Below are 55,631 nucleotides of genomic sequence, written 5' to 3'. Positions count from 1 at the left end.
AACTACGGCGTGAAGGTCACGATCATCGAGTTCCTCGACCGTGCACTTCCCAACGAGGACGCCGAGGTTTCGAAAGAGATCGCGCGCCAGTACAAGAAGTACGGCATCGAGATCCTTACCTCGACCAAGGTTGAGAGCGTCACCGACCACGGCGACCGCGTCACGGTTGCCTACACCGGCAACAACGACGGCGCCCAGGGCTCGATCGACGCCGACAAGGTGCTCATGTCGATCGGGTTCGCGCCGCGCGTCGAGGGCTTCGGGCTCGACAAGACCGGTGTGAAGCTCACCGACCGCGGCGCCATCGACATCGATGACCACATGCGCACGAACGTGCCGCACATCTACGCGATCGGTGACGTGACCGCCAAGCTGCAGCTTGCCCACGTCGCCGAGGCGCAGGGCGTTGTCGCCGCCGAGACGATCGGCAAGGCCGAGACCATGACGCTCGGCGACTACCGCATGATGCCGCGTGCGACGTTCTGCTCGCCGCAGGTCGCCAGCTTCGGCCTGACCGAGGCGCAGGCCCGGGATGCCGGCTACGACGTCAAGGTCGCGAAGTTCCCCTTCAGCGCCAACGGCAAGGCGAACGGCCTGGGCGAAGCCGTCGGTTTCGTGAAGGTCATCGCCGACGGCGAGCACCTCGAACTGCTCGGTGCCCACATGATCGGCCCGGACGTCTCGGAGCTACTGCCCGAGCTCACCCTGGCTCAGAAGTGGGACCTCACCGCCCTCGAGGCGGCGCGCAACGTCCACACCCACCCGACGCTGTCGGAAGCCGTGCAGGAGGCCTTCCACGGCCTTGCCGGCCACATGATCAACATCTGACCAGCGGGTCAGGCCTCACACGCCCAGGGCGCGTGCGAGCTTCGAGTCACTCGAGGCCTCGCGCGCGCCCTTGGCGTATGCGGCGACGGTCACCGCGTCGAAGAACGCGGCACAGGCATCCGCATCCTCTGGAGCTGCCGGCCCGAGTTCGATCTCCCACTCGCGCCACGCCTGCTCCATCCCCCGCTGCTCGTCGCGCGTGCGCACGCGGTCATCGACCATCTCGGCGAGGATGCCGCCCTCGGCATCCCGGAGCGCGTACGCGGTGCGCGTGTTGCGGATGCGGGCGATCACGACCAGCGGGTCCGTCGTCAGATCCCCGATATGCGCGGCGATCTCGGGCGGGACGCCGGTCACGGATGCCGTGTCGCCACCGATGTCGAGCGGCCAGCCGGTCTCCATCCGGCCGGAGCCCTGGCGGGGCCCTTTCAGATGCCAGCCCGCATCGGGCCCACCTTCTCGGCGCCGAAGCGCGTAGCCGGCTCTGCCGAGGACGTACTCTGCGGTGTCGTAGTAGACGGCGTCGAGTTCACGCACTTCCGGCTCGGCGACAGTGACGACCAGTGGAACCTGGGTCCAATCGGGGACCTCGGTTTCTGGGTCCACGTCGAAGGTGATTTCAACCTCGAGGGACTGCGAGGGCTCCATCGATGGCGTGGTCGGCTCAGTCGTCGGACGGGGCGATCTCGTCGGTGGACTCGACGAAGTAGAACTCACCCTCGGTCGGTCCGTCGTGATCGCCCGTGTGCTCGAGGGCACCACGTCGTTCGTAGATGACCTGGCCTTCGCCGTAGGGAACGATCATCGTGTCTGCATCCGGGGCTTCCAGGGGCAGGACTTGCCCGTCGAGCGGGCCTCCGTGGAGTCGTGCAATGGCCATCCCCCGAGCATAAGCCCCGATCTCGTCCCCTTCGGCGATCGCGGCGGCGCGTGCTTCAAGGAGCTCGGCTGTCGCATCGCGCGCGGATGCCTGTGCCCGGCGCAGTCGGCGCTGGGCGAAGGTCATCGGAGGGGCCGAGGAGACCACACCGTGCGCCTCCTCGGAGGCGACCACGATGTAGGTGCAGGAGATGAGGATGACCTGCGCCGAGAAGTTGATCCACAGCAGCAACGCGATGAGGGTGGCGAAAGTACCGAGGAGCGGGTTGGCCTCGGCGCCCCGCACGAACAGTCCCGACAACTGCTGCAGCACCGTCAAGCCCACTGCGCCCAGGAGCGCGCCGCCCCACAGCGCCCGCGCGGGAGGACGGATCCCGCCGAGCACCAGGAAGATCGCCGCGATGAGCGCGGCATCCAGCACGAATACCGTGACGATACCGACCGTGCGGGTCAGCACCTCCGCGATCACCGTGTCGCCGTCGATGCCTATCCAGTCCAGGGCGAGAGAGACACCGGCGGTTCCGAAGTAGGTGATGGCGGCGGTCGCGACGATCGCTATCGCGACTCCGACGGCCATCGCGAAGTTTCGGAGGATCACCCACAGGAAGAACCCGTCGTCCATGACGGTGCCACCGATCAGGTGGAGCGCTGAGCGAAGCGTTCCGACGGCACCGATGGCAGCGAACAGAAGTCCGATGACCGCAGCGATCGCCGCGATCGACAGACCCGACTGGAACTGATCAAGGCCCGATCGCAGGTCTTCTTCCCGGATGACCGCGTTCTCGCCCCCGATCAGCCCGGGAATCACGGAGTTCACGGCACTGACGAGCGCGTTCCACGCTTCGGGGTTGCCCGCGAGCCAGAGTGCTGCGGCCGAGAACCCGAGCAGGACCGCCGCAAAGACCGAGAACAGCGCACGGTAGGTGACGCTGTCGGCAAGGACCGGTCCGCGCTTCTCGGTGTAGAGCAGCAACGCGCGAACGATGCGCAGCGAGAGCGCCCATCTGATCACGACGGCAACGAAGGTCTTCAGGGCGGCCGGCATGGTTCCAGGCTAACCGGGAAGCTCTGCGGGGGGCCGAGACGCTCAGGGCCTTGACACGGTCAGCACGATCGCGACCCATGCGCCGGCCAGCATCCATGGACCGAACGGGATCGCGCTGCGGCGGTCGGCGCGGCGAACGAGCAGCATCCCGGCGGCGAAGACACCGCCGAGCACGAATCCGGCCAGTGTCCCCACGAGCACGCTCCCCCATCCCAGCCACCCGAGGTGCAGTCCGATGACCGCTGCGAGCTTGACGTCGCCGCCGCCGACACCGCCGGCCGACAGCATCCGCAGCACGAGGTACGCGACGAAAAGAACCAGCGCCGCCAGCAGAGCCCGGATCAGCGCATCCATTCGACTGCCGGTCAGTGCTGCCGCAACCAGGAGCACGACACCCGTGACGCCGACCGTCGCGACGAGGCGGTTGGGAAGGCGGTGAGTGCGGATGTCGATGATTGCGAGGATCGCTCCGATGACCGCGAACGTGACGAAGGCTACGACCGTGAGGGCGGTCGAGATCGTCGGCATGGCGACTGAGCCTAGGTGACGGCAACCCCTCGGTCCTCGCCATCCTGGCCTTCCTGTGGATAGCTGTCGTGCCGGCGCCGCCAGGGAGCACCCGCGGGCCAGCTGGCGGCGAAGGTCGGAACGACCCGCCCGACCCTGCGCGCGAGACCTCGGACCGAGGTCAGGGGGCGTGCCGAGACCGGCATTGTGAGCGACCGATCCCAGCGCACCCCGTCGCTCTCGCGCAGGTGGATGGTGAGGTCGAGGTCGTCGTGGATGCGGGGGTTCTCGCGGTGCACCACCGTGCGGGCCCGCTCCCAGATGGCAGCACGCATCGCGAAGTTCGACCCGAACACCAGCGGGATGCCGAGCCACAGGTTCACCCAGACCCTCCCCCCACCGATGTACCAGTGCTCGCCGAGATAGCTGATGACTCTGCCGGCGCCGTAGAACTCGGCGCCGCCGGTGAGCACCCCGAGCGCGGCGTCGCTGTTGAAGGCTGACTCAATGCGCGCCAGCCAATCCGGATGGGGCCGGGAATCGGCATCCAGTCTTGCAATGATGTCGCTGGTGGGTAGCGCAGCGTCGTATCCGCGTGCGGCGGCGGGCCAGATCCCCACGAGCGGCTCGTCGATCAGCTCGACACCGGCCTCGCGCGCGACTGCCGCCGACTCGTCGGTGCTGCCGTTGTCGACCACGATGATGCGGTCAGCGGGACGCTCTTGCTTCTGCAGGGCGAGCAGGCATTTGCGCAGGAACTCGGCGTCGTTGCGACACGGGATGACGACCGAGATGCGCAGCGCCGATGTCACCCCCTCACCCTATCGGCGCGGTTCGCGGATGCCGGGAGCGCCGCATCCGGGAACCGCCCGTGGCACGTGCGGGCTTACCGTGGAGCCACGGACGAGGGAGTCGGATGAAAACACACGAGGTCGCGAACCAGGCGCCCGCACGCACGGGGCTGGATGAGTACGAGGCGAACATCGCCCTGCGCGAGGGCGTCGAGACCTACAGCGGGCCAGGTGCCGCGGCGCGGCTGCACCACATCGGGCATCGCGTCGGCTCTTCCGCCTTCCAACGCGATGCGGTGCGCGCCAACCGGGTCGAGCCGGTGCTGCATACGCACGACCGCTGTGGCCGCCAGCTCGATGAGGTCGAGTACGACCCGGCCTACCACCGCATCATCGGCGCGGCATTGGCCGACGGCGCCCACACCGGGGCGTTCCGAGAGCCCGGGCCCGGGGCATCCGTCGTGCGCGCCACCGCGTTCATGCTCTATGCGCAGGTAGAACCCGGCCACGCGTGTCCCGTCTCGATGACCCACGCGGCGGTTCCGGTGATCGCCCAGCACGACGAGCTCGCCCGGGAGTGGATGCCGCGGCTGCTGAGCAACGACTACGAACCGGATCTCGCGCCGGGAAAGCGCAGCGCCCTTTTCGGGATGGCGATGACCGAGAAGCAGGGCGGCTCCGACGTGCGCGCGGGAACGACGGTCGCCAGGCCGATCGGCGGTGACGAGTACGAACTCACCGGGCACAAGTGGTTCTGTTCCGCCCCGATGTCTGACGCCTTCCTCGTGCTCGCGCAGGCGCCCGGAGGCCTGTCGTGCTTCCTTCTCCCCCGGCTGCTGCCCGACGGCTCGCACAACGAGATCCGCATCCGTCGCCTGAAAGACAAGGTGGGCAACCGCGCCAACGCCTCGAGCGAGGTCGAGTACGAGGGCGCCCGCGCACACCTGGTCGGCGAGGAAGGCCGCGGCGTGCGCACGATCATCGAGATGGTGACGCGCACGCGACTGGACTCGGTGCTGGGGTCGACTGCCGGGATGCGGCAGGCAACCGCCGAAGCCGCCTGGCACGTTCGACACCGCGCCGCGTTCGGAGCACGCCTGATCGACCAGCCGCTCATGACGCAGGTGATCGCGGATCTGCAGCTCGAAACCGAGGCTGCCACCGCGACCTCCCTACGGCTGGCCCGTGCCTACGACGAGGACGCGACGGCCGAGGAGGTGGCCTTCCGCCGCCTGGCCACCGCGGTGGCGAAGTACTGGATCTGCAAGCGGGGTCCCGGGCACGCCTATGAGGCGATGGAGTGCCTGGGCGGCAACGGGTACACCGAGGCGTTCCCCCTCGGGATGCGGTATCGCGAACAGCCCGTCATGGCGATCTGGGAGGGGTCGGGCAACGTCATCGCGCTGGATGTGCTGCGAGCGCTCTCGCGCGACCCGCAGAGCTTCGAGGCCTTTGACGCCGAGCTCGCGCGGTCAGCGGGGGCGGACAGGCGCCTGGACGCGCATGTGCGAAGAACCCGCGAACTCATCGGCGAGCTCAGTCGCGACGACGCCCGCGACGCCCGCGCCCGAGAGCTGGTCACGGCGCTCGCACTCGCTGTGCAGGGATCGCTGCTGGTGCGCGCAGCGCCCCCGTCGGTAGCCGACGCCTTCATCGGATCACGGTTGGGCGGCGATGGTCACCTCTCCGGCGTCCTGCCGCTGGGCACGGATGCGGCATCCATCGCGGCTCGCGCCTGAGGTGGGCTGACCCCGTTTGGTAGGTCCGGTGGTTGTGTGAGTCGTCCTGTTGCCCGGGGGTCCGGGCAGTGAGACTGGTCAGATCATGACGAACAGCAGGAAGCGTCACACCTCGGAGCAGGTCGTCCGTAAGCTCGGGCAGGCCGACAGGATGCTCGCGGGCGGTAGCGACATCGCCGGGGTGTGTCGAGAGCTCGGAGTGTCCGAGCAGACGTACTACCGGTGGCGGAACCAGTTCGGCGGCCTCAAGGCCGACGACGCAAAGCGCCTGAAGGAGCTGGAGAAGCAGAACGCGACCCTGAAGCGTCTGCTCGCGGAAGCGGAGCTGGAGAAGGCCGCGCTCAAGCAGCTGGCTGAGGGAAACTTCTAGGCCCGGGCAGGCGCCGCGCCGCCGTCGACCACCTCAAGCGCAAGCTGCGGGTGAGCGAACGAATGGCGTGCCGTCTGGCCGGACTGAGCAGGTCCGCATACCGTCGCCCGCTCCAGGGTGAGACGACAGCCGACCCGGACCTGGCGTTGCGGGACTGGCTGCGGGCGTATGCGAAGAAGCATCCGCGGTGGGGATACCGCAGGGCCTACCACGACGCTCGCGGCGAGGGGTGGGTCGTGAACCACAAGAAGATCCAGCGGCTCTGGCGCGAGGAAGGGCTGCGCGTCCCGCAGCGGCGTCGCCGCAAACGCGTTGGGTCTTCGACCGTCGACGCCCCGGCAGCGGTCGCACCGAACCTCGTGTGGGCGGTGGACTTCCAGTTCGACGCGGACGAGCAGGGCCGTCCGATCAAGATCTGCTCCATCGTCGACGAGCACACCCGTGAGTGCATCGGAGGGCTTGTCGAGCGGTCGATCACCGCGGACCGGCTCACCGCCCACCTCGAGGACCTCGTCGCCGTCCGCGGCGCGCCCGCGGTGCTCAGATCAGACAACGGCCCGGAGTTCATCAGCGACGCGATGGCCGACTGGGCCGGCACCCGCACCGGCCTGTTCTACATCCCGCCCGGCTCGCCCTGGCACAACGGGTACGTCGAGTCGTTCAACAGCAGGCTCCGCGACGAGTGCCTGAACATCAACAGCTTCTACTCGCTGCTCCACGCCCAGGTCGTGATCGGCGGCTGGAAGACCGAATACAACCACGACCGCCGGCATTCATCGCTCGGCTACCTCGCACCCGTCGACTACGCTCGGCAATGCACCCATCAATCGGAAACCGACGACTCGCACAGCGACCGGACCGAATGAAGGGGGCGGCCCAGCCTCCCCCGGCATCTCGGGGGAACGTTCACAGTGTTCTCACGCGAAGGGACGCTGCTGCACGACGCGGAGAAGAGGTGCCAGGCCGCCCCGCAACACCGCGCGGGTCCCAGGATCACCGAGAGGCTGCCGCCGAATTCGATGGCCGGGCCGAGTGATTCGACCCATGAGGGCGCCGGTCCCGGACTCCCCCGTTACTTTCTTCATGACCGTCTGGCGGAGGATGCTGGGCGGTGACGGCCTGCTGGGCCCGGCATGATTGCTGCCCCCTGTCCTTGATGATCCGGGGGGTGTTGTCACCGGGCCTGGTTGGCGGTGTGTGATCGCTGATAGGGGCCAGGCCCGAGCACGCTCGAGGCCGTTCGTAACGTGGATGCCGAGACGCACCGCCTGCGGACGCCGTCGGGAGCGAACGGAGGCAACGTGGTCACCAGTATCGACAGATACGACGAGGTCGGCGTGTTCGTCGGGCTCGATGTCGGCAAGGGCGAACACCACGCCGTCGCCCTCGATCGGGCCGGCGAGCGGCTGTTCGACAAGCCGTTGCCGAACGACGAGCGTCGACTGCGGGCAGTGCTCGACCAGCTCGCGACGCACGGGACCGTGCTGCTGGTCGTGGATCAGCCGGCGACGATCGGCGCGCTGCCGGTCGCCGTCGCGCAGGCTTTCGGGGCTCTGGTCGGCTACCTTCCCGGGCTGGCGATGCGGCGCATCGCCGATCTGCACCCGGGCGAGGCGAAGACCGACGCGCGGGACGCCGCGATCATCGCCGAGACCGCACGGACGATGCCGCACACGCTCCGCTCGATCCAGGTCGCGGACGAGCAGGTCGCGGAACTGTCGATGCTCTGCGGGTTCGACGACGACCTCGCCGGACAGATCACCCAAGTCAGCAACCGCATCCGCGGGCTTCTCACCCAGATCCACCCCGCGCTGGAACGCGTGATCGGGCCACGGCTGGACCATCCCGCGATGCTCGACCTGCTGCAGCACTACCCGTCCCCTGCGGCGATGCGATCAGCGGGTGAGAAAAGGCTCGGGAACCGGCTGCTCAAGAACGCGCCGAGGAAGGGTCGCGTCTGGGCGGGCGAGATTGTGACCGCCCTCGGTGAGCAGACTGTCGTGGTCACCGGCACCGACGCGGCAGCGCTCGTCCTCCCGCGGCTGGCGGAGCAGCTCGCCGCGCTGCGCAGGCAACGGGACGAGATCGCTGGTGAGGTCGAGAAGATCGTCGAGCAGCACCCTCTTCAGCCGGTCCTGACGAGCATGCCCGGAGTCGGCGTCAGGACCGCAGCCCGGCTCCTCACCGAAGTCACCACCAGAACCTTCCCGACCGCCGGGCACCTCGCCGCCTACGCCGGCCTCGCACCCGTCACCCGCAGATCCGGGGCCTCCATCCGGGGTGAGCATCCGTCCCGCCGCGGGAACAAAATCCTGAAACGGGCCATGTTCCTCTCCGCGTTCGCCGCGCTCCGCGACCCCGAGTCGCGCGCCTACTACGACCGGAAGATCGCGCAAGGCAAACGCCACAACCAAGCACTCATCGCCCTCGCCAGACGCCGATCGGACGTCCTCTACGCCATGCTCCGCGACGGCACCCTCTACCAGCCACACACCACCGCGATCGCCGCGTGAGCTTCGTCCGGACGGAGCCAGAGTTCAGCGCGGGTCGGCAGCCGCCCGCCGCGACGACCTCATCGACCCGATCGGCATCATCGGCACGGCCAGACCGGCGAACGCGATCAGAGGCCAGAAACTGCTCGACACCACCGCCAACACAATCCCCACGATCGCCAGCGCGATCGCGATTGACCACACGAGGACCCTCAGCCAAGTCGGGACCGTGGATTGCTTCGCGCTCCTCATGTCCGAAGCCTAGCCGCCAGCGTTACAAGCCCGACGAGACGCACACGACGTTCCCAGCAGCCACCCCGTCGTGCTTGACAAAGAACATAGGGGCACCCCCCCCCGAGGGGCGGAGCCGACATGCGGCGACGGCGCCACCCTCGCAAGCGTGACGCGTCGCTCGGCCGGGCTCGGCGATGCAGGCCCGCCACAGGTGGGCGTGGTGGTGATGGCCACGCCCACCTGTGGTCGCTCAGGAGCGGGCGAAGAGCATCTGGTTGACGGACTTGTTCGCACCCCAGGCGGAGGTGGGGCGGGCGCCCTTGCCGAGCTCCCACGCGATCGTCACCGAGCGACCACGCGTGATGGAACGCAGGCGCGAACCGGTGTGCACGTCACCCACACGCGAGGACGTCTTGGCGTTGATCACGGCCATGACCTGCGCCTTGCTCGCGTCGGCGGGCACCCGCACCGTCACGAACTGCCAGTTGTTCGCGCCCCAGAGGGCGCGGTCCTCGCGGTAACGCAGCACGCCGTCGTCGTCGAGGCGCGCCACGACCCGGGCCTGAGCCGCGGTCTTGGGCATGTACCGGTCCACCTGGAAGGTGCGCTGCACCGCCTTCACTGCGGGGACGCTCGGACGGGTCGTCGGGCGCGTGGTGGGCGTGGTCGTGGGGCGCGTCGTCGGCGCGGGCACCGTAGTCGCGGGCGACGTGGGCCGCGGCGTGATCGCCGGGACCGAGGTCGTCGGCGCCGGGCTCGTCGGCCGGGGGGCCGTCGTCGGGTACACGCAGCACCGGAGCGGGGACGCCGTTTCTCCATGTGATGTCCCGTGTCGCCTGTCTGATCGACCCCGGCCTCACCTTCCGTAGCCGCGATGCCGAGGCCTGGTCCACGTTCTGCGGGCCGTCCGGGCGTGGACGGGCACGCCCGGCGCCGGCACAGAGCGTCCGAAGTGCCACGGGGCGGGCCGGCAGACATGATCCGGGCGGGACGCGGCCCCCCACCGGGGGTGACCCTGCCGGGCCGCCGGGTCCGGACCCGGTCACGCGGCTCTCGGGACGGGCTGGGCGCGTACCTGCCGCTCTCAGCGCCCGCGACAGGGAGTTCCGCGAGTAGGCGACGGAGGTCGGGGGCCGGACATCCCGTTGTCGGCAGGTACGGTAGGGTCATACCGTCGAGCTCCCCGCCCGAGGGCATGACGAGGAGGTCAGCATGGCTCTGCGCGAACTCGAGTTCACGTCGCACAACGGCACCGACACCATCCAGGCCTGGGTGTACGAACCGGCGGTCACGCCGGTGGCGGTGGTCCAGCTCATCCACGGTCTCGGCGAGCACTCCCGCCGGTACCTGCACATGACGGCCGCGCTGGTGGATGCGGGGTTCGTCGTGGTCGCGGACGATCACGCGGGTCACGGTCGGACGGCGATGCAGTCGGGGACGTGGGGTGACGCCGGTGACGAGTCGGCGACGGTCATCGTGCAGGACGAGGTGACGCTGTACCGGAAGGCCAAGGAGCTGTTCCCCGACCTGCCGTACGTGGTGTTCGGCCACAGCCTGGGGTCGATGATCGCGCGGGCGCTGGTGCTGCAGCCGGGTGTCGAGGTCGACGGGCTCGCGCTGGGCGGTATCGCCGTGGGCATGCGCGGTGTCGAGTCGACGCTGGATCGCGAGGCCCTGAAGGCTGCCGTGGCGGCCGACGGTTCCGCCCCCGCTGCGGATGCGTTGGTGGGCCAGCTGTTCGACGGCTTCTACGACCGCCTCGGCCCGGACTTCGGCCCGACGGACTGGGTGGCGCGCAACGCGGACGTCGTCCGTGATCACGGCCGCGACCCCTTCAACAACTTCGGCGCCCCCTTGAGCAACCGGTTCCTGCAGGGCTTCGTCGACGTGTACGACCAGGCCAACGGCGACGACTTCTTCGACCGCCTTCCGCAGGTTCCCGTCGCGATCTTCGCGGGCGCGGAGGACCCGGTGACCAACTACGGCGAGGGTGCGCGCGAGGTCGCCCGGCGCCTGGAGGAGAAGGGCCACGACGTCGAACTCCACATCTACCCCGACGTCCGCCACGAGGTTCACAACGAGCCCGAGACCCGCGCCGAGATGGAGAACTCCCTCATCGAGTTCGTCCACCGCGCCGCCGGGCGGGACGACGCCTGACCCCCGAGGCGCACCCGGCCGCTCGCGCCCAAGCACCGTGACGGGGCCCTGCCGTGAGGATCGTCTCTCGGCAGGGCCCCGTCGGTGATGTAAGGTCTCAGGCCATGACGGGACGCACGCGTCGCCCAGCGAGGGGCTCGTCCATGGTGACCTCGCGAAGCGGAGGATGTCGCCGGTGGCGCAGCGAGGGCGAGAGGCCTGGCCACGGGTGACCTCGCCGAAGTGAAGGCGAGGATGCCGAGAGCAGGCTCCGCGACGAGTGCCTGAACATCAACAGCTTCTACTCGCTGCTCCACGCCCAGGTCGTGATCGGCGGCTGGAAGACCGAATACAACCACGACCGCCGGCATTCATCGCTCGGCTACCTCGCACCCGTCGACTACGCTCGGCAATGCACCCATCAATCGGAAACCGACGACTCGCACAGCGACCGGACCGAATGAAGGGGGCGGCCCAGAGGTGTCTCGGCATCCGTCGCGGGAATCTGACACGGCCTATGGGAGCGGGACCAAAGACCCTATGGACTGAGGTGTTCGGTGCGGCACTCTGATGTCAGACCACAAAAGTCGTCCGAAGCCCCACCGAGGATGACAGGTTTCGTCGCTGGACGATGTTCGGCGACGCACGTGGGGAGAGGTATCCGGCGGATCACCCAAACCTGGTGCAGCGGGCCCGCCGTCGATCTGCGAGCCTCCCCCACGCATGCCGTCGCGGCGCCCGACTCGTCACCGGGCGCCGCGACGGCCTCACTGTTTTCGGCTCGCGACGCGCGGATCGCGACGCGCGGCTATTGCGAGCGAAGCGAGGTGGCGTAGACGGCTGCCTGAGTGCGCCGCTCCATGCCGAGCTTTCGCAGCAGCCCAGTCACGTAGTTCTTGACCGTCTTTTCCATGAGGTCGAGGCGCTCCCCGATCTGGCGGTTGGTGAGACCCTCGGCGATGAGTTCGAGCACCTGACGCTCGCGCTCGGTCAGGTCGACACCGGGCGTGCTCGAGCGAGTCTCGCGTGCCTGCTCGCGCACCCGCGTCGCGGCAGCCGACGAGAGCAGGTTCTTGCCGGCTGCGACAGCACGGATGCCGTCAAGCAGTCCATTGGCCTTGATGTCTTTCAGGACGTAGCCGGCAGCGCCTGCCAGCACCGCCGAGTAGGCGGCTTCGTCATCGTCGTACGCGGTGAGGATGAGGCATGTGACGCTCGGGTACTGGGAGCGGATCTCGCGGCAGACATCGATGCCGCTGCCGTCGGGAAGCCGCATGTCGAGGACCGCGACATCGGGCATGGTGGCCGCGATCCGGCCGAGTGCCTGCCGGGCTGTGGATGCCTCGCCGATCACTTCCATGTCGCGCTCGGCGTCGATCAGGTCGACCACCCCGCGACGGACGATTTCGTGGTCATCGAGCACGAAGACACGGATCATGTGGTCTCTCCCTGGGCCAAGGGCACCGCCCACCGCAGGCGGGTGCCGCCGCCGGCGCGTCCGGTGAGGGCGAACTCCCCGTTCCAGCGCGCGGCGCGATCCTCAAGATTACCGACCCCGCTGCGGCGCGTCGTCGACTCTGGCACGCCGACTCCGTCATCGAGGATTTCGACGACGAGCATCTCGTCGGCGATGCCGACTCGCACCGAGGTCTCCGTCGCCTGAGCGTGGCGGGCAACGTTGCTGACACCTTCGCGAACTACCGCTACGACGTCTTCAGCAACATCCGGGGGCGTGCGCAGATCCAGCGGTCCCTGGAAGACGAGTCGCGGTGACTCGGAGAACGAGGGGGCTACCTCGCTGATGACATCCACGATGCGGTGCCTGACCGATCCGGATGAGGCGCGGGGTTGGCGGAGGGCGAAAATGACGGTGCGGATCTCGGTGATCGCAGCATCCAACGCATCGACCTGTTCGAGCAACTCGGTTCGCGCTGACGCGTCGCCGACCCTGCCTGCGACGGCCTGCAGCGAGAGCCCGGCGCCGAACAGGCGCTGGATGACGTGATCGTGCAGGTCGCGGGCGATGCGGCCGCGCTCGTCCATGAGCGCGAGCGCCTGCCGGTCGGACCTGCCTCGCGCGAGCTCGAGGGCGATCGTGGCTTGCGCTGCGAGGTCCGCGGCGAGGTCGACATCCTTGTCGGTGAACCGGGGGGCACCGACGGGCCGTCCCACAGTGAGGACCATGGGGGCGCCGTCTGCACCGAGCATCGGCACGACCACCGTCGGACCCCACGCGACGAGTTCGTCCCCGAGTTCGACGGTGTCGCCGCTGGCCTGCAGCGGCTGCCAACTGTCGAAGACACGGCCGGAGAGGGTGCCAGCTTGCGCATGAACGGAGCCGGTGAGTTCGTCGGCGTGCTCGCCGCGCGCTACCTCGACGCACATCATGGTGTCGCTGATCGATGAGATCACCACGACGGTGGCGGCATCCGTGAGCTGGAGGACCTTGTCGGCCAGAAGCTGCAGCGGCCTGCCGGTCTCGTCCGAGAACATGGCTGCGCTCATCTCGGCCGCGGCTGCGGCCCACCGTTCGCGGCGCACCGAGTCTTCGTACAGGCGCGCGTTGTCGATGGCGATGCCCGCGGTGGCAGCGAGGGTCTCGAGCAGCTCGGTGTCCTCTTCGCTGAAGGCGCCGTCGGGGTGCTCAGTGAGGTAGAGGTTGCCGAACACCTCACCGCGGATGCGGATGGGAACCCCGACGAAGCTGTCCATTCTCGGGTGGTTGCGCGGAAAGCCGACCGAGCGCGGGTCGTGACCGATGTGCTCCAGCCGGATCGGGCGAGGATCATGGATGAGGGCTCCGAGCACGCCGCGGCCACGCGGGGGCGGGCCGATCGCTTCGACGGTCTCGGCACTCAACCCGACGTGGATGAATTCCTCGAGCATCCCGTCGGGTCCGATCACACCGAGGGCACCGTACTTCGCGCCGACGAGCTCAACTGCCGATTCGACAATGCGGCGCAGCACCGCCGAGAGCTCCAGCTGGCTCACGACAGCGGCGTTCGCCGTCAGGAGACTGCGCAGCCGTGCCTCGATATCAGCCACCCGGTTACCCCGTTCTCGTCCCTCGGCTCTCTCGCCAGGATCCTATCGCGGGACCTTCGACCCTGTGCGGGGAACTTGGCGGGCCGGATGCTGGAACAGACAGGAGGGGCAGACGGATGCGAAACACACTGCACGACTCGCACGTGGGCCTGTCCGAGGGCGGCTCGTTGAGCGCCCCGGCCGGCGACACGATCTGGCGGGTATCGCCCTACGATCGCCTCGTCGTGGGCGTAGACGGGTCAGGTCCGAGCACCGGCGCGCTGGCATGGGCCATCGCGTACGCGGCCGATCACGCCACCGAGCTCCTGCTCGTGCACGTTGTCGACGACACGTGGGGCGTTGCCGGCGCCGACTATATGGCTGATGCGCAACGGCGCGGCATCCACGTGCTTGACGCTTCCCGGCGCCGCGCGGTGGATGCGGGCGTCGCCCACGTGCAGACCGAACTCGTCCACGGTCGCGCGCCCAGTGTGCTGTCGGGCGCTGCCCGCCCGCACGACCTTCTCGTTGTGGGTTCGCACCGCACCGGCTTCTTGCGTGGGCGCGCGTTCGGCGCAGCATCCGTTTATGTCGTCGCTGCCGCCCGGTCGGCGGTCCTGGTCGTGCCGAACCTGCCGCTTGAGGGCCGGCACGGTGTCGTGGTCGGGGTCAGCGGATCGCAGGCCTCGGATGCCGCGCTGATGCAGGCAGCTCGCGAAGCGGCGCGCACGGATCAGCAGCTGGTCCTCATCCACGCCCGGCCTCCGGTTCCGCACGAGGAATCGTCGAGCAACGGTGAGTACCGCGCGTCGGCTGCTCGGGATGTCGTCGCACGCGCCAGCGCACACGCTCTCATCGACATCCCTCACCTCGACCTGAGTTCCCTGGTCGTCGCCGACAACGTCGCCCCGGCGCTGCTGACAGCGTCCATCGATGCCGCGATGCTGGTGATCGGGCGCGGCCAGAGCGAGGAGCCCCCGAACATCTCGACGGTGGTGCATGACGTGCTCATGAACCTCAACGCGCCGGTGCTCATCGTCCCCTGACACCGCGAGCACCCCACCCGCGGCTCTAGAGTCGAGGGGTGGATTCGGTGCTGTGGTACGTCGTGCCGCTGGGGGTTGCGGCGGCGCTGAGCGTGTTCCCGATCCTCGCGGTCGTGCTGCTTCTGCTCTCGCCGAACCCCATCCCGGCGAGCGTCGGCTACCTCGCGGGGTGGTCGGGCGGGGTGCTCGTGCTCGTGACGCTGTTCTCGCTCGGGGCTCGCCTCATTCCTCCATCGACGACAGAACGGATGCCGTCCTGGGCGCACGTGGTCGAGATCGCTATCGGCGTGCTTCTCGTAGTGGGAGGGGTCTGGCGCACGGCGGCCGATCGCCGGCGCCCGGAACCTGCCAGCGCGCCATCGTGGACGAAGGCGCTCGACAATGTCGGGCCGCGCCGGGCCTTCGCGTTCGGACTTGCGATGAACGTGAGGCCCAAGAACCTTGCGATCGCGTTGGCGGCGGGACTGGCGATCGGTTCGGCCTCCCTCAGCATCGTCGGCAGCAGCCTCACGGTGCTGATCTTCACGGCGGTCGCGGTCTCGACGGTCGCGGCCCTGGTCTTGGCGTATGTCTTCGGCAGCCATTCGATTCGGCCCCGGCTCGAGCGTTTCAGCGACTGGCTCGTGGCGAATTCCTCCCTCGTGCTGAGTCTCTCGGTCGTGCTGATCGGAGCCCTGCTGATCGTCATCGGCACCGTCAATCTGCTCTGACACGACAGGCGGTGCTTGTGTGAGAATCTCCTCAGCGGGGGCCGCCAGGGCGATGTTCCGTGGCACACTCCCCCAATGGTGAGTCGCAGAACCCTCGCTGTTGTCGGCGTCGCGGGAGCGCTCGCGCTCGGGGGCTGTGCGGCGCAAACGAGCACGCAGGAGCCGAGCGAAGAGGTCACGGCTGAGCCGTGGTCGTTCGTGAGCCGGCCTGATCTGACGCCCCCGATCGTGACCGTGACCACCTCCGAGCGCGGCGCGACGCTGGACCGCGACGGCATGTATGCGTTCCTCGGCCCCAAAGATCTCGACCAGGGGTCGGCAATGCAGGGCGCCGCGATCGTGGATGGCGACGGCGACCCGGTATGGGTCGCGAACACGGGCGATGACTCGGCGTTCGATCTGCGTGTGCAGGAGTACCAGGGTGAGCCGGTGCTGACCTATTGGGTGGGCCAGTCAGGATTCCATGGGCGCGGCGAGGTCATCATCCTGGATGACACGTACACCGAGATCGCGCGTGTGTCGACCGGGGAACCGATCGGTGCGGGCAACGCCGACATGCACGAGACGACGATCACCGATGACGGCACGATGCTGCTTCTCGCGTACGTGACAGCTCCCGCAGACTTGACCGAGGTCGGGGGCCCACGCAACGGCTACGTCCTGGAGGGTCACGTGCAGGAGGTGGATATCGCCACCGGCGAGGTGCTGTTCGAATGGGCATCGCTGGATGAAGTCCCGGTGACGGAGTCGAGGCATGTTCTCGACGAGGACGGCGGCACCCGCGCAGAGCCGTACGACTACATCCACCTGAATGCCGTATCGCTGGACGGCGACGACGGGTTCCTGGTTTCGGCGCGCAACACGAGCACGGTCTACCGGCTCGATCGCGAGAGCGCGTCCGTGGACTGGCGCTTGGGTGGGCACAGCAGCGACTTCGAGATCGACGGCGATGCCGAGTTCGCGTGGCAACACGACGCTCACCGCCGCGCCGATGGCACGATCACCCTGTTCGACAATCAGTCCGAGGATGACGCCGGCTGGTCGCGCGGGCTGCGCCTGGCCGTCGACGAGGATGCCATGACAGCTTCGCTCGTGGCGCAGTACACGCCCGAGCAGGATCGGCTGTCGGCGACACAGGGCAACCTGCAGGAGCTTGCCGGAGGGAACGTCGTCGTTGGGTGGGGCTCGCGGCCGTTCTACTCGGAGTTCGATCGCGACGGAACCCTGCTGTACGAGGCGACCTTCACTGCCGGGACGAGCTACCGGGCGTACGTACTGCCGTGGTCGGCGATCCCCGCCACTCCCCCGGATGCGCAGCTGGTCGAAGACGGCCCCTCGGCGAGCCTGTTCGCCTCGTGGAACGGCGCCACCGAGGTCGCATCGTGGCTCCTCGTGACGGGGCCGGATGAGGCATCCGCTGTCGAGATCGCACGCGCGCCGCGGGAGAGGTTCGAGACCGAGATCCCGATCCCCGCGGGTGCGACGCTCGGGGCGTACGTCGGGGTGCGGGCGATGGATGCCGCGGGCGAGGTGATCGGCGGCGGTGCCGCCCAGATCGCCGCACCCGAGCCGTCGAGCTGAGGTTGCTGCCGCCCGGCATCAGGGCACGCCGAAGCCCCGCCGGGAAACGCGACCCGGCGGGGCTTCAGTGATTTCGTACTACGCGCCGCGCTTGGCGAGCGGGGATGCGGGGGCCTCTGCCGGGGTTTCTCCCGCAACCGCAACCTCACCGCGGTGGGCACGGACCTCGTCGAACGAGGTTCCGTAGTACGCCGCCTCCATGAGGGTTTTCATGTCGGCAAGCATCGGCATCCGGGGGTTGGCCGGAGCGCACTGGTCTTCGTAGGCAGCCATCGCGAGCTCGTCGAGGCGGCCGATGAAGGCCTCCTCTGCGACACCCTGCGCCTGGAAGGAACGCTCGATGCCGACGAGGTCACGCAGCTTCTCCACGGCCCGGGCGTAGGACTCGACACCCTCTTCGGGGGTCGCGGCCTTCAGGCCCAGGTGCTGTGCGATCTGCTGGAACCGTTCGGGAGCGATGTAGCGCTCGTACTTGGGCCAGCTGGTCAGCTTCGTGGGGATGCGTCCGTTGTAACGGATGACGTGAGGCAGGTAGATCGCGTTGGTGCGTCCGTGGATCAGGTGGAACTTCGATCCGGTGACGTGAGCCATCGCGTGCACGATCCCGAGGAACGCGTTGCCGAAGGCCATACCCGCGATGGATGCCGCGTTGTGCATCTTCTCGCGTGCCTGGATGTCGGCGGGGTCCGTGCTGCCGGGGCGAGCCTTCGCGCTACGTTCGATGTTCTCGAAGATCAGCTTGATGGCGTGCAGGGCCAGGCCGTCGGTGTAGTCGTTCGCGTACACCGAGACGTAAGCCTCCGTCGCGTGCGTGAGGGCGTCGAATCCGGCATCCGCCACGACCTTGGCCGGCAGAGCCGAGGTCAGGACCGGGTCGATGATCGCCACCGACGGGGTCAGCGCGTAGTCGGCGAGCGGGTACTTCATTCCCGTCTCGTCATCCGTGATGACCGCGAACGGCGTCATCTCAGAACCCGTGCCCGAGGTGGTCGGGACGCAGACGAGCTGAGCCTTCTTGCCGAGGTCGGGGAACTTGAACGCGCGCTTGCGAACATCGAAGAACTTCTCGCGCATGTCGGAGAACTGCACGTCGGGGTTCTCGTAGAGCAACCACATGACCTTGGCGGCATCCATCGGGGAACCGCCACCGAGCGCGATGATCGTGTCGGGGTTGAACTCCCGCATCTCGGCAGCTCCCGCGACGACGCTCGAGAGCTTCGGCTCAGGCTGGACGCGGTCGATGATCTGCAGGTGCACGCGGTTACGGCGGCGGTTGAGCACATCGATGACCTTGTCGACGAAACCGAGGTTGGTCATCGTCGGGTCGGTGACGATCGTGACCCGCTCGACGTTTTTCATGTCGATGAGGTAGCGGATCGCGTTCGGCTCGAAGTAGGTCTTTGCCGGAACCTTGAACCACTGCAGGTTGTTGTTGCGACGACCGACACGCTTGACGTTCACGAGGTTCACCGCCGAGACGTTGTTGGAGACGGAGTTGCGTCCGTAAGAACCGCAACCGAGGGTCAGAGACGGCATGAACGCGTTGTAGATGTCGCCGATGCCACCGAGGGCCGAGGGGGCGTTCTCGATGATGCGGACGGCGCGGACGCGCTTGGCGAACTCGTCGATGACGCTCTGGTCATTGCTGTGGATCGCACCGGAGTGGCCGAGGCCATCGAAGTTGACCATCTGCTCAGAGAGCGAGATGCCTTCTTCGGCGTTCTTGGCGCGCAGCACGGCGAGCACCGGGGCCAGCTTTTCGCGGGTGAGCGGCTCCTGCGGACCGACGACGGCGCACTCGGCGAGGAGCACCGAGGTGTCTTCGGGCACCGTGAAGCCGGCCTGTTCGGCGATCCACACCGGGGACTGTCCGACGACCTTCGCGTTGAGCTTGGCCTCGCCGCAGTTCTTGGCGTTGGCGTGGACGCCGAAGATGAACTCTTCGAGCTTGCGCTTCTCGTCAGCGTTCACGACGTAGGCGTGAAGGCGCGTGAACTCAGCCATCGCCTCGGTCGCGATCGGCTCGTCGAGGATGACGGCCTGCTCGGACGCGCACACCATGCCGTTGTCGAACGCCTTGGAAAGCACGACGTCGTTGACGGCGCGGCCGACCTTGGCGGAGCGCTCGATGAAGGCGGGGACGTTTCCGGCGCCGACGCCCAGAGCGGGCTTGCCGCAGGAGTACGCGGCACGAACCATCGCGTTGCCACCGGTCGCGAGGATCAGCGCGACTCCGGGGTGGTTCATGAGCTCGCCGGATGCCTCGAGTGAGGGCTCGGCGATCCACTGGATGCAGTTCTTCGGCGCACCGGCCGCGACTGCGGCATCCCGAACGATCTTCGCCGCAGCGACCGAACAGTTCTGAGCTGACGGGTGGAAGGCGAAGACGATGGGGTTGCGGGTCTTCAGCGCGATGAGGGACTTGAAGATCGCGGTGGAGGTGGGGTTGGTCACCGGGGTGATGCCCGCGACGACGCCGACGGGGTCGGCAATCTCGGTGATGCCGGTGATCTCGTCGTGGCTGATGACGCCGACCGTGCGCTGCTTGATGATCGAGTGCGTGACGTGCTCGCACGCGAACATGTTCTTCACGGCCTTGTCTTCGAACAGTCCACGGCCGGTCTCTTCGACGGCCAGGACGGCGAGTTCGCCGTGGTGGTGGAGAGCGGCGACCGATGCCTTGCGCACGATGTGGTCGATCTGCTCCTGCGTGAACGACGCGTACTCGGCCAGAGCATCTTGTGCTCGTGCCACGAGTGCATCGATTGCGGTGGACATCGGATCCTCCTACCTGGTGTGGACCCGGTGTCCACGCCTTCGTCCTGACACCATCGTGGCACTGTGGTCAGACCACATATAGGGACCATGGTCCCCGTGGAGGCGGTTGGACGCGGCGGCCTCGCGGATCGCTAGTGTCGAGCCATGGCCACGCCGAAGGAGGGACGCGGATGGATGTCGACCGATTGGTCCACGAGTACCTGGCGAGCCTCGAGATCGGCGATGCCAAGCGGGTGATCGCGCTCTTCGCGCCCGACGGGATCGTCGAGTCTCCCCTGTATGGCACGATGCCCGCGGCTGAGTTCTACCCGGCCCTGTTCGCCGACACGGCTAGCTCGCGGCTGACGCTGCGCGCCACGATGATCGGATCGACCGAGGTCCGCACGGTCGTGAGCTTCTGGTTCGACTTCGACTGGACACTCTCGACCGGCGAACCCGCACCCTTCACCGTGGTCGACGTCGCAGAACTCGACGAGCACGGCCTGATCGAGCGCCTGCACATCGTCTACGACACCTTCCCGATCCGGGATGCCTTCAACAACGCCCACGACGGAGAGCACTGAGGTCAAGGCAGCAGGTCAAGCATCTGGGGTCGAGCCTTCATCGCATGGATGACGAGCTCATTACCGCTGTCGAAGACGAGGACGACGGTCTCGAGCAGCCTCCCCTGCGTGTCGAATCCCAGCCTTAGTTGGCGAGCAGGAGAGTCGTCGTCGAGGTCCTCGATCCACAGCGACCAGGAAGCGGCCTGTCGAATATCTTCGGGCGCGATCCCGTGCCTGAGCGCAGCGTCGTGGATCTTCACGCGGCGTATGCGGCGATCGCTTCGCGGATCAGTTCCGATCGCGACTTGTTCTCGCGGGCGGCGCGAGCGTCGAGCGCGGCGAGCTCATCGGCAGTTAGCCGGAGAGCAACCACCTGCGCGGGTTCCGATCCGCGACCGGGACGTCCGCGACCCCGGCGCTTGAGCGCGTCCACGTCGTAACCCGCGTCGGCCTCCGCCGCCCAAGCTGCGATCTGCTCCTCGGTGACGGGTGTGCCGTTGATGGTCTCGCCGCTACTCATGGCCGCATCGTAATACGAAAAACGCAGCTTCGTGACGGAAATCCCGGTGTGAGTCCAGAATTCCCGACTCAGTGGAGCGTCTCCCCCTGTTCGAGCATCCGGACGTACTCGGCGACGCGGGCTGCACGGGATTCGGGTCGCTTGAGGTTGCCGACGCGGAACGTCATCGCGAAGCGGTTCTGCGCGGATTGGGCTGCGAACGCGGCGGCGATCTTCGGGTCGGCATCCAGCGCCGCCTGCAGCTCGGCAGGGATGTCGCCATCGCTCTGGCGGTAGGCGGCATCCCACCGACCATCGGCCTTCGCGCGGTCGATCTCGAGCTGGCCGGCGGGCCGCATCCGTCCTTCCTCGATCAGACGGTTGACGTGCGCGATGTTTACCTTCGACCAGAGGCTGCGGGGCCGGCGCGGCGTGAAGGCCTGCAGGAAGTAGTCGGCATCCAGTGACTGCTTCTGTCCGTCGATCCACCCGAAGCACAGTGCGACGTCGAGCGCCTCGGCGTAGGTGATCCCCGGCTTGCGCGTGGATGTCTTGCGCAGGCGCAGCCGCACGCCGTCGGGGCTCGGATCGGCATCCAGCCACTGCTCCCAGTCTTCGACGGTGTCGACATGAAGGACGGGCTTGTCGTTGTGGGCGACCATCCTCGAAAACTACCCCCTCGCACCGACACCGCCCGGCGTGGTGAACTGTGCGCACCGCGTCGACGAGGAGGACCCATGGCCGCACGCTTCGTGTATTGGATGAACGTCTCGCTCGACCTGTTCATCGAGCACGCGCACGACGAGCAGGGCGGCGGCGACTGGATGAGCATCGGCGACGAGCTGCACGAGGAGTTCAATGCGCGCGCCGAGGCGCTCACGATGATGGTGCAGGGCCGCAAGGTCTTCGAGACGATGGAGAGCTTCTGGCCCGAGGCGCCGTACAACACGACGGTGTTCGGCGGGGATGACGCGATCAAGCGGCTCGGTGAGCTACGTGCCAGTTCGAGCGGAGACATCGGGGTCGGCGGGGCGGATGTCGCGACGCAGCTCCTCGCGGCGGGGCTGCTTGATGAGGTGCTGCTGTTTACGCATCCGGTCATCCTCGGGTCGGGACGGCCGCTGTTCGATGAGATGACCTCACCGGTGCGGCTCGAGCTGCTCGAGCAGGCGACCTACGCCGGTGGCGTGACGATGCACCGCTACGCGATTGGGGATGTCTGACCGCAACGATCGGGCAGGCCCCACGAACTTGAGTGCGGATGATTCGTTGATGCGCGGATCAGGTTATCGACCACATAATCGGGACGTCCGAGAGGGCTCATACCAGCGGGCCCCGTCCTATCGTGGTGGCATGCGCGCGATCCAAGTCGACGAACGAGACTCATCGTGGGAATCGAACGAGCCGCGCTACCGGATCTACGTCTTCGAAGGCCCCGGCTCAGCGGTGACCACGGTCGATCTTGTCGACGCGACGCTCAGAGACGTTGAATCGTCCGCGACGACGCTCGCCGGAGATGACCGTCTGTGGTCGGTCGCGCTGGTCGTCGACGACTCCACCCACGGACGCGGCCTAATCTGGTTGGTCGGAGGCGACTACAACTCGCCGCCGACGTCACCGCGTGAGTGGCGAATGCGCGCGGAAATGCAAGACCGGCTCCTCTCGCGGCGGAGCCAAAAGAAACTTCCGCTCACCCTCCCAGACGGGCGGCGCGTGATTCGACTCTTTCCGGATTGGGGTCGCGAGTGGCCGCTATGGGAGTCCTTCAGCGAGCGGTACGCGCTCGCCGCCCGGGATCTGCCCCTCAGTCGTGAGCTGGCCGCCGATCTCCACCAGTGGAACGCCGTTTGGCAGGCCCGGGACGAGACCGAGCCGGTGCCAGAGGGGTGGATCGAGCACGGGCGACTGCTCCACGCGCGCATGCAGGAGCAACTCGACGAGCTCGCCGAGGTGCGTCCAGACTTCGAGATGCCTTGACAGCGTCACTCTTTACGGAGACATGAATGCGGTCCCGACCGAACACCAGAGTGGTACCGTTTTACGTACTACTCAGCCGAAGGGTCGCAGCCATGGCCGCCATCACCGCGAGCGAAGCGCGAAAGAGCCTGTTCGGGCTCATTCAGCAGGTCAACGAGGACCACACGACCGTTGAGGTCGTCTCCCGCCGCGGCAACGCCGTGATTATGTCCAAGGACGACTTCGACGCACTCACCGAGACTGCCTACCTCCTGCGCAACCCGGCGAACGCGGAGCGACTGCTCGAGGCCGTCGAGCGCGCACGTCGCGGAGAGTTTGAGCAACACGACCTCCTCGACGCGTGACGCGATCGCTCACCTTCGACCCGAACGGGTGGGAGGACTACGTCTATTGGCAGACGCAGGACCGCAAGACGCTGAAGCGGATCAACCTGCTGATCGCGGATGTCGTGCGCGATCCGTTCGACGGCATCGGAAAGCCCGAACCGCTCCGTCACGTTCTTTCAGGCGCCTGGTCTCGTCGCATCGACGAGAAGAACCGACTCGTCTACTACGTGACCGATGACCACATCGTCATACTGCAGGCGCGAGACCACTACTGATTCGCGGCACGCAAGCCGGCCGTACGTTGCGCGCAGATACGAGAGAGCTATGAGCCATCGCAACAACCTTGCATCCAAATAACTTGCATGCAAAGCTTCTCGTGTGACCCGACCCAGCGTGACCCTCGAGGATTCCGTGTGCTTCGCGGTCTACTCCGCCGCGCAGGCAACCGTGCAGCTCTACCGCGACCTGCTCGCGCCGTGGGGTGTGACGTATCAGCAACTGCTCGTGCTCGGCATCCTGTGGCGTGACGAATCGACCAGCCCGGGGCGCATCGCCGACGAACTCCACCTCGACGCCAGCACCATCACCGGACTCGTCAACCGTCTCGAAGCCGCGGGGCTCGTCATCCGTTCCCGCCCGGCCGGCGATCGGCGCACCGTGATGGTGACCGCGACCGAGGCATCCGCCGACCTGCAAGCGTCCCTCCACCGCGTCGCGGGGTGCGTCGCCGACGCGATGAAGATGGCCCCGGATGCTGCGCACAGCCTCATCAGCTCGCTTCATGATCTGCGAGAGAACCTCACCAGCGCTGACCGCCCCTCGCTTCGCTCCGCCTAACCCCTCCCGAAAGGACCCCACCCATGGACCTCTCTGACATCCCCGTCACCACCCTTCGCGGCGAGCAGACCACCTTCGGCGCGCTCACGGGCGGCAAGGCCGCGCTCGTCGTGAACGTCGCGTCGCGCTGTGGGCTCGCTCCGCAGTACGAACAGCTCGAGGAGCTGCAGAAGACCTATGGTGAGCGCGGGTTCACGGTCATCGGGTTCCCCAGCAACCAGTTCCTGCAGGAGCTGAGCTCGGAAGAAAGGATCGCCGAGTACTGCTCCGCGACCTGGGGCGTGACGTTCCCGATGACCGAGAAGGTCAAGCTCAACGGCAAGAACGCGCATCCGATCTACCAGCAACTCACCACGGTTCCGGGCGCCGACGGCAAGGCCGGCAAGATCAGCTGGAACTTCGAGAAGTTCGTCATCAGCCCCGACGGTCGCGTCTGGCGCTTCAGCCCCCGCACCCTGCCCGACGCCCCCGAGGTCATCGAGGCGATCGAAGCCGCACTCCCCGCCTGATCAGGACCGGATCTGCCCCCACCGGTGTTGGACGGCAGCGGTTTAGGCCTCCACGTACTCCTGCCTGACCGCACCCCGGGTCGCGACCGCGATGTAACCGAAGTCGCGGTCGGAGTTCAGAACGACGGCGTCATTGACGACCGCGTAGGCCGCGATGAGGCAATCCAACGCCGCAGCCGCGCGCACGAACCCCGAATCCCAGAGCGCCTGCTGAATGTCGAGCGCCTGACGCTCGTCGGGATGCTCCCACGCGGGCAAGAGTTGCGCCATGTCCGCGCGGAGTTCCTGGTGCTCCTGCGGAGTCCGTGCCGAATGGCAGTACTCGAGAACCTGAGGCGGGCAGGTAATGAGCAGGTGCGCGGGCGAGAGCTCCCGGAGCCTGGCCGCGATCACCTCACTCTTTGAGGCCTTCTGCCAGATGCTGTTGTCGACGAGGTACGTCGTCACTGGCCAGCAGTCGCCGCCGCCGCCGGGATCGTCGGAGCATCGATTTGGTCGGGTTCGAAATTGCGGGCAATGATTCGCTCGACAGCGGCAGGCTGACGACGAACGGCGATAAGAGTGCGCAGCGCGAGGTCTACCGTTTCGCGATTAGAGGTCGTGCCAGCAAGCTCCTTCGCCTGACGCAGCTCGTCCGGGTCGATATCGATTGACGTGACGGCCATGAACCCCTCCTCCGTGTTTGTATAGAGGAGTATATAGACTCCCGACTCAGCCGCGCATGGCGACGCCGCGGCGCCAGTAGCCCATGAACGCGACCTGCGAGCGATGGATGCCGAGATCCTTCACGAGGTGCCGGCGCAGGGTCGTGACGACCGAGCTCTCCCCCGCGATCCAGAAGTAGCGATCGATCGCCTCGACCGCGTCATCCAGTTCCTCACCCGAGCCCGAGAAGACGGGGGTTTCCCACAGGAGTTCCTCGGTCCCGTCATCCGTCACCGTCACGGTCGCCGTCGCGCCCAGGTGACCGAGCACGGTTGGGATGAGCCGCGACCCGTTCGCCGCGCCCTCCCGCGCGACCCAGCGCACCTCGACACCCTCGGGCGCGTCGATCGCGAGCGCGTCCTCGGCGTGGGGCACCTCGATCACAGCGAGGCCGGCAGCGTCGCGGTCGATGTCTTCGAGGATGCGGGCAATCGCCGGTGCCGCGGTCTCGTCGCCCGCGAGCAGAATCTCGCGCGCTTCGCCGGGCGCGTACTCGATGCCGCCGCCGTTCGGGCGGCCCCGGCGCGGTCCGATGATCAGCAGCTCATCGCCGACGGATGTCTGACTCGCCCAGGCCGACGCAGGACCGGTGAACCCGGGCTCGAGGTGCAGCACGAAGTCGATCACGACAGCGGTGCCGCCCTCCTCAACGCGCAGCTCCCGAATCGAGTAGGTGCGCATCGAGCCGCGCTCCTCCTCGGGAACGGCGAGGAACGCCGCCCACCAGTCGCCATCCGGGTGCTCGAGGTCGGGAAGCCGGCCCGAACTCGGCGGGAAGATCAGCTTGATGCGCTGGTCGAGGATGCGCTCGGGGTCACCGAACTCATCGAGGTCCGCGCCGCCGAACGTGATGCGCGCGAAGCTCGGCGAGAGCAGCTCGACCGAGCGAACAGCGGCGCGCGCCACCACGAACGGCGACGCCTCGACGACGGTGGATTCAACGACGGACATGGTGCCTCCCCATGGGCAGAACGACGGGCGAACCTGAGACGGGATCGGGGATGACGCGGCTGTCCATCCCGAACACGTCGCGAACAAGGTCTTCGGTGACGACCGCGTCGGGCGCGCCGCAGGCGTGGACCTGGCCATCCTTCATCGCCACGAGCTCATCGGCATACCGCGCCGCAAGGTTCAGGTCATGCAGCACCATGACGATCGTCGTGCCCCGGCTGCGGTTCAGATCGGTGAGCAGATCGAGCACCTCGATCTGGTGGGCGACGTCGAGGAAGGTCGTCGGTTCATCCAGCAGCAGGATGCCGGTCTCTTGCGCGAGTGCCATGGCAATCCATACGCGTTGACGCTGCCCACCCGAGAGCTCATCGACCGAGCGGTCGGCAAGGTCTGCGATGTCGGTGGCCTCGAGCGACTCCGCGACGACCTGATAGTCCTTGGCGCTCCAGCGGGCGAGCATTCGCTGGTGCGGATGCCGCCCCCGGCCCACGAGGTCGGCAACCGCAATGCCCTCGGGCGCGATGGGGTTCTGCGGCAGCAGGCCGATCTCGCACGCGATCTGCTTCGTCGGGGTGCGGTGGATTTCGCGGCCATCGAGCACGACCCGCCCGGCCTGCGGCGGGAGCAGACGGGCGAACGCGCGCAGAAGCGTCGACTTTCCGCATCCGTTGGCCCCGACGATCGTCGTGATCGCGCCGGTGCGAATCTGCAGGTCGAGGTCACTGACGACCGCGCGGTCGCCGTACGCGAGCGCGAGGCCCTCGGCGGCGAGCCTGTGGCCGACCGAGCCCGGCACCGATGCCGGATCGAGCGACGCGGAGGCCGCAGGGGCAGCATCCGGCGCCAGGAGCGTGGTTCCAAGAGGCGGGTTCACAGGGATCCTCCCGACCGGTGCGTGCGCACCAAGAGATAGACGAGGTAGGGCGCGCCGAGGATGCCGGTGATGACCCCGACCGGGTAGCGCGATTCGAAAGCCCACTGGCCGACGAGGTCGGCAACGAGCACCAGGAGCGCCCCGACAAGGCCCGCCGGCAGCAGGAGCGAGGGTCCGGGGCCCAGCAGCCGCGCAGCGATCGGCCCAGCCATGAAGGCGACGAAGGCGATAGGGCCGGTCGCGGCGGTGGCGAAGGCAAGCAGGATGACGGCACCGAGAATGAACAAAACGCGGGTGGGCGAGACGCGCAGGCCGAGGGCCGCGGCAGAGTCATCGCCGAGGCGCAAAATGTCGAGATCACCGCTGCGGGCGAGCATGACCGGCACGACGAGCAGCATCACGATGACGAGCGGCACGAGCCGTTCCCAGGATGCGTTGTTCAGGCTCCCCGAGAGCCACTGCATCGCGGCCTGCAGGTCCCATTCGGCGGCGCCCGAGAGCAGATATGCGATGAGGCTCTGGATCATCGCGGCAACACCGATGCCGATGAGGATGAGCCGGGCGCCGGCGAACCCGCCGCGGTTTGCCAGCAGGTAGATCGCGCCGGCGGTGACCACAGCGCCGATGAGGGCGACGACCGAGACAGCGATGTCGCTCAGCGAGAAGACGATGATGCCGGTCACCGCGGCAAGACTCGCGCCGGCGCTGATGCCGATGACATCCGGCGAGGCGAGCGGGTTTCGCAGCATCGTCTGGAACGTCACCCCCGCCATCCCGAACGCGAAGCCTGACAACAGGGCGAGCAGCGCGCGCGGCAGGCGCAGCTCACCGACGGTGAAGGATGCTCCGGGCACGGTTTCGCCGAGGATGACGCGCACGACGTCGACCGGCGTATAGAAGGTGTGCCCGACCATCGTGCTGATGGCGACGACGGCCAGGACGATCACGGCGAGGATCGCGGTGATCACGGTCCAACGGCGGCGGCGGATGCGGCGACCGCGAGCGATCGCGGCGGCGGTCGTCGAGACCGCGGCGGGGGTAGCCGTGGGGATAAGGGTGGCGGTCATAGCTCGCGCACCTTCTGACGGCGGACGATCCAAATGAACACCGGTGCTCCGATGAGGGCGGTCACGATGCCCACTTCGATCTCTTCGGGCTTGGCGACCAGGCGCCCGACGATGTCGGCGGCAAGCAGCAGCACGGCGCCGCCGATCGCCGACAGCGGCAGCAGCCAACGGTGGTCGGGTCCGACCAGCAGCCGCACGAGGTGCGGGATGACGAGACCGACGAACGCGATCGGGCCGGCGATCGCGGTTGCTGCGCCACACAGGATGACGGCACCTGCCGACGAGATCAGCCGCGTGCGCGACACGTGCTCGCCGAGTCCCGCTGCCAGGTCGTCGCCGAGCGCGAGCGAGTTCAGGCCGCGCGCTGTCGCGAACACGATCAGGGCACCGATCAGCAGCGCGGGCGCGACCACGGCGATGCGGTCCCATTCGGCGCCGCCGACGCCGCCGATCTGCCAGAACCGGAAGGTCGACATCACATCGATGCGCGGCAGCAAGATGGCGCTCACGAGTGAGGCGAGGGCAGCCGCGGTCGCGGCGCCTGCCAGCGCGAGCTTGAGCGGTGTCGCTCCCCCGCGCCCGAGCGAGCCCACGGCGTAGACGAAGATCGCCGCTGCGGCAGCGCCCAGGATCGCGAGGCCCATCTGGCCGTACGGGTCGACGATGCCGAAGAACGCGAGCCCGGCGACGACGGCCAGTGCCGCACCGCTCATGACCCCGAAGATGCCGGGGTCGGCCAGTGGATTGCGTGTGACTGCCTGCATGCTCGCGCCCGCGAGGGCGAGGGAGGCGCCGACGAGGATCGCGAGCACGGTGCGCGGCATCCGTTTGATGACCGCTGCTGACTCGATCGAGGAGGCGTTGCCGGAAAGGCCCGCAACGAGATCGGCGGGACTCACGTCGGCGACCCCGAAGGCGACGGATGCCACGGCGAGCACCACGAGGAGGGCGATGCTCGCGATCAGCCACGCGACGCGCACCGATACCGATCGTCGCAGCGAGGCGACGGCCGGTACCGGTGCGGGCGCGTGGAGGGTGGTCACTGCTGTGCAGAGACTCCGGAGGCGAGCAGAGCGAAGTAGTCGTCAACGCCCCAGCCGATCGACAGCGGCGACGGGTTCGCGGATGCCGCCAGCGGCGTGCTGTTCTCGAGCACGACGATCGAACCGTTCGCGATCGCCGGGATCTGCGAGAGCAGCGGATCAGCCTGCAGCTGCTCGACGATGTCGCTGCCGGGGTCGCCGTAGGTGACGAACACATCGACGTCCGCGAAGCGGTCTGCCTCTTCGGCGCTGACCGAGGTGTAGAACTCCTCGGTATTCGCCGACTCTTCGGCAACGATCTCGGGAACGGGGAACCCGATGCTCTCGAGGAAGCCGGGGCGCGTGTCGTGGCTCGTGTAGAAGCCGATCTGGCTGAAGTCAGACGGGTCGATGTAGCTGAAGAGGATGCGAGCGCCGTCGAGCTCGGGGTAGTTCTCGAGCGAGGTAGAGACCGTCTCGTGCAGTTCGTCGATCAGCTCATTGCCCTCGGCCGAGAGACCGAGCGCCGCGGAGTTCATGCGGATCATGTCTTCGTACGAGGTACCCCAGGCGACCTCGGGATAAGCGACGACGGGCGCGATCTTCGACAGGGTGTCGTAGTCCTCCTGTGTGAGCCCCGAGTACGCGGCAAGGATGACGTCAGGCTGCGTGTCTGCCACGGCCTCGAAGTCGATTCCGTCGGTCTCATCGAACAGAACGGGGGTTTCGGCGCCGAGTTCCTCGAGCTTGTCTTCGACCCAGGGCAGCACACCGTCGCCGTCGTCGTCACCCCAGGTCGCCTTGCTCATGCCGACCGGAACGACGCCCAGCGCCAGGGGTACCTCGTGGTTTGACCAGGCGACTGTCGCGACCCGCTCGGGCTTCTGCTCGATGACGGTCTCGCCGTAGGCGTGCTCGATCGTGACAGGGAAGGCACCGGTTTCGGTCGATTCGGTGTCGGTGGTCCCGGCATCCGTCGAGGACGAACACGCGGCAAGGGAACCGGTCAGGGCCACGGCGATGCCGAGGGCGATGAGACGGGAGGCGCGCACGGGCGCTCCTTTCGTGGGCTGCTGTGGAAGGGCTCACTCTCGAATTGGTAAGCCTCGCCTAACCTACCTTGCCTCCGAACCATCCTTCAATCTGAAGGTTCATCCAGCAGACTCTGTCAACTTTGTTGACTCGTTCTCTAGACTGGGATCACGCGGTCCCGAAACCGCGACTGACTCAAGGAGGAGACATGGCCAAAGACAAGGCACTCACCGCAAAATCATCGATCGGCGCGTGGTTGAAGCATCCGGTCGGCGGCCCGATCCTGCGCGACCTGCTCGCCCAGGGCGGCCAGAAAGAGTCGGCCCTGGCCCCCGTCAAGCTCTTCTCGCTCGAGCGAGTCGCCGCCATGAGCGGCGGGCAGATGTCGCAAGAGCTGATCGACGATATGGTTCGTCGCGCCAACGACCCGAGCGCATTGGCCGCTGCGCCTGCAGCTGACGACGATGGCGAGGATGACGAGGACGAGCCTCCCGCTCCCCCGATGGCGGCCCCGTGGGTCGAGCGCATCACGCCCGGCCGATTCGATGGCAAGACGGTCATCGTGACCGGCGCCGGTTCGGGAATCGGACGCGCGGTGGCTGCCCGCGTTGCAGCCGAAGGCGGGAAGGTCGTCGCTGTCGACATTTCGCAGGAGCGCCTCGATGCGGCGGTCGCCGAGATGCCCGGCGCTGTCGCGGTTGCCGGCGACATCACCTCGGAGGACTCGATCGCGAAGATCGTCGCGGCAGCCGACGGACGCGTCGACGGGCTTGCGAACGTCGCGGGAATCATGGATGACATGACGCCGCTGCACGAAGTGAGCGACGCCGTCTGGTCGCGCGTCATGGCTGTCAACGTCGAGGGGACCTTCCGACTCACTCGCGCGGTCCTCCCCCTCATGCTCGAGGCCGGCGGCGGATCGATCGTGAACGTGGCGTCCGAGGCGGGGCTTCGCGGCTCAGCTGCGGGCCTTGCCTACACGACCTCGAAGCACGCCGTCGTAGGCCTCACCAAAAGCACGTCGTTCATGTACGCGGCAAAGAATATTCGCGTGAACGCGGTCGCTCCGGGGCCGGTCGCTACCGGAATCGAGGCGTCGTTCGCCTCCGAACTCGGCCAGGAGCGCGTCGGGCTCGCGATGACGATCCTGCCGCCGATCGCCGAGGCAGCTCAGCTCGCGGCATCCATCACGTGGCTGCTGAGCGATGACGCGACAAACGTCTCGGGCGTCATCCTGCCGTCTGACGGCGGCTGGTCGGCGATCTAGCTCAGCCGGTGATCGCTGCCTGTAGCAGCGCTCCGTAGCGGCCGATGAGGGTCTCGCGCTCCAGATGCGCGAGACCCTCATCGCGCACCACCCACAGGCTGTAGAGCAGGCCGCCGACCACGGCGGCAGCCATCCGCGCACGCGTGTCGGCATCCGCCGCATGAGCAGGCGACGCTGCGATCCGTGCGCGGAACGGCCGCACGAATCCCTCCTCGTGCGCGGCTCGCAGGTGGGTCCAGATGCCGCCGGAATCGCTGGCTCGCAGGAGCGCCAGATAAATGCCGCGAATGTCGGCGTCGTCGTCGAGGATGAACGCGATGAACCGCTCACCGAGGGTCTCGAGCGGACCCTCGAAGGCAGTAGCCGCGACCTGCACCTCCATGGTCTCCATGAAGAGCTGTTCTTTCGAGCCGAAGTGGCGGATGACCAGTGCCGGGTCAACGGATGCCTCGCTTGCGATCTCGCGCACCGAGGTCCGCGCGTAGCCGTTCTCGGCGAATAGACGCTGCGCAGCCTCCCAGATCGCCCGCTTGGAGGCTGGCGCGTGTTCGGGCAGGCTCATCCCCCCATGGTCGCACGTCGCCCTCTCGCCAGGAGGAGGCCCACCTGCGAACCACACGGTTCTGATTTCCTCCGCGAAGACGCGTCGCATCTGCGGATTCCGCATATATCGCTGCAATGATCGACGCTTTCGGTTGTCTTCTGACAGCTCCTCTGCGATGATCGTCGCGTGGCAGATCGCACTCCCCGGGTCCAGCAGCTCGACGACATCTCGCGCGCCATCATCGAGCACCTGCAAGCCGACGGCCGGCGCTCGTACGCCGACATCGGCAAAGCCGTGGGGCTCTCAGAGACTGCGGTACGCAATCGCGTGCAGCGCCTCGTCGACGCGGGAGTCATGCAGATCGTCGCGGTCACCGACCCCCTGCAACTCGGCTTCGCGCGACAGGCGATGGTCGGCATCCGGACCTCGGGAGATTCGACGCGCATCGCCGCCGAGGTCTCGGCCCTCCCCGAAGTCACCTACGTGGTGCTCACCGCCGGCAGCTTCGATGTGCTCGCCGAGGTCGTGTGTGCTTCGGATGACGAGCTCATCGATCTGCTCAACAAGCGCGTCCGCGCCATCGACGGCGTCGTCGCCACCGAGTCTTTTGTCTACCTCCGCCTCGTGAAACAGCTCTACGACTGGGGCACGCAGTGATCGCACCCCGCGCCGCCGCTACCGCGCCCCGAAAGGACCCGTCATGAACTCCCCCGCCGATCTGCAGAAGAAGGCCCAAGACCACCTGTGGATGCACTTCACCCGCCAGTCGGTACTGGACACCTCCGGGGTGCCCGTCATCGTGCGCGGCGAAGGCCACCACATCTGGGATGACCGCGGCAAGCGCTACTTCGACGGCCTCTCCGGCCTGTTCGTCGTCAACGCGGGCCACGGCCGCAAGCGGCTCGCTCAGGCTGCTGCGAAGCAGGCCGAAGAGCTCGCGTTCTTCCCGCTGTGGTCGTACGCGCACCCGTCGGCGATCGAGTTGGCCGACCGACTGGCCGACGAGGCACCCGGCGACCTGAACCGCGTGTTCTTCACGACCGGTGGCGGCGAAGCGGTCGAGACCGCCTTCAAGCTGGCTAAGCAGTTCTGGAAGCTGCAGGGCCAGCCCCTCAAGCACAAGGTCATCTCGCGCTCGATCGCCTACCACGGCACCCCGCAGGGGGCCCTGGCGATCACCGGCATCCCGGTCATGAAAGCACCGTTCGAACCGCTCGTGCCCGGAGCCTTCCGGGTACCGAATACCAACGCGTACCGCGCCGAAGAGGCCGGGTTCGTCTGGGACGGCGAGGGCGACCGCCTCGAGGCTTTCGGGCGTTGGGCTGCTGACCGCATCGAAGAGATGATCCTGTTCGAAGGCCCCGAGACGGTTGCCGCCGTCTTCCTCGAGCCGGTGCAGAACTCGGGCGGATGCTTCCCCCCTCCCCCCGGCTACTTCCAGCGCGTCCGCGAGATCTGCGACCGCCACGACGTGCTGCTGGTCTCGGATGAGGTCATCTGCGCGTACGGCCGCATCGGCTACACCTTCGCCTGCAATGCGTACGACTACGTGCCCGACATCATCACCTCGGCCAAGGGCCTCACCAGCGGCTACTCGCCGCTGGGCGCAACCGTGATCTCGGACCGGATCTACGAGCCGTTCCGGCACGGGCACACCTCGTTCCTGCACGGTTACACCTTCGGCGGGCATCCGGTCTCGGCAGCTGTCGCGCTGGAGAACCTCGCGATCTTCGACGAGGAGGGCCTGAACGAGCGCGTCCGCGAGAACTCACCCCTGTTCCGGGCGTCGCTGGAGAAACTGCTGGACCTGCCGATCGTCGGGGACGTGCGCGGTGACGGCTACTTCTTCGGCATCGAGCTCGTGAAAGACAAGGCGACGCGCGAGACGTTCAACGACGACGAGTCCGAGCGGCTCCTGCGCGGATTCCTCTCGGGCGCACTCTATGACGCTGGCCTGTACTGCCGCGCCGATGACCGCGGCGACCCCGTCATCCAGCTCGCGCCGCCGCTCACGATCGGACCTTCAGAGTTCGACGAGCTCGAGCAGATCCTGCGCGACGTTCTCACGCGCGCCGCAAGCCTGCTGTAGCGGATTCGAAAGCTGCGGATTCCGGCCACGTCGGAATCCGCAGCTTTCGCACGTGAAACCGTCGCGCGCGTTACTTGAAACGACAGATTCCTGTATCAAGTTTGTTTCGGACTGCGGATTGCGCTTGCCGCCTCGGGTGATGTCGTGACACGATCACTGACAATCCGTGCACAGCACGCATTCAGCTGATTGAGGTGACCGACTATGCCCGACCGTCCACTCCCCTCCGATCCGATGATCCGAGCGCTGATTTCGCAGGCCCGCGCAGCGCAGATCTCCCGTCGCGGCGTGCTCGCCGGCGCCGGTGCCCTCTCGCTCATGGGATTCCTCGCAGCCTGCACCGGCCGCGTCGGCGGTTCGGACTCCACGGGCGGCTCAGCGCTGACCGCCCCCGAGGACCTCTCGTCGAGCGTGAAGACCCTCACCTGGGCGAACTGGTCGTTCTACCTCGACGAGGATGACGACGGCAACCACCCGACGCTGCAGGCGTTCGAGGACCAGACCGGCATCACCGTCAACTACGACGTTGCGATCGACGACAACAACACCTACTTCGCGAAGGTCCGCGACCAGCTGGCGCTCGGCCAGGGCATCGGCGCCGATACGGTCTGCCTCACCGACTGGATGGCGAACATCTGGATCGCGTCCGGCTACACGCAGGCTTTCGACAAGGCGAAGATGCCCAACGTCTACGCGAACCTCAACCCGAGCCTGATGAACCCGAGCTTCGACCCCGGCCGCGCCAACTCGGTGCCCTGGCAGTCAGGCTTTGCGGGTCTCGCATGGAACACCGAGAAGCTCCCCAACGGCCTGGCATCCGTCGAAGACCTGTGGAACCCCGACCTGAAGGGTCGCGTCGGCGTGCTCAGCGAGATGCGCGACACCATCGGCCTCATCATGCTCAGCCAGGGCGTCGACATCTCGTCGGACTCGTGGGGCGACACCGAGTTCCAGAACGCGATCGACGTTTTCGCGCAGCAGGTCTCGGACGGCCAGATCCGCAACATCAAGGGCAACTCCTACGCCGACGACCTCATCAACGAAGACACACTCGCCGCGATCGTGTGGTCGGGCGACATCACCGCGATCAACGCGGAGGTCGGCTACGACAAGTTCGGGTTCGCCCTCCCCGACTCGGGCGGGACGCTCTGGAGCGACAACTTCATGATCCCGATCGGTTCGCAGCAGAAGACCAACGTCGAGACGTTGATCGACTACTACTACCAGCCCGAGGTCGCCGCCGAGGTCGCCGCCTGGGTGAACTACATCACCCCCGTGGTCGGAGCACAGGAAGCGATGGCCGACATCGACCCCGAGATGGTCGATAACCAGCTCATCTTCCCCGACGAGGCGACGCTCGCGAACGCGTACATCTTCCGGGCGCTCAGCAACCAGGAGCAGGAGAAGTACAACGCCGAGTTCGAAGCCGTCGGGCTCGGCGCCTGACCGGGCATGAGCACATCGACACCCGAGGCCGGCGCTGACCTCGAGCTTCGCGGCATCCGCAAGACCTTTCCGGGCTTCACCGCTCTGCACGATCTGGATCTGGTGATTCCAGCGGGTTCGTTCTTCGCCCTCCTCGGCCCGTCGGGGTGTGGCAAGACTACGACTCTGCGCATCGTCGCGGGCCTCGAGCGACCCACCGCAGGTTCGATCTCGATCGGCGGTAAAGACGTGACATCCGTGCCGCCGCACAAGCGGCCGGTGAACACGGTCTTTCAGAGCTACGCGCTCTTCCCCCACATGACGGTGCAAGAGAACGTCGAGTTCGGGCTGCGTCGGCGCAAGGTGACGGATGCTTCCAACCGCGCTCTGGACGCCCTCAAGCTCGTCGAGCTCGACCACGTCGCGGGGCGCAAGCCCTCGCAGCTGTCGGGTGGTCAGCAGCAGCGTGTCGCGCTGGCGCGGGCGGTCGTCAACCGACCCGCGCTGCTGCTGTTGGATGAGCCCCTCGGAGCCCTCGACCTGAAGCTGCGTCGCCAGATGCAGTCCGAACTGAAGACGATTCAGGACGAGGTTGGGATCACGTTCTTGCACGTGACCCACGACCAGGAAGAGGCCATGACAATGGCCGACACCGTGGCCGTCATGAACCACGGTCGCATCGAGCAGATGGGTCCGCCGCAGGAACTGTACGAACTCCCCCGCACGGGGTTCGTCGCGAGCTTCCTCGGGCAGTCGAACCTGATCCCCGCGACGGTCGAATCAGCGGCAGGTGGCACCCTCGTCGCGCGCACCACGGCTGGGGGCACGCTCCGAATGCCGATCGAGCGCGCCGTCGCGTCATCCGGCCCGATCACGGTGGGTGTGCGGCCCGAGAAACTGATGCTTGCCGCCGAGGCGCCGACCACTGACGACAACGTCCTTGGCCCGGGACGTATCACCGACCTCTCGTTCACCGGTGTGAGCACGCAGTACACCGTCGAGATGCCGGGAATCGGACCCGTCGGGGTGTTCGAGCAGAACATGGTGTTCGGCTCGGTCTTCTCGGTGGGAAGCGAAGTCTGGGTGCGGTGGCGACCCGAGCACACGTTCGGGCTGGATGCCGACGCCCAAGCTGGGGCAGCCGAGGCCATCGCCGACAGCGAGGACTCCTAGCCATGGCGATGTCGGCGCTGGCTGTCGCCGATACGAAGAAGGCGTCGCCGCAGCGTCGCGCCAGCTGGGTGGCGTTCGCGCTGCTGCTGCCGGGGCTCGCCTACCTCGCGCTGTTTTTCGTCGTCCCGTTCGTGTCGCTGCTGATGACCTCGTTCGGCGTGAACGACACGTCGCAGTACGGCGCGTTCTACTACGCCTTCAACTGGCAGAACTACGTCGACGTGATCGCGGAGTACTGGCCCCAGTTCCTCCGCTCGTTCTGGTACGCGCTGCTGGCCACCCTCTTCGCGCTGCTGATCAGCTATCCGATCGCGTACTTCATCGGTGTGGTCCTGCGCGACAGGCCGCTCATCCGGAACCTGCTGCTGGTGCTGGTGATCGCGCCGTTCTTCATCTCGTTCCTGCTGCGGACCTTGGCGTGGAAGGCGCTGTTCGCCGACGAGGGACCCGTCGTCGGGTTCCTGCAGACGATCGGGCTCTTCGGTCCGCAAGATCACATCACGGGCACGGGATTCGCCGTCGTCTTCGGTCTGACCTACAACTTCATCCCGTTCATGACGCTGCCGCTGTTCGCTTCGCTTGACCGGCTCGATACGCGCCTGCTCGAGGCGAGCTCCGACCTGTACGCCACGCCGGGGCAGACGTTCTGGCGGGTCACGTTCCCGCTCTCCCTCCCGGGCGTCGTGTCGGGGACGCTGCTCACTTTCATCCCGGCATCCGGTGACTATGTGAACGCCAGCCAGGCGTTCCTCGGAAGCCCGTCGACGACGATGATCGGAAACGTCATCCAGTCGAAGTTCCTCATCACAGTGAATTACCCACAGGCGGCAGCCCTCAGCATCCTGCTGATGGCCGTCATCCTCATCATCGTCGGCAGCTACGTGCGGCGCACGGGAACGGATGACCTCCTGTGAAAACGCAATGGACCGTGCGGTCCCGAATCCTCGGCATCTACGTCATCGCCGCGTTCGTGGTGCTGCTCATCCCGATCGCTTACACGTTCCTGTTCTCGTTCAACGAGACGACCCGCACCAACATCACCTGGAACGGGTTCACGATCGAGAACTGGCTCACCGTTTGCGAACAGCCCGAAGTGTGTGTGGCGTTCGGCAACAGCATCCTCGTCGGCTTTGTCGCCACGATCATCGCCACGACCCTCGGCACGATGATCGCCCTGGCACTGGTGCGCTACCAGTTCAAGGCCCGCGGCTCGATCAGCCTGCTGCTGTTCCTGCCCATGGCAACCCCCGAGGTCGTCATCGGCGCCGGTCTTGCCGCCCAGTTCCTGACGATGGGCGTCGCGAAAGGCCTCGGCACGATCATCCTGGCCCACACGATGTTCTGCCTGAGCTTCGTCGTGGTGACGGTGCGGGCCCGAGCCCTCTCGCTCGACCCCTCGATCGAAGAGGCCGGACGAGACCTCTACGGCTCGCCGCGCCAGGTGTTCTGGCGCATCACGTTCCCGCTGCTGCTGCCGGGCATCATCGCGGCGGCGCTGCTGTCGTTCAGCCTCAGCTTCGACGACTTCATCATCACGTACTTCACGTCCGGCTCGGTGCAGACCTTCCCGGTCTACATCTACGTTGCGGCTCAGCGCGGCATCCCGCCGCAGGCCAACGTGATCGCGTCAGCGGTGTTCCTGCTCGCGATCATCGGCACGCTGGCGTACGGGATCGTGAACGCGCGCCGTGCGGCGGTTCGTCGGGGTCGCTGAGTGAAACACCGAAGCTCCCCGCACCCTACTGGGCGTGCGGGGAGCTTCGGTGGTGTCGTCAGTTGTGGACTTCGCCGCGCCAGCCGCCGGTCTCGCGGCCGCGGTCTTCGATGAACGACTTGAAGCGCTCCAGGTCCATGCGTGCTGCTGCCTCATCGAGGTTGAGTCCGGCGCCCGCCTTCTCGATGAAGGTCTCGGGCTCCCACTCCATGCGCAATTCAACGCGGGTGCGGTCATCGCTCACAGGTGTGAACGCGACGCGTCCGGTGTGAACCCGCTCCCCCGTGCTCGCCCACTCGATGTGGTCGTCGGGAACCTGGTCGACGATCTCGGCGTCGAACTCGCGCTCGACACCGCCGATGCTGACCGACCAGTGTGTGAGGTCGTCGGTGGTCTGGGTGATGGAGTTCACTGATCCCATGAACTCGGGGAACTCCTCGAACTGCGTCCACTGGTCGTAGACGGCGCGGATCGGTGCGTCCACCTCGATGTCTGCGGTCATCGTGCTTGTCATGACGGTCTCCTTCATGGTCACCGTGCTGCCGGTCGCCGGATCGGCGATCGGTCGACGGCGACGATACGGATGCCGACACGAGTCGCTGAGGGGGTTGACAGCATCCGCGCCGCGGTCAGAATCACCGAACCGCCCTCGCCCCCATCGCGGCGGCGTAGCGTGAACGCATGCCCCGCCTCCGTCGCAGTCGCACCACAGAACCCGGGTTGCGGCGCGTGCGTCGCGGACGGGGGTTCGCCTACCTCGACGAATCGGGTGCGGCGATCACCGACGAGGCCACCCGCGAGCGGATCTCGGACCTCGCGATTCCACCCGCGTGGAACGACGTTTGGATCTCACCGCATCCCCACGGGCACATCCAGGCAACAGGCGTCGACGACGCCGGCAGGCGCCAGTATCTGTATCACCAGGTGTGGCGCGAGCGTCAGGATCGAGTCAAGTTCGAACGGATGCTGGACCTCGCCGAGACGCTACCGGGGGCCCGGCGCACGGTGACGCTCGATCTGCGATCCGACGGGCTCGGGCGCTCCCGCGTCCTGGCGACGGCGTTCCGGATGCTCGACACCGGGAGCCTGCGGGTCGGGTCAGAACGCTACGCGGACGTGCACGGCAGCTATGGCCTGTGCACGCTGCTGTGCGCCCACGCGAGCGTGCACGACGGTGAGCGCGTCGAGCTGCGGTTTCCGGGCAAGAGCGGTCAGCCATGGGAATCGGAGCTGACCGACCCCGACCTCGCTGCGGTGGTGCGAGCCCTGAAACGCCGCGGCGGGCGGGCACGATTGCTGGCCTGGCGCGACGGCGACGGCGAGGTGCACCCGCTGCACCCCGAGGAAATCAATGCCGACATCCGCCGACGCACGGGCGGCGACTTCACCGCCAAGGACTTCCGGACCCTGCACGGCACCGCGGCTGCGGCGCTGAGCCTTGCGAAAGCGGGACCGGTGGAGTCGCCGTCGCGGCGGGCGCGCATGGTCGCCGCGGCGATGCGAGACGCCGCGTTCGTCCTCGGCAACACCCCGGCGATCGCTCGCAGCAGCTACGTGGATCCGCGGATCGTGGAGGCCTACGAGCACGGCACGACGATCGACCCGTCGCGTCCGGCATCCGTGGAGTCGGAGCTGCGCGCGATGCTTCGGTGACGGTGCGCGTGCTGTCAGGCGACGAGTTCGGCCGCCCGGGGATCGTGACCGGCGATCACCTGAAGGCCCGGTAGCCGCTCGCGCAAAGCTGCGAACTGCCGCAGTGTCTCGCGTTGCTGCTTTCTGTCGCCCACGTCCGGAACGACCGCCTTCTCGATGAGGCTCGGATCGTAGGTTGCATCGCCCACGAGCAGGAGCGGGTTTCGTCCGTTGCTGCGGCGGACGAGCAGGCTCATCGACCCGGCGGTGTGACCCGGGGTCGGCAGGAGCGTCAGTGCGCCGTCGCCGAAGATGTCGTACGCGCCGGCGAAGTCGACGAGCGCTGCATCCTCGGACGGCGCGAACGTGACGGGCCGCCACTGAACAGCCGCATCGAGCAAGTGCTCGGCCAAGACGCCGTGCATGTGTGGGGACTTGCCGGTGAGCACGGCATGCTCCTGTTCGCTGACGAGCACCGGGATGCCGGCCGCGGCGAGCTCACCGACGTTTCCTGCGTGGTCATAGTGCAAGTGGGACACTGCGGCGAGGGTAAGTCGCTCGATCGGCACGCCGGCGAGCTCGAGCTGCTCACCCAGTCCCTGGCCGGGTGTCAGGGTCGAATCAACCTGCCGCGCGTAGACCGCGCCGACGAAACCGCCCGGAAAGTACTCGCGCGGCGTGTCGGCTGACGCTGGCGCTTGCCCGGTGTCCCAGAGAACCCAGCCCTGTTCGTGTTCAACGAGAACGACATTGACCGGCAACGGATCCGTCCATCGCCGCGACGTGAAGGTCCACCACAGCATGGGGGTGCCATTGCCGACGATGTTGTGCCGCCGCAGCCGCACCTCGCCGATGCTCAGAACCGATACACGCCCGACGCCGCTAGTCATGTGGTTCAGTGTGCCAGGTCGCTGTTTCGCGCACGGGGCGACGAGGTTCCGGCGTGTCAGTCGGCGAGTGTGCGCTCACGCATGAGCCTGCCGACAACCGGGACGATGATCACGATCACCGCGACGATGATCGCCGTGATCCCGATCGGGACGTCGACGAGGTCACCGAGCAGACGGGCGACGGCGAGCCATCCGAGCCCCCACGCGATCGACAGGACGGGAGCGATACGCCACCCGCCCGACGCCGATATGCCGAGCGCGACAGCGGCAACGACAATGAGCACGATGACTCCGACGACGGATGCCGCGCTCTCCCAGTCGGCGGGGACGGTCGCCGTGAGCGCCGCGGCGATGTTCGCGACGGTAGCAAGGGCCACCCAGCCGAGGTGCAGGCCGGTGACGACGTCGATCAGGATGCCGTCGAGCCAGCCATCGGCCGGCTCCCGGGTGCGGACCGCTCGAAGGTAGGTGATGACGAGCGCTGCGAGGAGCAGGATGATGCAGACCACGGTCGCCCAGACCGAGAGGAACTGCACGGTGACGAGCCAGAGCCCGTTGAGCACCATCGGGAGGGCGATGAGCCAGCCAAGGCTGCGCTGACGATCACGGGCGCGCTGCGACGGGAGCGCCTGCCAGATGACGTAGATCGCGAGGCCGAGATAAATCGGCGTCCAGATGGCGAAGGCCTCGGTAGCCGGCGTGAGGTAGGACGTGTCCGGCGAGAAGGACCCGCCCTGCGCATCCTGAATCGGCGTGCCGCCGAAGGCTCCGAGGCCGACGGCGTCGCCGATGATCATGAAGACGAAGGCCGCGATCACCAGGATCTGGCGGGTCACGTCGCTGCCGCGTGCTGATTCCGTCGCGCTCATGCCCCCCCGGTATTACACACCTGCGGCCAGCGGGCCAGGTTCAGGCTGCGTTGGGGTAGAAGGTGGGGAGGTGTCGCTCGGGCTTCACGATGTACCGGCGCCCGTGTGGGGATACCCATTCCAGGGACCCGTCATTGAGGTGGGTGATGACCCACCCGCCGTGATGCTTCACGGTGTGGTGGCCCTGGCAGAACGGTGCCGTGTTCGTCACCGAGGTTTCTCCACCGTCAGCCCACGCAACCGAATGGTCGATCTGGCACTGCGAGGCAGGTTTCCCGCATCCCGGGCCCATACACCGGTCAGCCCGCCACTTCACCAGCTTCGCCAGCTCCGGTGGTGGCCGATACTTCGTGCGTCCGACACTGATAACGGCACCGGTTTCGGGGTGGGTGAGCACCCGCATCCACCCCGCCGCGGCACCGGCGAGTTCACGGGCCCGTTCGATAGGGATCGGACCGACGCCTTCCACCTCGGCCGGATCCGTCACCCCCTCAACACCCAGGAGCGCGAGGGCGGGGACGGTGACGACCACGGTCGCTTGGATGCCCCGAGCCTGCTTCGGGTGCTGGGGAACGGTCCCGTCGATGAGGAGGTCGCAGAACACGTCAGCCCGAATCTCATCCAACGACCGTTCCGACCCATCCCCCGGCTCCCCACCCCGGGTCGAACCGCGCTCGTGGTCGCGGATCACGACAGCTTTCTGGGTGACCCGCCCGTAAATCGCGTGGGCTTCCACCGACGGGACCAGCGCGTGAACCCACGACATCGAATCCCCCGCCGGCTCCACCATGATCCGACGCCCCCGCACCGCGACCTGGTGACGTTCCGTCAACGTGGGGGCGGTTTCCCGGTCAATCAGGCGGCGTAGCGACCGCCGAAACGATCCCACCGGCAGAGACTCCGCCAACCCCAACGCCCGACCCACCAGGCCCGCGGCGACATCGGGGTGGAGCACGTCGAGGTCATCGACGAGGATCTCCGCGTGACGGACCGTCACCCCCGCACGCGAGAGCGACTCCAACACGGCCGGGTACGAGTGCACGAGCGACTCGGCGCGGGCGAGCATCATCCCCGCCGCGTTCTCCGTGACCCGCAGAGCAGACGCAAGCTCCAAGCGGAGTGAACGCATCACCAGCTCCCGCGACCCACCCCCATACCGGGACACATCATCGAGAGCCTCCAGGCGGAGATCATCGACCCGCGCGAACCGTTGCGCAGCGAACACCGCCTCCAGGTCGGCGGCCTCCATCACCAGGGCGACAGCGTCCGGACGCGGCGGAACCCACCCCGCCACCTCGGCATCCCACTCCCGCACATCACCCTCATACAGGAACACGTCAGCATCCTGAGCCGCAGGCCACTGCCCCGACCCACTCATGCCGACTTCTTCCATACCCCGACACTACGAGGGGGGTCCGACATTCAAACCCCGGGCCACCCGAGACAAAGCCCGGCACTCCGAGCGGCAGCAGTCCACCGGAAGCGCCGCCGTCCCGGCTGCGTGGGGGTGGCGGGTACTACGGTGATCGACATGTCTGTATCCCTCTCCCCCGCCCAGGCGCGGGGCGTACGCCACCGGGCCCAGCTGCTCGGCGGCTCGACCCTTTCCCCTCGGGAGGTGGTGGATCGAGCGGTCGCGCTCCAAGGCCAGGATCTTCCGGCAGTCCTGCGCGCGATCGCTCTGCGGTCGGCCCCGGGAACGACCGTCGACGATGTCCGCGCCGCTTTTGACAGCGGTGAGTTGGTGCGGTCCTGGCCCATGCGCGGCACACTGTTCGCGACGACTCCCGAGCACCTGGCGTCTCTCCTCGCCCTCACCGGCACGAGAACGCTGCAGTCGATGGCGCGGCGCCGGGAGCAACTGGGGCTGGACGACGCCACGATCGACCGCGCGCACGAGGTCGCCGTCGCGGCGCTCGAGACCGCTCCGCTTCGCCGCGCCGACATCCTCGCGACGTGGGAAGATGCCGGGATCTCGACCGACGGCGGGCGCGGGTACCACCTGCTCGTCCACCTGTGCATCAACGGGCTGGCGCACTGGGGCGCATTCGCTCCTGACGGATCGGAGCAGTACCTCACCCTCACGGCGACCCAGCGTGACACCGACACGGATGCCGCACTCAGCCGTATCGTCGCGGGCTATGTCGCCGCGCGGGGGCCGGTGACCCTCGACGACCTGGCCTGGTGGACGAAGCTTCCCAAGACGGGGCTGCGCGCTGCCGCCGCATCCGTCGACCGAATCGAGCTGGCACAGCTCGGCGAGAAGCCCGCATATCTGGATGCCGCGGCATCCGCGTCAGCCGACTCGAACTGGCAAGGGTCTGCTGAAACGGTGACGCTCGTTCCCGCGTTCGACGAGTGGATCCTCGGTTATGCCGACCGGTCGCTCGTGGCCTCCGACGCGATGTTCGACGCTCTCGTTCCCGGCAAGAACGGCGTCTTCCGCCCGGCAGTCCTCGTCGACGGCGTTGTGGTCGGTACCTGGCGCTTCTCGGCGCCTCGAGGTGCGAAGAGCCGGACTCCGGTGGTCGAACTCCTCGAGCCGGTGTCCGGTCGGGCCGCACGACTCATCGATGACGCGCTGGCTGCCTGGCCGCACGACTGACGCGACGTTAGCCGCGAACTCGTCAGAGCAGCGGGCGGGCGTGCCAGATGCGGTCGAGGTAGTCGCGCATCGAGCGGTCGGATGAGAAGAACCCGCAGCGGGCGATGTTGAGGATCGCCGATCGGGTCCAGGCATCCTGGTCCGCATATGCCAGGTCAACCTGCGCCTGCGCCTCGATGTATGAGGCGTAGTCGGCGAGCACCATGAACCGGTCGTCGTAGAGCAGATTCGACACGATCGGCTCGAAGACCGTGCGGTCACCGCCCGAGAACGCGCCCGAGGCAATGAGGTCCATGGCGGCGCGCAGCTGCGGGTCGGCCTGGTAGAAGTCGGCCGGCTTGTAACCCTTCGCCCACAGCGCCTCGACCTCGGGCTCGGTCATGCCGAACAGGAAGAAGTTGTCGTCGCCGACAAGCTGGCGGATCTCGACGTTCGCGCCGTCGTCGGTGCCGATCGTCAGCGCACCGTTCAAGGCGAGCTTCATATTCCCCGTACCGGATGCTTCCTTGCCGGCGAGCGAGATCTGCTCCGACAGGTCGGCGGCCGGGATGATGCTCTCGGCGAGGGTCACGTTGTAGTTCGGCGGGAAGACGACCTTCAGGCGCCCCTCGACCCGCGGATCGTTGTTCACGACCGACGCGACCGAGTTGATGAGGTGGATGATGCGCTTGGCCATCGCGTACCCCGGAGCAGCCTTGGCCCCGAAGATGAAGGTACGGGGCTGGATGTCGGCAGCGGCGACCTTGCCCGAGACGATGCGCTCGTACTCGGTGACAATGTGCAGCACCTTCAGGGTCTGGCGCTTGTACTCGTGGAGGCGCTTGACCATGACATCCAGCAGGTGGGTGTCATCGATCGTGACACCGTCACGGCGCTCCAGCACATCGCTGAGGTGCCGCTTGTTGGCTGCCTTGACGGCGGCGAACCGCTCCCGGAATTCGGCGTCTTCGGCGAGCGCCTCTAGCCCCCGGAGCCGCTCGAGGTCGACGGTCCAGCCCGCGCCGAGCGCCTCAGTGATGAGGCTCGCAAGCGACGGGTTCGCGAGACGGATGAAGCGGCGTGGCGTGACACCGTTGGTGACGTTCGTGAACTTGTCGGGGTACATCTCGGCGAACTCGTGCAGCACCTTGTCGCGAAGCAGCTGCGAGTGGAGTTCGGCGACGCCGTTGACCTTGGCGCCGGCGACCGTGGCAAGGTAGGCCATCCGCACCGAGCGGTACGGGTGCTCGCCGATGATCGACATGTTGCGCAGGCGCATCATGTCGTCACCGAAGCGCTCGCGCACCTCATCGAGGAAGTCGTCGTTTATGCGATAGATGATCTCGAGGTGGCGCGGCAGCAGCCGGCCGAGCAGGTCCACCGACCAGACTTCGAGGGCTTCGGGCAGCAGCGTGTGGCAGGTGTAGGCGAAGCACTTCTGCGTGATCGCCCACGCGTCGTCCCACTCCATGCCGCGCTCGTCGACCAGCACGCGCATGAGCTCGGGCACGCCGATGACCGGATGCGTGTCGTTGAGTTGGAAGATCACGCGGTCGGGAAGCTTCTCAAGGTCGAAGCCCTCGGGGAGCACGCGGTCGAGGAAGTCGTTGATGGATGCCGCGACGAAGAAGTACTGCTGCTGCAGGCGCAGCTCCTTGCCCTGGGGCGTCGAGTCCTCGGGGTAGAGCACCTTGGAAATGTTCTCGGCGAAGGTCTGGGCGCGCACCGACTCCTCATAGTCGCCGGAGTTGAAGATGCGCAGATCGAAGGCGTTGGTCGCCGCCGCGCGCCACAACCGCAGGGTGTTGACCCGGCCGTTGTGATACCCGGGAACCATCATGTTGTAGGGCACCGCGAGCACGTTCCAGTCCGGAATCCAGCGCGTACGCTCCACACCGTTGTCGTCATAGGTCTCGGTGCGACCGCCGAACGAGATCGTCTGGGCGGCTTCGGGGTGGGGGAACTCCCACGGCGAGCCCATGCGAAGCCAGGCATCCGGCTGTTCGACCTGCTGGCCGTCGACGAAGGTCTGCCGGAAGATCCCGTACTCGTAGCGGATGCCGTACCCGATCGTCGGCACGCTCATGGTGGCCAGCGAATCGATGAAGCACGCAGCGAGGCGCCCCAGACCACCGTTGCCGAGGCCCGGTTCGACCTCGACCTCGCGCATGTCGTCCATCGAGATGCCGCACTGCGCGAGGGCATCCGTCGCGATCTCGCCCAGCCGCGCCGCGAGCAGATTGTTGTCGAGCTGCTTGCCCAGCAGGTACTCCGCCGACAGGTAGCAGACGGTCTTCGCCTGCTGCTCGCGTTGCCGGGTCTGGTCCTCGAGCCAGCGGGCCATGAGGTAGTCGCGAACAGTCCCGGCGAGCGCCAGGTACTGGTCGTTGGCATCGGATGCCGACAGTGAAACGCCCTGATCGAAGTTCAGGTTCGCGAGGAACTGCTTGACGAATCCGTCAACCGACGCAGGCGGTGCGATGACGGGAGCAAGGGCCAGGGGATGCGTGGGACGCAGGGTCGCGTCGGAGTTCTGTGTGTCGGGCACGACACGAAGATACCGAGTCGCACGGAGCGATTCATCCTCGGCCGCGAATCGCCACGGGAGGTTTACACACTCGTCACGAAGCTGCCCGCAGCCGGCGAGGCGCGGCCGGACGTTCGGGAAGCGACTCTAGGCCGGCTTCGCGGCATCCGGAACGTCCAGCCCCCGCCAGGTTGCCCAGAAACCCAGCGCGGCAAAGACCGAGCCCGTTGCAGCGAGCAGCTGCGCCGACGCGTAGGCGTGGAACTGCCCCGTCGAGCTCTGCAGCCCGAAAGCGATGGCCAGGATGCCGAATACCAACCCCGCGATCAGACCGATGCTCGCGAGAGTGGCGGCGACGATGACGTAGACGCGCCGACCACGGAACTCTCCGCCGCCCGCGTACTGCTTCACCCGCTCGGACCTCAGGAGCCAGAGCGAGGCAAGGCTGCCGAGGTACAGCGCGAGCATGTCTGCCGCCAGAGTGTCGGAGAGCCTGTGCCAGTGCACGGTGACCGTCAGCGCACCGATCAACCCGGCCCAGGTCATGACGATGCCCATCGCCAGGCCCCGCCACCGGAACGGAACCACGATGATCATCGCGACGATCAGGGTCATCGCGATCGTGGTGTGACCACTCGGGAAACTGTTGTGACCCGCACCGAAGTCCGCCGGGGCGAGGTCGGGACGCCACAGAATGAAGCGCTTGAGCGCCTCAGACAGCAGCACCCCGACGACGATCACGGCCATCCCCGCCAGGGCCGTGCACACCTGCCGCCGCGCGAATCCGATGATGCCGACCACGAGCACGGCAATGGCGAGCGACCACGTCTGGATCAGATCGAGATTGTCGTCGGCATCCGTCGCTTCCCAGGGCAGAACCTGGCCCGAGCCCGCGATAGCCGCGTTCTCCCACTCCTGCCCCCACACCGTCAACACGGCGATCACGTACACGACGATGAAGCCGACAACGCATGCGGCAGCGAGAATCACCCACCGCCTCGCGGCGCTCGATAGCGCTGAAGCGGATGTGTTCTCGCGCGGACCTGCCTGTTTCGCACTGCTCACGGCCTACTGCCCCCTTTGCCGTTGGTCGTTTCGCCGTAACAGCAGCGGTCTCGGTGACGGCGCGACGGCACCGAAACCGAATGTTCGCGGCGCGTGCCGATTGCAGGATGAACGGGCGTTCGGGGCGCTTAAGCTGAGCGGATGAAGCCGTTCATCCTGCTGGCGACCCGCGCGGAGGACGGTCCGGCCGATGAAGAGTACGAGCTTTTCCTGCGCTACACCGGTCTCACGGAGTCTGAGCTGCGACGGGTGCGGCTCGAGGCAGGCCCGATGCCCGAGCTCGACCTCGATGACCTGTCGGGGATCTTCGTCGGCGGCGGACCGTTCAACGCGTCGGATCCGCCCGAGCAGAAATCCGCCGTGCAGCGGCGCGTCGAGGCAGAGTTCGATGCGCTCCTCGACCAGGTCGTCGCGCGCGACTTCCCGTTCCTGGGCGCCTGTTACGGCGTGGGAACGGTCGGCGCCCACCAGGGTGCCATCATCGACCGCACCTACGGTGAGCCGGTCGGCGTGGTGGAGGTGTCGCTGACGGATGCCGGGATCACCGACCCCCTGCTGGCCGGCATCCCTCCGCGCTTCGATGCTTTCGTCGGGCACAAGGAGGCGATGCGCTCGCTCCCCTCCTCGGCGACGCTGCTCGCCTCCTCCACCACCTGCCCCGTGCAGATGTTCCGCGTGCGCGAGAACATCTATGCGACGCAGTTCCACCCGGAGCTCGATGTCAACGGCATCACCGCGCGCATCCACGCATACACGGATTACGGGTACTTCGCGCCGACCGAGGTGCACGTTCCCCTCGCCGCCGTCCGTGAACGCGAGGTGCTGCATCCAAGCCGGATGCTCCGCACCTTCGTGGATCGCTACGCCCGCTGACCGGTCGTTTGCGACGGGCCAGCAAACGCACATTGGCTCTTCTGGCCGGCGACTCGCGCCCGATGTGATGGAGACAATCGGGTGCGAGTACGAGTGGGAACGGAGGAGGAGTGCGATGCAGGATGCTTCGGTCGTCGTTGTCCCGGGGCTCGGTGGTTCATCCCCCGGCCACTGGCAGTCGATCTGGCAAGCGCAGCATCCGGCCTGGGTGCGCAGCACTCCGGCATCCTGGGACGAACCCGACTCCGACGACTGGGACCGTGCCGTCGGCACTGCAGTGCAGGAAGCTGGCGAGCCGGTGGTGCTCGTCGCGCACGATGTTGGCGACGCCGGACACATCAATGTCCTCAGCGGCCACGGCCCGTGGCCGGAGGGACTCGACCTGCTCCGCGGATTCATCCGTGACCTCGAGGGAGGACGTTGATGTCAGCATCGTTCGAGCAGCTCGCCTCGGAACTCGTCTCGGCGGCGACCGGCCGCACCGAGCTGGTCGCCGCGCTGCGGCCGCCGGCGGGTCCGGTGACGTTGCCGTCGCCTCTCCCCGTCGCCCGGCTCGCCGCCACAGCGGTCGGGGCCGCATCGGTTGCCGCCGCCTCCCTGGCGTACGCACGCAGCACTGGCCGCGAGGTCGACGTGGCGAGCCTCATCCCGGTCGTTCTCGACGGACCTCGCGTGACTGCTGCCTACCGCAGCGAGCAAGTCTTCACCTGGAACGGCGAGAGACCGGATGCCTGGGCCCCGGCATCCGGGTTCTTCGAGACCGCCGACGGGTGGGTCAGAACCCACGGCAACTATCCGCACCACGCGGCGGCGCTCCGTCGGATGCTGGGGCTCGGAGACGACGCGGGCAAGGAGGCGATCGCCGCTGCACTGCGTACCGCGACGGGTGCGCACTGGGAAGACCGCGCTGCCGCTGAAGGAGCGATCGTCGGCCGGGTTCGGACAGTGCAGGAGTGGCGAACGCATCCGCACGCCGACGCCGTGCGCGCCTACCCGCTCGTGCGCCGTGACGTGGCGGACCCTGGCGCATCGCCGCTGACGGAGCCGGCATCGTCACTGCCCCTCGCGGGCGTCCGGGTGCTCGACCTCACGCGGGTGATCGCCGGACCTGTCTCGACCCGCACCCTCGCACTGTTCGGGGCGGACGTGCTGCGCATCGACAGTCCCCGCCTTCCCGAGATCGACTGGCAGTTCCTGGACACCGGCCAGGGGAAGCGCTCGACCACACAGCCGGCTACCTGCTCGCGGCATCCGTCATGAGTGCGCTGGAGCTCCGTCACCTCACCGGCGCGGTGTCGCACGTCGGCATCTCGCTCGCCCGGGTGGCGCTGACCCTCCTCGACGGACCGCGCTCGTCGGTCCCGGCACCCACCCCGACCCCGGACGAGACCTGGCGCGAGCAGACTGTCGATCTCGCCGTGGCGGGAGGGGGAAGCCTCCACTGCGCCGCGCCCGCGCCGGTCTGGAACGGGAGCGCAATGGCGTACCCCGCGACGATCGTCCGCTACGGCTCGTCGGTGGCCGCCTGGCAGCGGGCGGCGCGGATGAGGTCGGCCGAGTGCGCCAGATGTGCCCGGACCGCGTCCCCTCCTTCGCGCTGAATCTCGTCAAGATAACCAGTGTGCTCCCGGGCGAGCGAGCCCGCCGGATAGTCCGGCCTGACGTGCGTGAGGAGCAACAGGATCTCGGACTCCAGCTGCCGATGGGCCTGCGCAATCCGTGGACTTGCCGCTGCCTCCACGATGAGACGGTGCACCTCGGCGTGCGCCCGCGTTGTTGCGAGCCAGTCTCCTGATGCCTCGGCCAGCGCGAGCCGGTCGATCGCCTCTTTCACGGGACGCGTGACAGCAGCCGGCCACGGCGTGCCGTGCTTGGCGCTCACCTGGCGAACGGCTTCCGCCTCGAGCGCACCGCGCAGCTCCTGGAGCGCTTCGACCGCATCGTCGTCGAGGTTGGCGACGCGGGCTCCTCGGTAGGGCGCAATCGTCACGAGCCGCTCTGCCGCGAGCGCCTGAAGTGCGGCGCGCACGGTGTGTCGAGACGCAGCGTGCTCCGCGGCGAGGCGCTCTTCCCGAAGCGGAGCGTCTAGACCCAGCTCGCCGGACAGGATGCTGGCGCGCAGCGCGTCCGCAAGCGCTGCCGCGTGGGTCGGACCGGGTTCGCTCTCACGCCGGCGCGGAGACATCCGTCTTCTCCTTCCGGGCGGTCGGCAGTGAGAGCACCACGAGCCCGAGGGCGAGCACGACAAGACCGATCGCCGACGCCACCGTGAGGTGCTCGTGAAGCACCCAGACGCCGAGCAGCGTCGCACCGAGCGGCTCCGCGAGCGTGAGCGTCGCAACCGTGGTCGGGGCGAGCCGCCGCAGACCCCATCCGAAGAGCAGATACGCGACCGCAGTCGTGACGACGCCGAGCCAGAGTGCGAGCGCGAGACCCGCGGGGGTGACCAGCCACCCGGGCGAACTCGCAAGAAGAAGCGGCAGGCTCACGACCGCTGCCACTCCGAACACGGCGCCCATCGCGGTCTGGAAACTCCAGCCGCGGTCCATCAGCAGCTTGCTGGCCAGCGCATAGAGCGCATACGAAGCGCCCGCGGCAAGCGAGGCAAGAACTCCCAGCGGCCCGACGCCCGCGGCTCCTGCGCCGCCGACCAGACCCGAGACGAGAACGACGCCGACCAGCGCGATGGCGGTCGCGACGCCCCAGCGCAGGCTCGGCATTCGCCGACGGATGAGGGCATCGAGGATGCCGGTCACGATCGGCGCCGATCCCAACGCGATGACCGTACCGACCGCTACCCCATTCAGGCGTGTGCCAGCGAAGAACGTTGGCTGGTAGGCCAGCACGCCGATCGCCCCGACCGTGACGATGACCCAGGTAGGCGCCCTACGAGCTACGGCCGCTTCGGCTGACGGCGCAGCGCGCGGCATCAGTGGCCGCGTCACCAGGGCGATCGCGCCGAGAATCCCGCCCCCGATGAGGATGCGCGCAGCGCCGACCGAGAGCGGGGATGCATCGACATCCGCGAGCGCCTGCGCCGTTCCCGTGGTCGCGAAGCACAGCGCTGCCAGCACCACGGCGATCACTCCGGTCACCGCAGCATTGTTACACAATGTTCCCGGGTCCGCGGGGCAAAAGCCGACGGGCCTCCGAGCTGCCCGAACAGGGAAACTAGAAGCTCGCGGCAGAGGGCTCCGAAGAAACACCGGAGGGATCATCTGAGACGGGGGCGAGGAAGGATTCGAGCACGACATCATCGTCGGATTGGTATATCCGGGTGTCGGCGTTTCGCGTTCCGATTCCCGACGCCTGCTGCTCGGCCGCGGGAAGCCTGCCCGGCGAGACAATCCTGACCCGCACGCGACCGGTGTCTTCGGTCGCGAGCGTGACGACCGCGTGCCGGGCACCCGAGTGCTTGACCGCGTTGACGAACGCTTCCGTGACGATCTCGGCGGCGCGCTCATCCGTGTCGCGGTCGCGCAGCGCCGCCTGCGCATGAGCGGATGCGGTGTAGGCGATGTCGAGCACGGCCCGCCACGCCGAAATCACCCGACCGAGGGAACCGAGCGGACCGTGGCGCGACCCGCGCCCAACCTCGATGTCACTGACCGGACCCAGCATCCGCTCAAACGCGTCGTCAGTTCGCTCGCGGAACTGAGCAACCTCAGCGACGGTGGGCTGACGCTCGTCGGCGTGCGCGGCGAGTATGACGCACTGGCCCTGCACTCCCCCGTGCAGGATGCCTACAGCATGGCGAAGGGGATCCGATGCGCGCGCGCTCTCTGCAGCCACATCGCGTGCTGTGACCGCGAGAAGCTGCTGCGACTGTGTGGCGGCCAGGTGCGCGGAACGCAGCGCGTCGACGCAGACCGAGACCACGATCGCAAGGCCCGGGATCGTGATGATGCCGACCAAACCAACCATGCCGATGCTCGGCAACAACGCGAGTGACATCGCGGCGACGACAATGCCGGCGAGCGTCCACACCAGCAGGAACAAGATCGGGCGAGTGCGTGCGCCGGGCGCCGGAAGCAAGCGCCGAGTGGCCAGCCCCCCAGCGAGGTCTATCAGGACCAGACCGACCATTCCGAGCGCCGCCACCCCGACTCCGCCGTGCATAAGAGAGAACGGCAAGGTCGCACAGCCGTAGACCAGCGCGACCGCGAACCACGGCGGCGGCATGAGACGCTCCGAGACGCCGCGTCGGCGCTCGGCAGCGAGGGCGACGGGGCCGGATCCCGGCGCCGAAGTATCGACTGCGTCAGCGCGCGCCTCAAGCAGGTGACTTTCGGTGCGAACCTTCTCGGCGTAGGCGCGTACGGTCTCGAAGTCGACGGGACGGGCGAGCATGACGTTGCGGGAGGCCCGGAGCCGCTGTGCGGTAGCCGCGAGCACCTCATCAACCTCAGCTGCCTGGACCCGGGCCCGCTCCAGGCGTGCCCGCATCGGCGCGAGCGCGCGCTCGAGGCGTGCTCTAATCGCGCGCCGGCGGGCGTATTCAGACAGAGCGATGGCGACGAGGGAGAACATCGCGAGCCCTGACACGATATTCGTGATCACACGCGGCGCGAACGCTCCCGTCGTCCCGACATCCCACAGCCACAGACTCAGCGCGTCATTGAGCGGCGTGCGCACCACGCACAGAGCGAGGAGGGTCGTGAGTACGACGATGCCGCGGGCGGGCCGTGATCGCAGGCGCCTTTCGGCGATCGTTGCCGGCAGCGCGAGAGCCGCAAGCACCACCCACCCGAGGGCCCCAATGACGACTGCCTGCAGGTAGCCCTGGACGGATGCCCCGTGAACCGTGGGCACGCCGACGATGGCTGCAAGCACGAACGACAGCAGCGCGCTCCACCGATTGAAGAACGTGCCATCGGTGACGTCCCGCCACCAGATCGCGACGACACCTCGCACGCGCAACCGCTCCCACACCTTGATCACCACCGGCCCAGATTCAGACCACCGTACCGATCTCGGCTGGGAAGCGTCAGGGCCGGTGATCCCGCACGCGATGGATGACGGCATCCGTCGCCGTGACGATGACGATCGTCGCCCCGTACACGAGCAGATCACGCGGGTCGAAGACAGTGCCGAGGACGAGCATCGCCGGCGGAAACGCGGCGCCCGCCGCAAGCGGAACGCCGGTGAGCTGGAAGAGCTCGATGCCCACGCACCAGGCCAGTGCGATGGCACCGACAAGGAGCGGATGCCGCCGCGGGATGAGCAGGATGATGAACGCATAGACCGCCGCCGCGTAGAGGGCGTCACCGGCGATGTCGGTAGCTGCCATGTCGGGCAGCAGGAAGTGAACGCCGAGCCCTGCCGCGATAACCGCGCCTAGCGCCACACCTGCCGTGACGCGGCGGACGCCGGATCCACTGCGCCACCCCGCATCCGTCATGCTTCTACCGTAGGTATGACGGCTGGTGATTCGATGCGCTCAGGCGTGGGTAAGCCCGGTCTCACACGATGGTGGTGAGCACTCCACCATCGGCGCGGAGAGCTGCTCCGTTGGTTGCCGACGCGAGCGGGCTCGCGAGATACGTGACCAGCGCCGCGATCTCGGTCGGCTCGATGAACCGCTCGAGCAGGGTCGTCGCGTTCTGGCCGATCACGGCATCCTTCACCGCATCCATCGGCGCGCCCTGCGCCTGCGCGATCTGTTCGATGGCAGCTGCCACACCATCTGAATAGGTCGGGCCGCCGAGAACCGTGTTCACTGTCACGGCCGTGCTGCGCGTCCGCTTGGCCAGGCCGTTGGCGAGGGCGATCAGGGCGGCCTTCGTGACGCCGTAGTGGATCATGTCGGCGGGCACCGAGACGCCCGATTCGCTGCCGATGAAGACGATGCGGCCCCATCCGCGCTCAAGCATCCCGGGAAGCAGCGCCCGCGAGAGCCGAACGCCGCTCATGACGTTGACGTCGAAGTAGTGCTGCCACTGTGCGTCGTCGATCTCTTCGAAGGCGCCGAGACCGAACAGTCCCACGTTGTTGATCAGCACGTCGACCTCGCCGAGGCGCGCGATGAGGTCGGTGACCTGCGCAGGGTCTGCGAAGTCGGCGGCAATCCCTGAGACGTCAGCGCCGGGATGAGCGACGTGGAGCCTCGCCACGGCTTCTTCGACCCTCTCGGCGCTGCGGCCGTTGACGATAACCCGCACTCCCTCGGCGGCGAGCGCGTCCGCCACCGCGTAGCCGATTCCGCCGGTCGATCCGCTCACGAAGGCGCTCTTGCGGGTCAGTTGCAGGTCCATGGATGCTCCGTTCTGGCGTCCGTCGGGTGCAGGCTCGCCGATTGACTTGCTCAGGAAACTCAACCGTACGTCGAATGACTTTCCTGAGCAAGTCAATCGGGCTAGGCTCGATCCATGCCCCTCACTACTGCGCAACTCGCGACGTGGGCGTCGCTTGCCACCCTCGTGGAGCGCCTCCCCCGAGCCCTTGACGCGCAGCTGCAGGAGAGTTGCGGACTGAC

General features: G+C 67.4%; 59 protein-coding genes and 1 pseudogene (2 of these 60 running past the window's edge). 29 read left to right on the top strand and 31 right to left on the bottom strand.

All coding sequences use genetic code 11. From position 1 onward, the window contains the following. A protein-coding gene (gene lpdA, locus LL236_RS09830) for a dihydrolipoyl dehydrogenase (RefSeq protein WP_228178568.1) crosses the window boundary here: on the top strand, positions 1-828 show its 3' portion. The gene continues 573 nt to the left of window position 1, outside the view; only the last 828 of its 1,401 coding nucleotides appear in the window; the start codon falls outside the window, past its left edge; its stop codon occupies positions 826-828. A gap of 15 nt (positions 829-843) precedes the next feature. Here the strand turns inward: lpdA and LL236_RS09825 are convergent, their stop codons facing one another. From LL236_RS09825 to LL236_RS09810, 4 genes are read right to left on the bottom strand one after another with little or no spacing between them, the layout of a single operon-like run. Next, positions 844-1,476 carry a CYTH domain-containing protein gene (locus LL236_RS09825; RefSeq protein ID WP_228178567.1) on the bottom strand — a complete coding sequence of 211 codons (633 nt, stop codon included), beginning with the start codon at positions 1,474-1,476 and terminating at the stop codon, positions 844-846. A gap of 16 nt (positions 1,477-1,492) precedes the next feature. Then, positions 1,493-2,752 (bottom strand): YihY/virulence factor BrkB family protein, encoded by a 1,260-nt coding sequence (locus LL236_RS09820; RefSeq protein ID WP_228178566.1) that lies wholly within the window; start codon positions 2,750-2,752, stop codon positions 1,493-1,495. A gap of 42 nt (positions 2,753-2,794) precedes the next feature. Then, positions 2,795-3,280, bottom strand: coding sequence for a prepilin peptidase (locus LL236_RS09815; protein ID WP_228178565.1), 486 nt, complete (start codon positions 3,278-3,280; stop codon positions 2,795-2,797). 11 nt (positions 3,281-3,291) lie between these two features. Beyond that, on the bottom strand, positions 3,292-4,071 hold the full coding sequence (locus tag LL236_RS09810) for a glycosyltransferase family 2 protein (RefSeq protein WP_228178564.1): 780 nt from the start codon (positions 4,069-4,071) through the stop codon (positions 3,292-3,294). A 104-nt stretch (positions 4,072-4,175) separates the two neighbouring features. On the opposite strand from LL236_RS09810, the gene LL236_RS09805 reads away from it, so the two are divergent. The 3 genes from LL236_RS09805 to LL236_RS09795 all read left to right on the top strand — a co-directional run bounded on the left by LL236_RS09805 (position 4,176) and on the right by LL236_RS09795 (position 8,672). Then, entirely contained in the window at positions 4,176-5,789 is a 1,614-nt protein-coding gene (locus LL236_RS09805; protein WP_228178563.1) for an acyl-CoA dehydrogenase family protein, read from the top strand. Between the two features lie 85 nt (positions 5,790-5,874). Continuing rightward, positions 5,875-7,025, top strand: a protein-coding gene (locus LL236_RS09800) for an IS3-like element ISAar43 family transposase (protein WP_228178562.1) whose coding sequence is annotated in 2 segments (ribosomal slippage) — positions 5,875-6,145 and positions 6,145-7,025 — 1,152 coding nt in all. Because the reading frame shifts where the segments join, the coding sequence is not laid out codon by codon here. A 447-nt stretch (positions 7,026-7,472) separates the two neighbouring features. Further along, entirely contained in the window at positions 7,473-8,672 is a 1,200-nt protein-coding gene (locus LL236_RS09795; RefSeq protein ID WP_228178676.1) for an IS110 family transposase, read from the top strand. A gap of 24 nt (positions 8,673-8,696) precedes the next feature. Here the strand turns inward: LL236_RS09795 and LL236_RS09790 are convergent, their stop codons facing one another. Both LL236_RS09790 and LL236_RS09785 read right to left on the bottom strand, forming a co-directional pair. Further along, the gene (locus tag LL236_RS09790) at positions 8,697-8,903 is read right to left on the bottom strand and encodes a hypothetical protein (protein ID WP_053548866.1); all 207 of its coding nucleotides are present in this window, start codon (positions 8,901-8,903) and stop codon (positions 8,697-8,699) included. A 232-nt stretch (positions 8,904-9,135) separates the two neighbouring features. After that, positions 9,136-9,507 (bottom strand): hypothetical protein, encoded by a 372-nt coding sequence (locus tag LL236_RS09785; protein WP_228178561.1) that lies wholly within the window; start codon positions 9,505-9,507, stop codon positions 9,136-9,138. A 590-nt stretch (positions 9,508-10,097) separates the two neighbouring features. Between LL236_RS09785 and LL236_RS09780 the strand changes: the two genes are divergently transcribed. Beyond that, positions 10,098-11,042, top strand: coding sequence for an alpha/beta fold hydrolase (locus LL236_RS09780; RefSeq protein WP_035964342.1), 945 nt, complete (start codon positions 10,098-10,100; stop codon positions 11,040-11,042). 230 nt (positions 11,043-11,272) lie between these two features. Beyond that, a pseudogene (locus LL236_RS09775) lies at positions 11,273-11,485 on the top strand (integrase core domain-containing protein); the annotation flags it as partial. 344 nt (positions 11,486-11,829) lie between these two features. On the opposite strand, the gene LL236_RS09770 reads toward LL236_RS09775, so the two are convergent. Then, positions 11,830-12,459 carry a response regulator gene (locus LL236_RS09770; RefSeq protein WP_228178560.1) on the bottom strand — a complete coding sequence of 210 codons (630 nt, stop codon included), beginning with the start codon at positions 12,457-12,459 and terminating at the stop codon, positions 11,830-11,832. Beyond that, positions 12,456-14,066, bottom strand: coding sequence for a GAF domain-containing protein (locus LL236_RS09765; RefSeq protein WP_228178559.1), 1,611 nt, complete (start codon positions 14,064-14,066; stop codon positions 12,456-12,458). The genes LL236_RS09770 and LL236_RS09765 overlap by 4 nt, the downstream gene beginning before the upstream one ends. A gap of 116 nt (positions 14,067-14,182) precedes the next feature. Here LL236_RS09765 and LL236_RS09760 point away from each other — a divergent pair, with 116 nt between their 5' ends. From LL236_RS09760 to LL236_RS09750, 3 genes are all read left to right on the top strand, one after another. Further along, positions 14,183-15,091, top strand: coding sequence for a universal stress protein (locus LL236_RS09760; RefSeq protein WP_228178558.1), 909 nt, complete (start codon positions 14,183-14,185; stop codon positions 15,089-15,091). A gap of 38 nt (positions 15,092-15,129) precedes the next feature. Then, complete coding sequence (locus tag LL236_RS09755; RefSeq protein ID WP_228178557.1) at positions 15,130-15,801, top strand: GAP family protein; 672 nt, start codon at positions 15,130-15,132, stop codon at positions 15,799-15,801. A 75-nt stretch (positions 15,802-15,876) separates the two neighbouring features. After that, positions 15,877-17,382, top strand: a complete 1,506-nt coding sequence (locus LL236_RS09750; protein WP_228178556.1) for an arylsulfotransferase family protein — start codon at positions 15,877-15,879, stop codon at positions 17,380-17,382. A 78-nt stretch (positions 17,383-17,460) separates the two neighbouring features. On the opposite strand, the gene adhE is transcribed toward LL236_RS09750, so the two are convergent. After that, complete coding sequence (adhE, locus tag LL236_RS09745) at positions 17,461-20,160, bottom strand: bifunctional acetaldehyde-CoA/alcohol dehydrogenase (RefSeq protein WP_228178555.1); 2,700 nt, start codon at positions 20,158-20,160, stop codon at positions 17,461-17,463. Between the two features lie 170 nt (positions 20,161-20,330). Between adhE and LL236_RS09740 the strand changes: the two genes are divergently transcribed. Beyond that, on the top strand, positions 20,331-20,723 hold the full coding sequence (locus LL236_RS09740; protein ID WP_228178554.1) for a nuclear transport factor 2 family protein: 393 nt from the start codon (positions 20,331-20,333) through the stop codon (positions 20,721-20,723). Positions 20,724-20,725: 2 nt separating this feature from the next. Here LL236_RS09740 and LL236_RS09735 read toward each other — a convergent pair whose 3' ends face one another. The 3 genes from LL236_RS09735 to LL236_RS09725 form a co-directional block, all read right to left on the bottom strand. Beyond that, positions 20,726-20,965: a toxin gene (locus LL236_RS09735; protein ID WP_228178553.1), complete on the bottom strand. Its 240-nt coding sequence runs from the start codon at positions 20,963-20,965 to the stop codon at positions 20,726-20,728. Further along, positions 20,962-21,225, bottom strand: a complete 264-nt coding sequence (locus LL236_RS09730) for a ribbon-helix-helix protein, CopG family (RefSeq protein ID WP_228178552.1) — start codon at positions 21,223-21,225, stop codon at positions 20,962-20,964. Before LL236_RS09730 ends, LL236_RS09735 begins: the two co-directional genes overlap by 4 nt. Positions 21,226-21,293: 68 nt before the next feature. Then, entirely contained in the window at positions 21,294-21,866 is a 573-nt protein-coding gene (locus LL236_RS09725; protein WP_228178551.1) for a YdeI/OmpD-associated family protein, read from the bottom strand. 75 nt (positions 21,867-21,941) lie between these two features. Here LL236_RS09725 and LL236_RS09720 point away from each other — a divergent pair, with 75 nt between their 5' ends. The 6 genes from LL236_RS09720 to LL236_RS09695 all read left to right on the top strand — a co-directional run bounded on the left by LL236_RS09720 (position 21,942) and on the right by LL236_RS09695 (position 24,853). Then, positions 21,942-22,427: a dihydrofolate reductase family protein gene (locus LL236_RS09720; protein ID WP_228178550.1), complete on the top strand. Its 486-nt coding sequence runs from the start codon at positions 21,942-21,944 to the stop codon at positions 22,425-22,427. 130 nt (positions 22,428-22,557) lie between these two features. After that, positions 22,558-23,181, top strand: coding sequence for a hypothetical protein (locus tag LL236_RS09715; protein WP_228178549.1), 624 nt, complete (start codon positions 22,558-22,560; stop codon positions 23,179-23,181). Positions 23,182-23,273: 92 nt separating this feature from the next. Then, positions 23,274-23,525, top strand: coding sequence for a type II toxin-antitoxin system Phd/YefM family antitoxin (locus tag LL236_RS09710; RefSeq protein WP_228178548.1), 252 nt, complete (start codon positions 23,274-23,276; stop codon positions 23,523-23,525). Beyond that, entirely contained in the window at positions 23,522-23,782 is a 261-nt protein-coding gene (locus LL236_RS09705) for a Txe/YoeB family addiction module toxin (RefSeq protein ID WP_228178547.1), read from the top strand. Before LL236_RS09710 ends, LL236_RS09705 begins: the two co-directional genes overlap by 4 nt. A gap of 103 nt (positions 23,783-23,885) precedes the next feature. Next, positions 23,886-24,344 (top strand): MarR family winged helix-turn-helix transcriptional regulator, encoded by a 459-nt coding sequence (locus LL236_RS09700; protein WP_228178546.1) that lies wholly within the window; start codon positions 23,886-23,888, stop codon positions 24,342-24,344. A 23-nt stretch (positions 24,345-24,367) separates the two neighbouring features. After that, the gene (locus tag LL236_RS09695; protein WP_228178545.1) at positions 24,368-24,853 is read left to right on the top strand and encodes a glutathione peroxidase; all 486 of its coding nucleotides are present in this window, start codon (positions 24,368-24,370) and stop codon (positions 24,851-24,853) included. A 42-nt stretch (positions 24,854-24,895) separates the two neighbouring features. Here the strand turns inward: LL236_RS09695 and LL236_RS09690 are convergent, their stop codons facing one another. From LL236_RS09690 to LL236_RS09660, 7 genes are all read right to left on the bottom strand, one after another. Continuing rightward, positions 24,896-25,300, bottom strand: coding sequence for a PIN domain-containing protein (locus tag LL236_RS09690; RefSeq protein WP_228178544.1), 405 nt, complete (start codon positions 25,298-25,300; stop codon positions 24,896-24,898). Then, complete coding sequence (locus tag LL236_RS09685; RefSeq protein ID WP_228178543.1) at positions 25,297-25,518, bottom strand: type II toxin-antitoxin system VapB family antitoxin; 222 nt, start codon at positions 25,516-25,518, stop codon at positions 25,297-25,299. The genes LL236_RS09690 and LL236_RS09685 overlap by 4 nt, the downstream gene beginning before the upstream one ends. 46 nt (positions 25,519-25,564) lie before the next feature. Next, positions 25,565-26,509 carry a siderophore-interacting protein gene (locus LL236_RS09680; protein WP_228178542.1) on the bottom strand — a complete coding sequence of 315 codons (945 nt, stop codon included), beginning with the start codon at positions 26,507-26,509 and terminating at the stop codon, positions 25,565-25,567. After that, positions 26,496-27,305, bottom strand: a complete 810-nt coding sequence (locus tag LL236_RS09675; protein ID WP_228178675.1) for an ABC transporter ATP-binding protein — start codon at positions 27,303-27,305, stop codon at positions 26,496-26,498. Before LL236_RS09675 ends, LL236_RS09680 begins: the two co-directional genes overlap by 14 nt. A 74-nt stretch (positions 27,306-27,379) precedes the next feature. After that, on the bottom strand, positions 27,380-28,450 hold the full coding sequence (locus tag LL236_RS09670; protein ID WP_228178541.1) for a FecCD family ABC transporter permease: 1,071 nt from the start codon (positions 28,448-28,450) through the stop codon (positions 27,380-27,382). Next, positions 28,447-29,493 carry a FecCD family ABC transporter permease gene (locus LL236_RS09665; RefSeq protein WP_228178540.1) on the bottom strand — a complete coding sequence of 349 codons (1,047 nt, stop codon included), beginning with the start codon at positions 29,491-29,493 and terminating at the stop codon, positions 28,447-28,449. The genes LL236_RS09670 and LL236_RS09665 overlap by 4 nt, the downstream gene beginning before the upstream one ends. Then, a complete protein-coding gene (locus tag LL236_RS09660; protein ID WP_228178539.1) occupies positions 29,490-30,524 on the bottom strand; it encodes an iron-siderophore ABC transporter substrate-binding protein in 1,035 nt (344 codons plus the stop codon). Before LL236_RS09660 ends, LL236_RS09665 begins: the two co-directional genes overlap by 4 nt. Before the next feature lie 188 nt (positions 30,525-30,712). Here LL236_RS09660 and LL236_RS09655 point away from each other — a divergent pair, with 188 nt between their 5' ends. Continuing rightward, positions 30,713-31,771, top strand: a complete 1,059-nt coding sequence (locus tag LL236_RS09655) for an SDR family NAD(P)-dependent oxidoreductase (RefSeq protein WP_228178538.1) — start codon at positions 30,713-30,715, stop codon at positions 31,769-31,771. 1 nt (position 31,772) lies between these two features. On the opposite strand, the gene LL236_RS09650 is transcribed toward LL236_RS09655, so the two are convergent. Beyond that, positions 31,773-32,333, bottom strand: a complete 561-nt coding sequence (locus tag LL236_RS09650) for a TetR/AcrR family transcriptional regulator (RefSeq protein ID WP_228178537.1) — start codon at positions 32,331-32,333, stop codon at positions 31,773-31,775. Positions 32,334-32,501: 168 nt separating this feature from the next. Here LL236_RS09650 and LL236_RS09645 point away from each other — a divergent pair, with 168 nt between their 5' ends. The 6 genes from LL236_RS09645 to LL236_RS09620 all read left to right on the top strand — a co-directional run bounded on the left by LL236_RS09645 (position 32,502) and on the right by LL236_RS09620 (position 38,716). Further along, positions 32,502-32,972, top strand: coding sequence for an Lrp/AsnC family transcriptional regulator (locus tag LL236_RS09645; RefSeq protein ID WP_228178536.1), 471 nt, complete (start codon positions 32,502-32,504; stop codon positions 32,970-32,972). A gap of 43 nt (positions 32,973-33,015) precedes the next feature. Further along, positions 33,016-34,404: an aspartate aminotransferase family protein gene (locus LL236_RS09640; RefSeq protein WP_228178535.1), complete on the top strand. Its 1,389-nt coding sequence runs from the start codon at positions 33,016-33,018 to the stop codon at positions 34,402-34,404. A 204-nt stretch (positions 34,405-34,608) separates the two neighbouring features. Continuing rightward, positions 34,609-35,850, top strand: a complete 1,242-nt coding sequence (locus LL236_RS09635) for an ABC transporter substrate-binding protein (protein ID WP_228178534.1) — start codon at positions 34,609-34,611, stop codon at positions 35,848-35,850. Positions 35,851-35,856: 6 nt separating this feature from the next. After that, positions 35,857-37,002 (top strand): ABC transporter ATP-binding protein, encoded by a 1,146-nt coding sequence (locus LL236_RS09630; protein ID WP_228178533.1) that lies wholly within the window; start codon positions 35,857-35,859, stop codon positions 37,000-37,002. Between the two features lie 2 nt (positions 37,003-37,004). After that, positions 37,005-37,916, top strand: a complete 912-nt coding sequence (locus LL236_RS09625; RefSeq protein ID WP_228178532.1) for an ABC transporter permease — start codon at positions 37,005-37,007, stop codon at positions 37,914-37,916. Positions 37,917-37,930: 14 nt separating this feature from the next. Next, positions 37,931-38,716: an ABC transporter permease gene (locus LL236_RS09620; RefSeq protein ID WP_228178531.1), complete on the top strand. Its 786-nt coding sequence runs from the start codon at positions 37,931-37,933 to the stop codon at positions 38,714-38,716. 58 nt (positions 38,717-38,774) lie between these two features. Here LL236_RS09620 and LL236_RS09615 read toward each other — a convergent pair whose 3' ends face one another. Then, positions 38,775-39,230: an SRPBCC family protein gene (locus LL236_RS09615; RefSeq protein WP_228178530.1), complete on the bottom strand. Its 456-nt coding sequence runs from the start codon at positions 39,228-39,230 to the stop codon at positions 38,775-38,777. Positions 39,231-39,397: 167 nt separating this feature from the next. Here LL236_RS09615 and LL236_RS09610 point away from each other — a divergent pair, with 167 nt between their 5' ends. Beyond that, positions 39,398-40,369 (top strand): DNA topoisomerase IB, encoded by a 972-nt coding sequence (locus LL236_RS09610; protein ID WP_228178529.1) that lies wholly within the window; start codon positions 39,398-39,400, stop codon positions 40,367-40,369. Positions 40,370-40,383: 14 nt separating this feature from the next. On the opposite strand, the gene LL236_RS09605 is transcribed toward LL236_RS09610, so the two are convergent. Genes LL236_RS09605 through LL236_RS09595 form a run of 3 tightly spaced genes read right to left on the bottom strand, consistent with a single transcriptional unit; the run spans position 40,384 to position 43,485 of the window. Further along, entirely contained in the window at positions 40,384-41,238 is an 855-nt protein-coding gene (locus LL236_RS09605) for an N-acyl homoserine lactonase family protein (protein ID WP_228178528.1), read from the bottom strand. Between the two features lie 56 nt (positions 41,239-41,294). After that, entirely contained in the window at positions 41,295-42,107 is an 813-nt protein-coding gene (locus LL236_RS09600; protein ID WP_228178527.1) for a TspO/MBR family protein, read from the bottom strand. A gap of 40 nt (positions 42,108-42,147) precedes the next feature. Then, complete coding sequence (locus LL236_RS09595) at positions 42,148-43,485, bottom strand: HNH endonuclease signature motif containing protein (protein WP_228178526.1); 1,338 nt, start codon at positions 43,483-43,485, stop codon at positions 42,148-42,150. 153 nt (positions 43,486-43,638) lie between these two features. Between LL236_RS09595 and LL236_RS09590 the strand changes: the two genes are divergently transcribed. Further along, positions 43,639-44,712 carry a winged helix DNA-binding domain-containing protein gene (locus LL236_RS09590; RefSeq protein WP_228178525.1) on the top strand — a complete coding sequence of 358 codons (1,074 nt, stop codon included), beginning with the start codon at positions 43,639-43,641 and terminating at the stop codon, positions 44,710-44,712. A gap of 22 nt (positions 44,713-44,734) precedes the next feature. On the opposite strand, the gene LL236_RS09585 is transcribed toward LL236_RS09590, so the two are convergent. Continuing rightward, on the bottom strand, positions 44,735-47,239 hold the full coding sequence (locus LL236_RS09585; RefSeq protein ID WP_228178524.1) for a glycogen/starch/alpha-glucan phosphorylase: 2,505 nt from the start codon (positions 47,237-47,239) through the stop codon (positions 44,735-44,737). 126 nt (positions 47,240-47,365) lie between these two features. Beyond that, positions 47,366-48,283: a phosphatase PAP2 family protein gene (locus tag LL236_RS09580; protein ID WP_228178523.1), complete on the bottom strand. Its 918-nt coding sequence runs from the start codon at positions 48,281-48,283 to the stop codon at positions 47,366-47,368. 141 nt (positions 48,284-48,424) lie between these two features. On the opposite strand from LL236_RS09580, the gene LL236_RS09575 reads away from it, so the two are divergent. The 3 genes from LL236_RS09575 (at position 48,425) to LL236_RS09565 (ending at position 50,416) form a co-directional block, all read left to right on the top strand. Further along, positions 48,425-49,156, top strand: coding sequence for a glutamine amidotransferase (locus LL236_RS09575; RefSeq protein WP_228178522.1), 732 nt, complete (start codon positions 48,425-48,427; stop codon positions 49,154-49,156). Positions 49,157-49,271: 115 nt separating this feature from the next. Continuing rightward, on the top strand, positions 49,272-49,580 hold the full coding sequence (locus LL236_RS09570; protein ID WP_228178521.1) for an RBBP9/YdeN family alpha/beta hydrolase: 309 nt from the start codon (positions 49,272-49,274) through the stop codon (positions 49,578-49,580). Then, the gene (locus LL236_RS09565; RefSeq protein WP_228178520.1) at positions 49,580-50,416 is read left to right on the top strand and encodes a CoA transferase; all 837 of its coding nucleotides are present in this window, start codon (positions 49,580-49,582) and stop codon (positions 50,414-50,416) included. Before LL236_RS09570 ends, LL236_RS09565 begins: the two co-directional genes overlap by 1 nt. A gap of 244 nt (positions 50,417-50,660) precedes the next feature. On the opposite strand, the gene LL236_RS09560 is transcribed toward LL236_RS09565, so the two are convergent. From LL236_RS09560 to LL236_RS09540, 5 genes are all read right to left on the bottom strand, one after another. Beyond that, positions 50,661-51,341 carry a GntR family transcriptional regulator gene (locus LL236_RS09560; protein ID WP_228178519.1) on the bottom strand — a complete coding sequence of 227 codons (681 nt, stop codon included), beginning with the start codon at positions 51,339-51,341 and terminating at the stop codon, positions 50,661-50,663. Further along, positions 51,322-52,251 carry a DMT family transporter gene (locus tag LL236_RS09555; protein ID WP_228178518.1) on the bottom strand — a complete coding sequence of 310 codons (930 nt, stop codon included), beginning with the start codon at positions 52,249-52,251 and terminating at the stop codon, positions 51,322-51,324. Before LL236_RS09555 ends, LL236_RS09560 begins: the two co-directional genes overlap by 20 nt. 76 nt (positions 52,252-52,327) lie before the next feature. Beyond that, entirely contained in the window at positions 52,328-54,100 is a 1,773-nt protein-coding gene (locus LL236_RS09550) for a hypothetical protein (RefSeq protein ID WP_228178517.1), read from the bottom strand. Between the two features lie 43 nt (positions 54,101-54,143). Further along, on the bottom strand, positions 54,144-54,557 hold the full coding sequence (locus LL236_RS09545) for a ribosomal maturation YjgA family protein (RefSeq protein ID WP_228178516.1): 414 nt from the start codon (positions 54,555-54,557) through the stop codon (positions 54,144-54,146). A gap of 61 nt (positions 54,558-54,618) precedes the next feature. Further along, positions 54,619-55,410, bottom strand: a complete 792-nt coding sequence (locus LL236_RS09540; RefSeq protein ID WP_228178515.1) for an SDR family NAD(P)-dependent oxidoreductase — start codon at positions 55,408-55,410, stop codon at positions 54,619-54,621. Between the two features lie 114 nt (positions 55,411-55,524). On the opposite strand from LL236_RS09540, the gene LL236_RS09535 reads away from it, so the two are divergent. Then, positions 55,525-55,631, top strand: partial view of a MarR family winged helix-turn-helix transcriptional regulator gene (locus LL236_RS09535; RefSeq protein ID WP_228178514.1) — the 5' portion only. The gene runs 361 nt beyond the window's last position; only the first 107 of its 468 coding nucleotides appear in the window; the start codon lies at positions 55,525-55,527; its stop codon lies off the right edge, out of view.

Origin of the sequence: Microbacterium schleiferi (assembly GCF_020781975.1) — a bacterium.
GTDB lineage: Bacteria > Actinomycetota > Actinomycetes > Actinomycetales > Microbacteriaceae > Microbacterium.
Note: the sequence above shows the minus strand (reverse complement) of the source record. Positions and strands in the feature narration are given on the sequence as shown.

Excerpts from the sequence above, each read along its gene's own strand:
- LL236_RS09610 (WP_228178529.1), top strand. The coding sequence starts at position 39,398 with ATGCCCCGCCTCCGTCGCAGTCGCACCACAGAACCCGGGTTGCGGCGC.
- LL236_RS09725 (WP_228178551.1), bottom strand. The coding sequence starts at position 21,866 with ATGGTCGCCCACAACGACAAGCCCGTCCTTCATGTCGACACCGTCGAA.
- LL236_RS09605 (WP_228178528.1), bottom strand. The coding sequence starts at position 41,238 with ATGACTAGCGGCGTCGGGCGTGTATCGGTTCTGAGCATCGGCGAGGTG.
- LL236_RS09655 (WP_228178538.1), top strand. The coding sequence starts at position 30,713 with ATGGCCAAAGACAAGGCACTCACCGCAAAATCATCGATCGGCGCGTGG.
- LL236_RS09570 (WP_228178521.1), top strand. The coding sequence starts at position 49,272 with ATGCAGGATGCTTCGGTCGTCGTTGTCCCGGGGCTCGGTGGTTCATCC.
- LL236_RS09680 (WP_228178542.1), bottom strand. The coding sequence starts at position 26,509 with ATGTCCGTCGTTGAATCCACCGTCGTCGAGGCGTCGCCGTTCGTGGTG.
- LL236_RS09740 (WP_228178554.1), top strand. The coding sequence starts at position 20,331 with ATGGATGTCGACCGATTGGTCCACGAGTACCTGGCGAGCCTCGAGATC.
- LL236_RS09730 (WP_228178552.1), bottom strand. The coding sequence starts at position 21,225 with ATGAGTAGCGGCGAGACCATCAACGGCACACCCGTCACCGAGGAGCAG.
- LL236_RS09650 (WP_228178537.1), bottom strand. The coding sequence starts at position 32,333 with ATGAGCCTGCCCGAACACGCGCCAGCCTCCAAGCGGGCGATCTGGGAG.
- LL236_RS09710 (WP_228178548.1), top strand. The coding sequence starts at position 23,274 with ATGGCCGCCATCACCGCGAGCGAAGCGCGAAAGAGCCTGTTCGGGCTC.
- LL236_RS09685 (WP_228178543.1), bottom strand. The coding sequence starts at position 25,518 with ATGGCCGTCACGTCAATCGATATCGACCCGGACGAGCTGCGTCAGGCG.
- adhE (WP_228178555.1), bottom strand. The coding sequence starts at position 20,160 with ATGTCCACCGCAATCGATGCACTCGTGGCACGAGCACAAGATGCTCTG.
- LL236_RS09780 (WP_035964342.1), top strand. The coding sequence starts at position 10,098 with ATGGCTCTGCGCGAACTCGAGTTCACGTCGCACAACGGCACCGACACC.
- LL236_RS09635 (WP_228178534.1), top strand. The coding sequence starts at position 34,609 with ATGCCCGACCGTCCACTCCCCTCCGATCCGATGATCCGAGCGCTGATT.
- LL236_RS09600 (WP_228178527.1), bottom strand. The coding sequence starts at position 42,107 with ATGAGCGCGACGGAATCAGCACGCGGCAGCGACGTGACCCGCCAGATC.
- LL236_RS09790 (WP_053548866.1), bottom strand. The coding sequence starts at position 8,903 with ATGAGGAGCGCGAAGCAATCCACGGTCCCGACTTGGCTGAGGGTCCTC.
- LL236_RS09805 (WP_228178563.1), top strand. The coding sequence starts at position 4,176 with ATGAAAACACACGAGGTCGCGAACCAGGCGCCCGCACGCACGGGGCTG.
- LL236_RS09590 (WP_228178525.1), top strand. The coding sequence starts at position 43,639 with ATGTCTGTATCCCTCTCCCCCGCCCAGGCGCGGGGCGTACGCCACCGG.
- LL236_RS09560 (WP_228178519.1), bottom strand. The coding sequence starts at position 51,341 with ATGTCTCCGCGCCGGCGTGAGAGCGAACCCGGTCCGACCCACGCGGCA.
- LL236_RS09695 (WP_228178545.1), top strand. The coding sequence starts at position 24,368 with ATGGACCTCTCTGACATCCCCGTCACCACCCTTCGCGGCGAGCAGACC.
- LL236_RS09750 (WP_228178556.1), top strand. The coding sequence starts at position 15,877 with ATGGTGAGTCGCAGAACCCTCGCTGTTGTCGGCGTCGCGGGAGCGCTC.
- LL236_RS09540 (WP_228178515.1), bottom strand. The coding sequence starts at position 55,410 with ATGGACCTGCAACTGACCCGCAAGAGCGCCTTCGTGAGCGGATCGACC.
- LL236_RS09640 (WP_228178535.1), top strand. The coding sequence starts at position 33,016 with ATGAACTCCCCCGCCGATCTGCAGAAGAAGGCCCAAGACCACCTGTGG.
- LL236_RS09565 (WP_228178520.1), top strand. The coding sequence starts at position 49,580 with ATGTCAGCATCGTTCGAGCAGCTCGCCTCGGAACTCGTCTCGGCGGCG.
- LL236_RS09815 (WP_228178565.1), bottom strand. The coding sequence starts at position 3,280 with ATGCCGACGATCTCGACCGCCCTCACGGTCGTAGCCTTCGTCACGTTC.
- LL236_RS09720 (WP_228178550.1), top strand. The coding sequence starts at position 21,942 with ATGGCCGCACGCTTCGTGTATTGGATGAACGTCTCGCTCGACCTGTTC.
- LL236_RS09630 (WP_228178533.1), top strand. The coding sequence starts at position 35,857 with ATGAGCACATCGACACCCGAGGCCGGCGCTGACCTCGAGCTTCGCGGC.
- LL236_RS09545 (WP_228178516.1), bottom strand. The coding sequence starts at position 54,557 with ATGACGGATGCGGGGTGGCGCAGTGGATCCGGCGTCCGCCGCGTCACG.
- LL236_RS09670 (WP_228178541.1), bottom strand. The coding sequence starts at position 28,450 with ATGACCGCCACCCTTATCCCCACGGCTACCCCCGCCGCGGTCTCGACG.
- LL236_RS09820 (WP_228178566.1), bottom strand. The coding sequence starts at position 2,752 with ATGCCGGCCGCCCTGAAGACCTTCGTTGCCGTCGTGATCAGATGGGCG.
- LL236_RS09825 (WP_228178567.1), bottom strand. The coding sequence starts at position 1,476 with ATGGAGCCCTCGCAGTCCCTCGAGGTTGAAATCACCTTCGACGTGGAC.
- LL236_RS09615 (WP_228178530.1), bottom strand. The coding sequence starts at position 39,230 with ATGACAAGCACGATGACCGCAGACATCGAGGTGGACGCACCGATCCGC.
- LL236_RS09595 (WP_228178526.1), bottom strand. The coding sequence starts at position 43,485 with ATGAGTGGGTCGGGGCAGTGGCCTGCGGCTCAGGATGCTGACGTGTTC.
- LL236_RS09770 (WP_228178560.1), bottom strand. The coding sequence starts at position 12,459 with ATGATCCGTGTCTTCGTGCTCGATGACCACGAAATCGTCCGTCGCGGG.
- LL236_RS09760 (WP_228178558.1), top strand. The coding sequence starts at position 14,183 with ATGCGAAACACACTGCACGACTCGCACGTGGGCCTGTCCGAGGGCGGC.
- LL236_RS09575 (WP_228178522.1), top strand. The coding sequence starts at position 48,425 with ATGAAGCCGTTCATCCTGCTGGCGACCCGCGCGGAGGACGGTCCGGCC.
- LL236_RS09625 (WP_228178532.1), top strand. The coding sequence starts at position 37,005 with ATGGCGATGTCGGCGCTGGCTGTCGCCGATACGAAGAAGGCGTCGCCG.
- LL236_RS09715 (WP_228178549.1), top strand. The coding sequence starts at position 22,558 with ATGCGCGCGATCCAAGTCGACGAACGAGACTCATCGTGGGAATCGAAC.